At 40.1% G+C, this 57,671-nt stretch carries 48 protein-coding genes and 1 pseudogene (1 of these 49 running past the window's edge); 12 read left to right on the forward strand and 37 right to left on the reverse strand.

The genetic code is table 11. The features are described 5' to 3' along the window. Window positions 1-427: 427 nt before the first annotated feature. From IMO47_RS18880 to IMO47_RS18940, 13 genes are all read right to left on the reverse strand, one after another. A complete protein-coding gene (locus tag IMO47_RS18880) occupies window positions 428-2,851 on the reverse strand; it encodes a glucose/quinate/shikimate family membrane-bound PQQ-dependent dehydrogenase (protein ID WP_196074512.1) in 2,424 nt (807 codons plus the stop codon). Between the two features lie 16 nt (window positions 2,852-2,867). Further along, a complete protein-coding gene (locus IMO47_RS18885; RefSeq protein ID WP_196074511.1) occupies window positions 2,868-4,196 on the reverse strand; it encodes a carbohydrate porin in 1,329 nt (442 codons plus the stop codon). 13 nt (window positions 4,197-4,209) lie between these two features. Further along, window positions 4,210-5,664 (reverse strand): right-handed parallel beta-helix repeat-containing protein, encoded by a 1,455-nt coding sequence (locus IMO47_RS18890; protein WP_196074514.1) that lies wholly within the window; start codon window positions 5,662-5,664, stop codon window positions 4,210-4,212. A 27-nt stretch (window positions 5,665-5,691) separates the two neighbouring features. Then, window positions 5,692-6,531 (reverse strand): type I 3-dehydroquinate dehydratase, encoded by an 840-nt coding sequence (gene aroD / locus IMO47_RS18895; RefSeq protein ID WP_196074510.1) that lies wholly within the window; start codon window positions 6,529-6,531, stop codon window positions 5,692-5,694. Between the two features lie 492 nt (window positions 6,532-7,023). Then, complete coding sequence (pcaG, locus tag IMO47_RS18900) at window positions 7,024-7,653, reverse strand: protocatechuate 3,4-dioxygenase subunit alpha (RefSeq protein WP_196074509.1); 630 nt, start codon at window positions 7,651-7,653, stop codon at window positions 7,024-7,026. Window positions 7,654-7,664: 11 nt separating this feature from the next. Further along, entirely contained in the window at window positions 7,665-8,390 is a 726-nt protein-coding gene (gene pcaH, locus IMO47_RS18905; RefSeq protein WP_196074508.1) for a protocatechuate 3,4-dioxygenase subunit beta, read from the reverse strand. Window positions 8,391-8,400: 10 nt separating this feature from the next. Beyond that, window positions 8,401-8,814, reverse strand: coding sequence for a 4-carboxymuconolactone decarboxylase (pcaC, locus tag IMO47_RS18910; protein WP_196074507.1), 414 nt, complete (start codon window positions 8,812-8,814; stop codon window positions 8,401-8,403). Between the two features lie 31 nt (window positions 8,815-8,845). Continuing rightward, complete coding sequence (locus tag IMO47_RS18915; protein WP_196074506.1) at window positions 8,846-10,198, reverse strand: MFS transporter; 1,353 nt, start codon at window positions 10,196-10,198, stop codon at window positions 8,846-8,848. Window positions 10,199-10,239: 41 nt separating this feature from the next. Then, window positions 10,240-11,019 (reverse strand): 3-oxoadipate enol-lactonase, encoded by a 780-nt coding sequence (gene pcaD, locus IMO47_RS18920; protein ID WP_196074505.1) that lies wholly within the window; start codon window positions 11,017-11,019, stop codon window positions 10,240-10,242. Window positions 11,020-11,024: 5 nt separating this feature from the next. After that, window positions 11,025-12,374: a 3-carboxy-cis,cis-muconate cycloisomerase gene (gene pcaB / locus IMO47_RS18925; RefSeq protein WP_196074504.1), complete on the reverse strand. Its 1,350-nt coding sequence runs from the start codon at window positions 12,372-12,374 to the stop codon at window positions 11,025-11,027. A gap of 8 nt (window positions 12,375-12,382) precedes the next feature. After that, complete coding sequence (gene pcaF, locus IMO47_RS18930) at window positions 12,383-13,591, reverse strand: 3-oxoadipyl-CoA thiolase (RefSeq protein ID WP_196074503.1); 1,209 nt, start codon at window positions 13,589-13,591, stop codon at window positions 12,383-12,385. A 12-nt stretch (window positions 13,592-13,603) separates the two neighbouring features. After that, entirely contained in the window at window positions 13,604-14,260 is a 657-nt protein-coding gene (locus IMO47_RS18935) for a 3-oxoacid CoA-transferase subunit B (protein ID WP_196074502.1), read from the reverse strand. Continuing rightward, on the reverse strand, window positions 14,257-14,940 hold the full coding sequence (locus IMO47_RS18940) for a 3-oxoacid CoA-transferase subunit A (RefSeq protein ID WP_196074501.1): 684 nt from the start codon (window positions 14,938-14,940) through the stop codon (window positions 14,257-14,259). The genes IMO47_RS18935 and IMO47_RS18940 overlap by 4 nt, the downstream gene beginning before the upstream one ends. Before the next feature lie 248 nt (window positions 14,941-15,188). Here IMO47_RS18940 and pcaU point away from each other — a divergent pair, with 248 nt between their 5' ends. Next, window positions 15,189-16,013 (forward strand): IclR family transcriptional regulator PcaU, encoded by an 825-nt coding sequence (gene pcaU / locus IMO47_RS18945; RefSeq protein WP_196074500.1) that lies wholly within the window; start codon window positions 15,189-15,191, stop codon window positions 16,011-16,013. A gap of 137 nt (window positions 16,014-16,150) precedes the next feature. On the opposite strand, the gene IMO47_RS18950 is transcribed toward pcaU, so the two are convergent. The 7 genes from IMO47_RS18950 to IMO47_RS18980 are packed head-to-tail and all read right to left on the reverse strand — an operon-like array spanning window position 16,151 to window position 25,444. Continuing rightward, window positions 16,151-16,909 carry a putative type VI secretion system effector gene (locus IMO47_RS18950; protein WP_347339647.1) on the reverse strand — a complete coding sequence of 253 codons (759 nt, stop codon included), beginning with the start codon at window positions 16,907-16,909 and terminating at the stop codon, window positions 16,151-16,153. Further along, window positions 16,906-17,652 (reverse strand): putative type VI secretion system effector, encoded by a 747-nt coding sequence (locus IMO47_RS18955; protein ID WP_196074499.1) that lies wholly within the window; start codon window positions 17,650-17,652, stop codon window positions 16,906-16,908. Before IMO47_RS18955 ends, IMO47_RS18950 begins: the two co-directional genes overlap by 4 nt. Beyond that, window positions 17,645-18,415, reverse strand: a complete 771-nt coding sequence (locus IMO47_RS18960) for a putative type VI secretion system effector (protein WP_196077809.1) — start codon at window positions 18,413-18,415, stop codon at window positions 17,645-17,647. The genes IMO47_RS18955 and IMO47_RS18960 overlap by 8 nt, the downstream gene beginning before the upstream one ends. Further along, window positions 18,402-19,199 (reverse strand): putative type VI secretion system effector, encoded by a 798-nt coding sequence (locus IMO47_RS18965; protein ID WP_196077810.1) that lies wholly within the window; start codon window positions 19,197-19,199, stop codon window positions 18,402-18,404. Before IMO47_RS18965 ends, IMO47_RS18960 begins: the two co-directional genes overlap by 14 nt. 2 nt (window positions 19,200-19,201) lie before the next feature. Beyond that, a complete protein-coding gene (locus IMO47_RS18970) occupies window positions 19,202-21,865 on the reverse strand; it encodes a T6SS effector BTH_I2691 family protein (RefSeq protein WP_227552240.1) in 2,664 nt (887 codons plus the stop codon). A gap of 10 nt (window positions 21,866-21,875) precedes the next feature. Beyond that, window positions 21,876-22,823: a hypothetical protein gene (locus tag IMO47_RS18975; RefSeq protein ID WP_196074850.1), complete on the reverse strand. Its 948-nt coding sequence runs from the start codon at window positions 22,821-22,823 to the stop codon at window positions 21,876-21,878. Continuing rightward, window positions 22,820-25,444 (reverse strand): type VI secretion system Vgr family protein, encoded by a 2,625-nt coding sequence (locus IMO47_RS18980; protein WP_196074851.1) that lies wholly within the window; start codon window positions 25,442-25,444, stop codon window positions 22,820-22,822. Before IMO47_RS18980 ends, IMO47_RS18975 begins: the two co-directional genes overlap by 4 nt. Window positions 25,445-25,814: 370 nt before the next feature. On the opposite strand from IMO47_RS18980, the gene IMO47_RS18985 reads away from it, so the two are divergent. Further along, a complete protein-coding gene (locus IMO47_RS18985; RefSeq protein WP_196074852.1) occupies window positions 25,815-26,732 on the forward strand; it encodes a LysR substrate-binding domain-containing protein in 918 nt (305 codons plus the stop codon). A gap of 61 nt (window positions 26,733-26,793) precedes the next feature. On the opposite strand, the gene madM is transcribed toward IMO47_RS18985, so the two are convergent. The 9 genes and pseudogenes from madM to mdcA all read right to left on the reverse strand — a co-directional run bounded on the left by madM (window position 26,794) and on the right by mdcA (window position 34,092). Then, window positions 26,794-27,558: a malonate transporter subunit MadM gene (madM, locus tag IMO47_RS18990; protein ID WP_196074853.1), complete on the reverse strand. Its 765-nt coding sequence runs from the start codon at window positions 27,556-27,558 to the stop codon at window positions 26,794-26,796. Next, window positions 27,551-27,967 carry a malonate transporter subunit MadL gene (madL, locus tag IMO47_RS18995; RefSeq protein WP_196074854.1) on the reverse strand — a complete coding sequence of 139 codons (417 nt, stop codon included), beginning with the start codon at window positions 27,965-27,967 and terminating at the stop codon, window positions 27,551-27,553. The genes madM and madL overlap by 8 nt, the downstream gene beginning before the upstream one ends. A 54-nt stretch (window positions 27,968-28,021) precedes the next feature. Then, window positions 28,022-28,954 (reverse strand): malonate decarboxylase subunit epsilon, encoded by a 933-nt coding sequence (mdcH, locus tag IMO47_RS19000; protein WP_196074855.1) that lies wholly within the window; start codon window positions 28,952-28,954, stop codon window positions 28,022-28,024. A gap of 10 nt (window positions 28,955-28,964) precedes the next feature. After that, a pseudogene (locus IMO47_RS19005) lies at window positions 28,965-29,565 on the reverse strand (malonate decarboxylase holo-ACP synthase). Then, window positions 29,565-30,395, reverse strand: a complete 831-nt coding sequence (gene mdcE, locus IMO47_RS19010) for a biotin-independent malonate decarboxylase subunit gamma (protein WP_196074856.1) — start codon at window positions 30,393-30,395, stop codon at window positions 29,565-29,567. Before mdcE ends, IMO47_RS19005 begins: the two are co-directional and overlap by 1 nt. Then, window positions 30,392-31,243 carry a biotin-independent malonate decarboxylase subunit beta gene (locus IMO47_RS19015; protein ID WP_196074857.1) on the reverse strand — a complete coding sequence of 284 codons (852 nt, stop codon included), beginning with the start codon at window positions 31,241-31,243 and terminating at the stop codon, window positions 30,392-30,394. Before IMO47_RS19015 ends, mdcE begins: the two co-directional genes overlap by 4 nt. Further along, a complete protein-coding gene (locus IMO47_RS19020) occupies window positions 31,236-31,535 on the reverse strand; it encodes a malonate decarboxylase subunit delta (protein WP_196074858.1) in 300 nt (99 codons plus the stop codon). The genes IMO47_RS19015 and IMO47_RS19020 overlap by 8 nt, the downstream gene beginning before the upstream one ends. Beyond that, window positions 31,535-32,413 (reverse strand): triphosphoribosyl-dephospho-CoA synthase, encoded by an 879-nt coding sequence (locus IMO47_RS19025; protein WP_196074859.1) that lies wholly within the window; start codon window positions 32,411-32,413, stop codon window positions 31,535-31,537. Before IMO47_RS19025 ends, IMO47_RS19020 begins: the two co-directional genes overlap by 1 nt. Next, window positions 32,413-34,092 (reverse strand): malonate decarboxylase subunit alpha, encoded by a 1,680-nt coding sequence (gene mdcA, locus IMO47_RS19030; protein ID WP_196074860.1) that lies wholly within the window; start codon window positions 34,090-34,092, stop codon window positions 32,413-32,415. The genes IMO47_RS19025 and mdcA overlap by 1 nt, the downstream gene beginning before the upstream one ends. A 481-nt stretch (window positions 34,093-34,573) precedes the next feature. Here mdcA and IMO47_RS19035 point away from each other — a divergent pair, with 481 nt between their 5' ends. Together IMO47_RS19035 and IMO47_RS19040 are read left to right on the forward strand one after the other, a co-directional pair. Next, window positions 34,574-36,256 carry an arylsulfatase gene (locus IMO47_RS19035; RefSeq protein WP_196074861.1) on the forward strand — a complete coding sequence of 561 codons (1,683 nt, stop codon included), beginning with the start codon at window positions 34,574-34,576 and terminating at the stop codon, window positions 36,254-36,256. Next, a complete protein-coding gene (locus tag IMO47_RS19040) occupies window positions 36,253-37,248 on the forward strand; it encodes an SUMF1/EgtB/PvdO family nonheme iron enzyme (RefSeq protein ID WP_198426931.1) in 996 nt (331 codons plus the stop codon). The genes IMO47_RS19035 and IMO47_RS19040 overlap by 4 nt, the downstream gene beginning before the upstream one ends. A gap of 521 nt (window positions 37,249-37,769) precedes the next feature. Here the strand turns inward: IMO47_RS19040 and IMO47_RS19045 are convergent. From IMO47_RS19045 to dsdC, 3 genes are all read right to left on the reverse strand, one after another. Next, window positions 37,770-38,573, reverse strand: a complete 804-nt coding sequence (locus IMO47_RS19045; RefSeq protein ID WP_196074862.1) for a hypothetical protein — start codon at window positions 38,571-38,573, stop codon at window positions 37,770-37,772. Between the two features lie 80 nt (window positions 38,574-38,653). Continuing rightward, window positions 38,654-40,924, reverse strand: coding sequence for a TonB-dependent receptor (locus IMO47_RS19050; protein WP_196074863.1), 2,271 nt, complete (start codon window positions 40,922-40,924; stop codon window positions 38,654-38,656). A gap of 414 nt (window positions 40,925-41,338) precedes the next feature. Then, window positions 41,339-42,268, reverse strand: a complete 930-nt coding sequence (dsdC, locus tag IMO47_RS19055; protein ID WP_196074864.1) for a DNA-binding transcriptional regulator DsdC — start codon at window positions 42,266-42,268, stop codon at window positions 41,339-41,341. A gap of 386 nt (window positions 42,269-42,654) precedes the next feature. Between dsdC and dsdA the strand changes: the two genes are divergently transcribed. Beyond that, window positions 42,655-44,001: a D-serine ammonia-lyase gene (gene dsdA / locus IMO47_RS19060; RefSeq protein WP_196074865.1), complete on the forward strand. Its 1,347-nt coding sequence runs from the start codon at window positions 42,655-42,657 to the stop codon at window positions 43,999-44,001. 98 nt (window positions 44,002-44,099) lie between these two features. Here the strand turns inward: dsdA and IMO47_RS19065 are convergent, their stop codons facing one another. Then, on the reverse strand, window positions 44,100-44,852 hold the full coding sequence (locus IMO47_RS19065; protein ID WP_196074877.1) for an SDR family oxidoreductase: 753 nt from the start codon (window positions 44,850-44,852) through the stop codon (window positions 44,100-44,102). Window positions 44,853-44,976: 124 nt separating this feature from the next. Between IMO47_RS19065 and IMO47_RS19070 the strand changes: the two genes are divergently transcribed. Next, the gene (locus tag IMO47_RS19070; protein ID WP_196074866.1) at window positions 44,977-45,876 is read left to right on the forward strand and encodes a LysR family transcriptional regulator; all 900 of its coding nucleotides are present in this window, start codon (window positions 44,977-44,979) and stop codon (window positions 45,874-45,876) included. A 699-nt stretch (window positions 45,877-46,575) separates the two neighbouring features. On the opposite strand, the gene IMO47_RS19075 is transcribed toward IMO47_RS19070, so the two are convergent. The 3 genes from IMO47_RS19075 to IMO47_RS19085 form a co-directional block, all read right to left on the reverse strand. Continuing rightward, window positions 46,576-47,532 (reverse strand): 3-hydroxyacyl-CoA dehydrogenase NAD-binding domain-containing protein, encoded by a 957-nt coding sequence (locus IMO47_RS19075; protein WP_196074867.1) that lies wholly within the window; start codon window positions 47,530-47,532, stop codon window positions 46,576-46,578. A gap of 201 nt (window positions 47,533-47,733) precedes the next feature. Continuing rightward, complete coding sequence (locus tag IMO47_RS19080) at window positions 47,734-48,519, reverse strand: 3-hydroxybutyrate dehydrogenase (RefSeq protein ID WP_196074868.1); 786 nt, start codon at window positions 48,517-48,519, stop codon at window positions 47,734-47,736. 34 nt (window positions 48,520-48,553) lie between these two features. Continuing rightward, on the reverse strand, window positions 48,554-49,978 hold the full coding sequence (locus tag IMO47_RS19085; protein ID WP_151751593.1) for a GntP family permease: 1,425 nt from the start codon (window positions 49,976-49,978) through the stop codon (window positions 48,554-48,556). Between the two features lie 604 nt (window positions 49,979-50,582). Here IMO47_RS19085 and IMO47_RS19090 point away from each other — a divergent pair. The 3 genes from IMO47_RS19090 to IMO47_RS19100 all read left to right on the forward strand — a co-directional run bounded on the left by IMO47_RS19090 (window position 50,583) and on the right by IMO47_RS19100 (window position 52,957). Beyond that, the gene (locus IMO47_RS19090) at window positions 50,583-51,464 is read left to right on the forward strand and encodes a LysR family transcriptional regulator (RefSeq protein ID WP_196074869.1); all 882 of its coding nucleotides are present in this window, start codon (window positions 50,583-50,585) and stop codon (window positions 51,462-51,464) included. A 141-nt stretch (window positions 51,465-51,605) separates the two neighbouring features. Further along, window positions 51,606-52,307, forward strand: a complete 702-nt coding sequence (locus IMO47_RS19095; protein WP_196074870.1) for a CoA transferase subunit A — start codon at window positions 51,606-51,608, stop codon at window positions 52,305-52,307. 2 nt (window positions 52,308-52,309) lie between these two features. Then, complete coding sequence (locus IMO47_RS19100; protein WP_196074871.1) at window positions 52,310-52,957, forward strand: 3-oxoacid CoA-transferase subunit B; 648 nt, start codon at window positions 52,310-52,312, stop codon at window positions 52,955-52,957. A gap of 94 nt (window positions 52,958-53,051) precedes the next feature. On the opposite strand, the gene IMO47_RS19105 is transcribed toward IMO47_RS19100, so the two are convergent. Beyond that, window positions 53,052-53,675 carry a glutathione S-transferase gene (locus IMO47_RS19105; RefSeq protein ID WP_196074872.1) on the reverse strand — a complete coding sequence of 208 codons (624 nt, stop codon included), beginning with the start codon at window positions 53,673-53,675 and terminating at the stop codon, window positions 53,052-53,054. Between the two features lie 395 nt (window positions 53,676-54,070). On the opposite strand from IMO47_RS19105, the gene IMO47_RS19110 reads away from it, so the two are divergent. The 3 genes from IMO47_RS19110 to IMO47_RS19120 form a co-directional block, all read left to right on the forward strand. Further along, the gene (locus tag IMO47_RS19110; RefSeq protein WP_196074873.1) at window positions 54,071-55,336 is read left to right on the forward strand and encodes a mechanosensitive ion channel domain-containing protein; all 1,266 of its coding nucleotides are present in this window, start codon (window positions 54,071-54,073) and stop codon (window positions 55,334-55,336) included. Window positions 55,337-55,824: 488 nt separating this feature from the next. After that, window positions 55,825-56,358: an Rrf2 family transcriptional regulator gene (locus IMO47_RS19115; protein ID WP_196074874.1), complete on the forward strand. Its 534-nt coding sequence runs from the start codon at window positions 55,825-55,827 to the stop codon at window positions 56,356-56,358. Between the two features lie 158 nt (window positions 56,359-56,516). Continuing rightward, window positions 56,517-57,671, forward strand: the 5' portion of a protein-coding gene (locus tag IMO47_RS19120) for an FAD-dependent oxidoreductase (protein ID WP_196074875.1). Its footprint extends 54 nt past the window's final position; 1,155 of the gene's 1,209 nt are visible here — the first part of the coding sequence; it begins with the start codon at window positions 56,517-56,519; its stop codon lies beyond the right edge, outside the window.

Here is a 57,671-nt window from a genome sequence, read left to right on the forward strand (position 1 = left end):
TTCTTTTAATTTAATTAAAACAAAAAAATTTAACATTTGATAAAATCTAAATTAATTGTCTTTTTGGTTAAATTAAAAATGTATTCAAAAAATACACATTTTTTTAATTATTATTTCACTTGATTTATTCAGTAAAAAATTTATTCTGATAATTAAGTTTGGAGCCATATTGAAATATAGGATTTTTGAATTGAATACACCTTATCCCAAAATTTATTTTACAAAAATATGCGGTTTAGACAGCGCTCCCTATTCTATAAAGCTTAATCAACCATGAAAACCCATGTACTATTTGATTGTTGAAATGATCGTTAGGCAAGTCTAAAGTGCCTCAGCGATTGTCTCAAAAGATCGATAGATTTTTCTAAGTAAAAAATAAAGCTGCAACCCAATGCGTGCAGCTTTATTCTAAAATAGCTTAAAGCGTTTAATTCAAACTATAAGCAATCACGTAATCTCCATGATCAGGTGATTGACGTGCTCCACCGGCAGTGATCATGACATACTGTTTGCCATTTTTAGGTGAAACATAACTGATCGGTGTAGCCTGACTACCTACAGGTAAACGTGATTTCCACAACTCTTTGCCTGTTGAAGAATCCAATGCTCTCAGATAATAGTCTTGTGTTGCAGCAAAGAAGACCAATCCTCCTTGAGTCGCCATCGGTCCACCAATAGTTGGCATACCTATTGGCACTTTAAGTCCCATTTTGATCCCAAGTGGTCCTGTGTCTTCGACAGTTCCCATCGGAACTTGCCATGCAATTTGACGGGTTTTCATATCAATCGCGGTCATAGTGCCATATGGCGGCTTCTGACAAGGAATATTCAACTTCGACCAGAAACGGTTTTTATCGACTTTATACGGCGTCCCTTTCATTGGCACAGCGCCCATACCGGTATTTACTTTTTCACCCCCATTCGCTTCAAGGGCAAGATCTTCTGGCGTCTGCTCAATCAGTTTAATCCATAAGCCCAAACGCATGTCATTGACAAACATATATTGATGGCTTGGATCAAAAGCAATACTTCCCCAGTTCATGCCACCAAGCGAACCTGGGAAACTCAATGACATGTCTTTACCAGGCGCAGTAAATAATCCCTCGTAGCGCATTGATTTAAAGTTGATGCGACACATCAGTTGATCAAATGGTGTAGCACCCCACATATCTGATTCTGTTAAGGTTTGATTGCCAATTTGTGGCATTTCAACAGAGCGAGGTTGGGTTGGACTATATTGCTCACCTTGAATATCTGCCGGCTTGACAGGTTGCTCAATTACTTTGGTTAAAGGCTTTCCTGTTAAACGATCCAAGACGAAGAACTGCCCCGATTTAGTTCCAATCACCACAGCAGGTTTATTTGAACCATCTTTCATTGGGAAATCGACCAAACTAGGCTGCATCGGTAAATCAAAGTCCCATAAATCATTATGAACGGTTTGATAGACCCACTTTTCTTGACCAGTCGTCGCATCCAAAGCCAAGACAGATGAATTGTATTTATGATCCAAAGGTTGGCGGTTGCCTCCCCAAACATCGACAGATGAACTGCCCATCGGCAAAAATACCGTATTCATTTGTGGATCATATGACATTGCTGCCCATGAGTTTGCAGAACTGCGTTTGTAAGTTTCACCTTCTTTTAATACATAATTTGGCTCTGGGTTACGTGGATCAAAAGCCCATCGTAACTGTCCTGTAATCACGTCATAAGCCCGGATCACACCACCCGGCATATCTGCTGCAAAGTTATCAGCAATACGGCTCCCTACAACAATCACTGTACCTGCGATGGTGGGTGCTGAAGTCACTTCAAATCTTGGTGCAGTGGTTCCTTCTCCCAGACCTTTGAGTAAGTCTACGGTTCCATCCACGCCAAAATCTTTACAACGTTCACCAGTGTCTGCATTGACTGCAATTAAACGCCCATCAGGTGTATTGGTATAAACACGACGTAAACAAGAGGTATTGTTTGCTACAGCCTGCACTGGCGTAGCACCTGCCAAAGTTGGCTGAACCAATGCCTGGGTTGAATCAAAATAAGCCACACCACGGCAACGCTCCCAGGCATCAGATTTAGAATTCACTTCAGCTTTCCAAAGCTGTTTTCCTGAATCCGCCTCTAGGGCAAAAATATTGTTGTGTGGTGTACATAAGTAGATTTTATTGCCAACCTGCAATGGGGTCATTTGATCTTCAGCACCATTGCCTGTGCCTGTTGTAAAATCACCTGTACGGAAGCGCCATACTTCTTTTAACTGATGTACATTGTCTCGAGTGATTTGATCCAATGCAGCGAAACGGCTTCCACCTGCATCCTGCCCATAATGTTGCCAGTTGGTTTGTTTCATGTCTGTTTTTACAGGAACCAATGGCAATGCCTGCCCCGTTGCAGCAACAGTGGGATGCGGTTGGAACATCTGATAAAGTCCAATCAGCATACCGACAACAGTTACAACACCTAAGCCATAAGCCGGTAAACCCATACTGGGTTGAGCTTGATAACGGCGAATTGCAGGTAAACTAAACATCAATGCTGCAAATAAACCTGCCGGGAACATCAATCGTGAGAATAAAGGCCAAAACGCCCAACCTGCATCAAACAAAGCCCAAATCAGTGTGCCGATAAAGACCAAACTGAAAACCGCAACACCCAAGGCTTTTTTCTTAAAAATCAAAACAGCTGAAACTAAGGTCAATACACCTGAGATCACGAAATACCATGATCCCCCTAATGTCACCAACTTCACGCCACCCACTGTAAAAAACAGTCCTGTGAGGAGTAAAGCCAATGCCAAAATAAAACACCATATTTTCAGTATGGTATGTGAGTTCGAAGATTCAGACATACATCATACTCCTAGATTAGAAATTTACACGCATGCTTAAACCTGCAACCCATGCATCATCCACTTCTTTAACACCCGCGGGTTGATGAATATATTGTAGGTTGGGTCTGAGCATGACCGCTGGTGACCATTGGTAGGTATAGTTCAGCTCGATATTTAACTCATCACGCTGAACAGGAACATAGTCTGCTGCAAATGCATCGTATTCGTCATAACCTCGACTATTATTCAGCGCAATTTGACGATCTTTATAACGATCATTGACCACATAATTGGCAATACCGAAACCAATAGAATCATTTGGACGACCATCAAATGGTCCTTTGTACCAAAGCGCCAACTGTTGTGTGCTTTGGACTGCTGTGGTCGCTTTGTCATTCACTACGACATTCAAGCTGGCATATAGACCACGTTTAGGATCATTATTTTTTTTGCTTAGTTGTTGTTGTGCATTTAACCAAAAACTGTGTTTACCCTCATGTACTTTACCCGTGGTCGCAATATCATTGGCTTCAGCAGTCGAATACAACGCACCGACTTTATATTCACCTGCCAAACCATCAAATACTGCAAGTTTTGGTCGCCATGCCAGTTCGACTGGAATGGTTGCACCCTTAACGTTATTCATGTCCAGATTAAAACCATCGCTGTTTTTGGCGGTTTTAATATTGTCTGGATTGACTTCATAGACACCGACACCCAGTGTCCACTCTGGGGCAAATTGATATTTAACATTGGTTCCCCACAAGCCTACAGGTAAGTTGTACCAGATTGAACCAATGGATTTTCCAAGCTGCCCACCGCACAGTAATAAATTCTGGAATTCACATTGCGAACCATTAAAGTCGTCCGACATGCCCATACGTCCAATCTTGAATTGAACTGTATTGTCAGCAAATCCCTTTTTGATCCACGCTTGGGTCAGACGCCAAATTTTACCCCGCCCATAAATTTCTTGTGAATTTCCCAAAGCACTTGAACGCGGATCTTTTATACGCTCCAAAGTCAAAGCATTGCCATCACGCTTGGTGATTAAAATATTGGCAGTGGTATTTTCCCAACCTGCAATTTTCTCTAAATCAAAATTTGCACCTAACGCCAGTTGAGCTGCATTTTTAAAAGTATTGCTGTCGTTATAACCGCCATCTAAATTGGTGGCTGCTTGACTCATGATAGACGCTGTAAATTTATAGCCTTGCTTTTCCAGTTGTTGGCGTTGACCATTCCAATCGCCTAACAACCACTGACGATCCTGTGACCACGGTTGATCTGCAAAGCTGTGTTGTACACTACAAAGTGCAACAGTTAAGCAACTCAGTTTGAGTAAAAATCTTTTTGAATTCATTCCCAGCCCCTTATTATTTTAATTTCACAGCTGAACTGAGTTCAGACGTTGCACCCAAACGGTCTGTAATATTTGCGGTAATAGATGCGACTTTATTGGTCGGTTTCCATAGAATCTTGGCTAGACCCTGTTCATTCGTTGCAGCAATAGCCGAACCTAAATAAAATTCTGCTTCATTTGAATTGGCTGAAGTATTTCCAAAGAACTCAATCTGATAACGTTGATTGGGTTGACCTTTGACTTCGACCGAAACTTGACCTTTTGCATAGCTTAACTGAGGTGCCTGAATGCCTTGATTTGGTTGTGCATTACAGCCTTGCTGATTCGGTTGTTGGCAAGTTTTCTGTAAGTTTGCAGGATCAATTTTCACCCCATGCCCACGTGAACCCACAAAATGTGCATGTTCCAATCCGGGAACATCAAAGATAATCGCACCTACACGTTGATTCGGTACGCAACTACCGCCCGCTTCACAACGCTTGATGTCTTGACCATTATTCCAAATTTGGTTTTTCGTTAAAGTAATGTGTGCATTGGCATCTTTTTCAGAACGAATCGCAATACCGACACGGTTACCATGGACTTTATTGCTGTCAAAAATATTGCCATCGCCTGTTAAATTAAAACCATTCGAGTTATTGGTCAGTTCGTTATAGGCAATATAATTTCGCTTGCCCCAATTGATCTGTAAACCATCTGAATAATTTTCAAACTTGTTGCCCACCACGGCATTGTCATTGCCCCATAAAATCTCAATACCTTGTGAAGGCTCTGGATTTGCAGAGGTTGAAATAAAGTGGTTATTTGCAACCAAGTTAAATGCGGCACCACGGGTTAATTCAAGCCCATCGCCATTGTCTTGGAAATAATTATTCAGCACTTTATTGTTGTTGGTGGTGGTTGCGGTTGGATTGCCCTTGCCATCATCTCCTGTCAACATCACACCCGCACCACCATAATTATGCATAATGCGGTTATTTTGAATCAGGTTATTACTGGCACGATTCATTAAAATACCAATACAGAAACGGCGAATTTCTACACCTTGAATGGTGACCCCGTTGATGTCACGCAAAACTAAGCCCGGTAAAGTTGTGGTACGCACATTGGTACCGAACTGCCCTTCTACAGCTCCCGGACAAGCTTCAACACCTGTCCCTTTAATATAATTTGAACCATCAATGGCGATGAATTCACCTGTCTTTGCCCATTGGGTTCCCGTAATTTTTACAGGTGCTTTAATCTCGGGTAATGGAGCATTCACCTTGATGATATAAGGTGCTGTACCAACTGCCTGAATTAATATTTCACTGGCTTCAGTCGGTTTGGCATTTGCCTGTTCAATTGCCCAACGCAGTGAACCTTTTTCACTGTCATCCTGATAACGGTCTACCACATAGCTTTCTGCCATGCTTAAACCAGAAACTGCAAGCCCTATCGCCAATGCGCTTAAACGTAAAGAAATCAATTTCATGTCTTAAAAATCCTTTTTAAATTATGGTGTAGGTTGAACAGTTTTCAATAACTGTTTTAGTTGGGTTACATCAATTTGACCGGGTGCTGAAGCTTCCCCAATCATGCCGAAACTAAAGCTTCCCCCCATATTTGCCGTAGCAATTCGAGAAATAGTGCCTAATTTGCCCATCGACATGGTCAGTAATGGCTTTTTGGATTGTTGACTGACTTTTAACGTGGCATTCATTAAGGTGAACACATCTTGTTTGCTTTGTGGCATCACTGCGATTTTTAAAATATCCGCACCCAGTTCATCCTGTTTAAGCAACCGTTGAATGATCTCATCTTCACTGGGGGTCTTTTTAAAATCGTGATTCGACATCACAATCAATACTTTTTTGGCATGTGCCAGTTCTACTGTATTTTTGACCACTTGTGGATCTCGGAACATTTCCACATCCAGCATGTCCATAAATGGCTGCTTTAAATATGCTTGATAAGTTTTTGCATAATCCGCATCAGTGATGGTCAACTGCCCACCTTCATTGTGTGTGCGAATCGTGGCAATCATTGGTTTTGTACCCAAAATCTTCTTAAGCTGGTGCCCCAAAGCAATCACTTGTTTGCTGTCATTGGCAAACTCGAGCAGGTCAATGCGGAATTCCGCCAAATCAGCATCGGGATTGCTTGCAGTCACTTTGGCTTGTGCCAATGCTTGTTCTTGAGTTTTGGCAGTAATCGGTACAATCGTTTTCACTGGAAGTTTTGCCAGTTCTGACAATTCAACAGTGCGAGTTGGAACTGTTTGTGCTTGTGTCATTTGCAATGTAAAAATCGGGCTCAATGCCAGCATCACTGCTGCAATTTTTTGTAATTTCATTTTCCATCTTCCTTAATAGATGATCTGTAATAAATAACGTGAGTTCGATGCAACCACATCTTTAACTTATTGAAAAACATTAAGTCTTACTGAGTTTTCACCCAATTTCAGGATCAGCCTGCGGCTCTCCATACTTTTGTTTTGGCATGAGGAGCGAAGCTCCGCAAGAGCAACCATCTTGCGCAGCGGTATCGCTGCTCACCGCAAAACTCGTCAACCACCAGCAACATATTTAATCAATCGCAGAAACAATACCTTGTAGGGGTAGTCCTGCCTCAAACAGTTGCGGATGACGTTTCCGAGTATTAAATTTCATCAAGAGTTTTTATCGAACTCAGGTTCAATAATCTGTACTCCGTATATAGATACTGTTTTAATGTCCTATGCTTTAAACCAATGTACTTAAATCTCGTTCATCCTCCCTTTTTACGTGGAGGAAAATCATGAATTGATCAAACTCCATGATGATCAAAGCACGATTTGACAAAATACTTAGATATCAAAAAACACGGTTTCATCTTCACCTTGAATACGAATATCAAAGCGGTAAACGATTTCGCCATTAACTTCCGTACGTTTGGCAATCAGCGTTTGACGGCGAGTTGCCCATTCAATACTGTTTAAAACAGGATCATTGGCATTGGCTTCGCCTTCATCTTCAAAATAAATACGGGTATGTAATCCAATATTGATCCCACGTGCAAACACCACCACGGCAATATGTGGTGCTTGAATTGCACCCTTGCGTCCTGGCACAGCACCAGGTTTTACGGTTTCAAAATGCCAAAAACCGGTTTCAAAATTAGCCCCAGTACGCCCCCAACCTTGAAAATGTGGGTCTGCGGTTTTGCCTTGGGAATCTGCCTGACTTGGGTAAACACCATTGCTGTCTGCCTGCCAGATTTCCAGCAGGACATCTCTTAATGGCAGACCTAATCCATCAAACACTTGACCTTCCAGACGGATACGTTGCCCTTGAGTTTTGTCATTGATCAATTGGTGATTAAAATTATGTTCAAACACTTCAATATTGGCCTGTTGAGGCAATAAGCCAATATGAACATAAGGTCCCCCTGTTTGTGATGGAGTCTCTTTTAGTTCTTGAAAATTCCATGCATTCATCGTATTCACCCTTAAGTCAAATCATTTTCAAAATAAGTCGCACGACGACCACGAAGATGAATATCAAAGCGGTAACAACGGCTATCCGCTTCAATAAAGTTGTTTTTATCTTCCAGTGCGATTAGGGCACGACGCTGATCTTCAGAAGGAATTGTTTTTAAAATTGGGCAGCTATCAATCAAGGTATCGCCTTCAAAATAGAACTGCGAAATTAAGCGCTGCGCCCAACCGTCAGCAATCAATGAAAAATGGATATGCGCTGGACGCCATTCATTGATACGGTTGCGCCACGGATATGGACCGGGTTTAATGGTACGGAAAATGAAGAATCCATTTTCATCGGTCAAGGTACGACCACAGCCCCCAAAATTAGGATCGATCGCGCCGATAAATTTGTCGTTTGGATGCCGATAGCGTCCTGACGCATTGGCTTGCCAAACTTCCAACAATGCATTTTTGACTGGACGACCAAACTGATCACGCACATAACCATGCACAATAATCCGTTCACCGACAGGTAACCCCTCTTTGGCGTAGTTCAAAATCAAATCATTGTCTTTCGCACCAAAGAGATTCGGTGAAAAATGCGGTGAGGTCACTTCAGTCAAGGTTTCATTAATTGAAATCAATGCATTTTTTGGCGAGCGTAATACACTGGTTTTATAGCCTGGTGTATATGCTGGCGGATGATCATCGGTATTACGTTGTGGATATGCACCCAATGTGTGATTAAACATGCTGGTCTCCTTAATCCTGTGATGGTGTCGCAATAGGCTGCACTTCGATACCCAGCTCTTTGAAAACCTCTTCAGCCATATGCATTGCTGCATTTGCTGCCGGCAAACCTGCATATAATGAACTATGCAAAATCAATTCTTTAAGTTCATCCTTCGTTACACCATTGTTAAAGCAAGCACGTAAATGCATTCGGAGCTCATCCTCTCTTCCCAATGCCAATAAAATAGCAATGGTCACTAAGCTGCGTGTATGACGAGGTAAGCCTTCACGGGACCACACTTCGCCCCATGCAAATCGACTGATAAAATTCTGGAAGTCTTGGTTAAAATCATTCAGGTTCGCTAAAGAACGCCCAACATGTTTTTCGCCAAGTACTTCGGTACGGACTTTAAGCCCTTGTTGATAGCGTTGATCATCATTCATTGACGTTATTCCTCATCCAGAAAAATGAGCATTAGGTTGCATCGGTATGAGCAACCAAAGATTTAACAAAAATAGCTACAGCGGCTGCGGTTGCTGGAATCATGAGCAAACTGAGAATGGCGGTAAATGACCAGTCATTGCCCAATAAAACTGCACCGATCCACGCACCAAATACAGCACCGAATCGCCCTATACCTGTCATCCAAGCCACACCTGTTGCACGACATTGGGTTGGATAGAAACGGGCACTTAAAGCCGGCATTGAAGACTGCGCACCATTGATCGCAACCCCTGCACACAACACCAACAGCGCCAGTAAGGTTGGATTGCTTAGGCTTTGCCCCACTGCGACTGCAAACAGACCTGCGACAAAATAGAAAGCAGAAATAATGCGATTCGGATTAAAACGATCCATTGCCCAACCAATAAATAAAGCACTCATCACACCACCAAACTGGAATAAACCGCCGATGAATGCTGCACGTTCCATGGTCGCGCCCGTTTCTCGCATCAAAGTCGGTAACCAACTGGTTAACAGATAAATCACCACCAAGCCCATAAAATAGGTGGACCATAATAAAATGGTGCCTTTGGCATATTGTTTGGAAAACAGCATGCCAAATACATTTTTCTTTTCCGCAACTGCAGATTGCTCTTCTGGAATATGAAATGTTTGCGCAGTTTTTACCTGATCAGGTGCAATGTGGTTGAGGATTTTGCGAACTTTCTCTGTCGCCTGTCCTTTGATAATCAAGAAGCGATAAGATTCCGGTAACAAGAAAATCACCAACACCATGAGAATTAATGGTGAAATCCCACCCAATAAAAATAGACTGTGCCAACCAAAGGTTGGGATTAGCCAGCTACTGATAAATCCACCAATCGCCATCCCCAGGTTATAACCACAGAACATGCAGGTCACCAACAATGAGCGAATGCGTTGTGGGCAATATTCTGAGAACAACGTGGTTGCATTTGGCATTGCCGCACCTAGACCAATCCCCGTTAAAAAGCGCAATACCACCAAGCTGTTTAAGTCTTGAGCAAAAGCAGATGCCAGTGTAAAACCACCAAAAATCAGCATCGAAATAGTCAAGACAATTTTGCGACCAAAACGATCTGCTGTAGGACCTGAAACCAATGCGCCGATAATCATTCCACCGAGTGCCGCACTCATCACGGGTCCGAGTTGGGAGCGATCAATACCCCAATCTTGAGCCAAAGCAGGTGCAATAAAGCCCATTGCAGCAGTATCAATGCCATCGACAAATACGATGAGAAAACAAATGATTGCTATCATCCATTGATATTTACTGACAGGTGCGTCATTGATCAGCGCCTGCGCATCAATACTCTTGTTTGGGACAGCAAATTCCTGTGCCATAGTTGCCTCCTTGTAGGCGAATTCCTTTCAAACCCTTGCGGTTATATACTTTGAATAAACTTAGACAGTGCCTGATTGAACACTTGAGGCTGTTCAATATTGGATAGATGGGAAGCTGCCAAGATTTCAAGCTGACTGTTTTGAATGATTTGATGCATAAATTCTGCATCTTGAACTGTGGTCACAGGGTCATACTGCCCCGCAATAATCAATGTCGGGATCTGTATGTGATTTAACTGATCCCGGACATCTGCATCTGCTAATGCTCTACATGCATTGACATAACCTTGTGAGGGTGTCATTGCTAAACTTTGGATGGTTTTTTGCGCCAATACATCATGGGCATAATCAAAGTGTTCACTAAACCAACGGGTATGTGTTGTTTTCACGATTTCAGCCAAACCATGTTGCTCAACACCATCCGCCCGACTGTTCCAAGCTTCAGCTGTACCAATTTTTGCGGCTGAGTTTGCTACGGTAATACTGTGAAAACGTTCAGCATGATTGATCGCCAAAGCAAGCGCAGTAATCCCACCCATGGAAATGCCACAGAAATGTGCTTTACCTATGTTGAAAGCATCCAGAATATCCACTGCATCTTCGACTAGATTTTGCAAGGTCGTTTGGGCAATCACCTCACTCTCACCATGACCGCGTGTGTCATAAGTAATAATTTGATAATGCGCTGCTAAAACAGCAACCTGTGCTTGCCACATTCCATGATCTGTACCCAAAGAGTTGGAGAACATCAGTACTGGGGCATTTTTTAAACCTTGTACCTGCACTGCCAGTCGGTGTCCTTGACGGTTATTGATCATCATGATCTTTATTCCTCTTGTGCGGCTTGCAGTACTGCATCAATTTGAGCCTGAATATTGCCCAAATAAGATGTCGGGTTAAACAATCCATCCAATGCCTGCGCATCGAAGTAGGCATTGACTTGAGCTATCTCGGATAACACTGTTTTTAAATGTTTCTGTTCAGCCACGGCTTGTTGACATGCTTGCTCAACCAAATGATGTGCATTTAAACGTCCAATTTTTTTAGCAAGAGCCATCATGACTGCTTCTGCCATGATCAATCCCTGAGTACACTCAAGATTGCGCTGCATGGCAACTGCATTGACCTGCATATGTGCCAATACATCTTGTGTGCGTTCTAAAGCACCTGCGCATAACTGAAAAATTTCAGGAATTGCCAGCCATTCAGCATGCCAAGCCCCTAAAGCACGTTCATGCTCTTGCACCATACTTTGGTAAACACTTGCCATCAAAGCAGGAACGCGATTGGCTGCTGCAAGAATTGAAGCTGCTGCAACAGGATTACGTTTATGAGGCATCGTGGATGAGCCACCACGACCTTTTGCAGTCGGTTCAAAAACTTCGGCGATTTCAGTCTGCATCAGCAATGACCAATCTTTTGCCATTTTGCCGACATTGCCGACAATCAATGCCAGACCACTGGCAATCTCAACCATGCGATCACGCTCACCATGCCATGTACATGTGGGTGCGGTTAAATTGAGTAAGTGTGCATAATCTTCGACTACAACAGAACCTTGATCCTGTAAAGAAGCCAACGAACCTACAGCACCTCCCAGTTGGGCGGTTAAAACACGTTGCTGCATACTCTTAAGACGCTCAAGATCGCGCTGCAAAGCAGCTGCCCAACGGGCAAACTTATGTCCAAGCGTGATCGGTAAAGCCTGCTGTAACCATGTACGCCCAATCATGACTTGGTCACGGTATTGTTGTGCCTGTTTTAAGCAGACCTGAAAAGTCTGTTGCAATTGCTGCTCAATCAACAGCAATGCATCACGACACTGCAAAATGGTTGCGGTATCAATAATATCCTGACTGGTTGCCCCCCAATGCACATAACGCGCGGCATCTTCATCTTGCTGATTGACCAAGGCTGTAAATTGCTTCACAAAAGGAATCGCAACATTTCCAGCCAAACCAGCAGCAACAGCCAGCGCATCAATATCGATATGCATCAAAGCATCTCGTCCAATGCGTTCAATGATGGTAGCCGCTGATTCTGGAATCACATTGACCTGCGCCTGCGCTTTTGCCAAAGCCACTTCGGCTTGGATCATATACCCCACTAAAGCTTGATCACTAAAGATCGCAGTAACATCAGGTTGATAAAATAAGCTGGCATATAACTGGCTCATCACAGACCTCACTCTACGCGTTGAATAATCATGGCGATGCCTTGACCCACACCGATGCACATTGAGCACAAGGCATATTGTCCTTGGATCTGTTCAAGTTGGTTGAGCGCTGTGGTCACCAAGCGGGCACCTGACGCACCCAATGGATGACCCAATGCAATGGCGCCTCCATTCGGATTGACCCGTGCATCATCATCCGCCAAGCCCAAATCACGCGTCACCGCCAAAGCCTGTGCCGCAAAGGCTTCATTCAGCTCAATCACATCCATCTGCGCTAAACTCAGATCGGCCTGTTTCAGTAGTTTCTTGATCGCAGGCGCAGGTGCAAAACCCATGATGCGAGGTTCTATGCCTACCGTCGTCGATGCAATGATTTTGGCACGGGGTTTTAATTGGTATTCTGCAACAGCTTCATCTGATGCGATCAGTAATGCTGCCGCACCATCGTTGATTCCTGAAGCGTTGCCCGCGGTCACCGTACCTTCTGCCTTCACCACTCCTTTTAATTTTTGCAAGGCTTCCAGGCTCGTTGACGCTCGCGGATGCTCATCTTGCTCCACCACCAATGCATCACCTTTACGCTGAGGAATGGTCACAGCAACAATTTCCTGTTTAAAAAAGCCCTGTGCCTGTGCGGCTGCCGTACGTTGCTGGCTGTTCAATGCAAACTGATCTTGATCGGCACGCTTGATGTTGAATTGCTCAGCCACATTTTCAGCCGTTTGTGGCATGCTTTCCACACCATACATATCTTTAAGCTTTGGATTGATAAAACGCCAGCCCATGGTGGTGTCTTCAATCTTTTGGCTGCGCCCAAAAGCACTGTCTGACTTGCCCATCACATAGGGTGCCCGACTCATGCTTTCCACACCACCTGCAATGATCAGATCGGCTTCATTGGCTTTAATCGCCCGTGCTGCCATCGCAATCGCATCCAGTGAAGAACCACATAAACGATTGACGGTGGTTGCAGGCACTTCAACGGGCAGCCCTGCCAATAATGCCGACATGCGACCCACATTTCGGTTGTCTTCGCCTGCCTGATTGGCGCAGCCATAAATCACATCATCGACTTGCTGCCAATCCACAGTCGGGTTGCGTTGCATCAGGGCTTGAATCGGCACTGCACCTAAATCATCAGCACGTACAGCTGCAAGTCCACCGGCATAGCGTCCAAACGGGGTGCGAATGGCATCAATGATATAAGCATTTTTCATGTGTGTTTCCTTTTAATCCTGCTGTGTTGCATCAAGCAATTCAGCACCCGTCATCGACTGCAATTCTTCAAAGCTGAGACCGGCGACTTTTTCAATCACTTTTAAACCCTCTGAAGTGACATCAATCACACACAGATCGGTATAGATCCGGTCAACACATTTTTTGCCAGTCACGGGATAGGTCAGCTCAGCCACGATCTTGGGTTCGCCTTGTTTGGTCACATGGTCAGTGGTGATAAAGACTTTCTTGGCACCCACAGCCAAATCCATCGCACCACCCACCGCAGGGATTGCATCAGGTGCGCCGGTATGCCAGTTGGCAAGATCACCGTTTTCAGCAATTTGGAAGGCACCCAATACTGCAATATCCAAGTGTCCACCACGCATCATGGCAAAAGAATCACCGTGATGGAAAAAGCTTCCGCCTGTGAGCATGGTGACAAACTCTTTGCCGGCATTGATCAGTTCAGGATCTTCTTCGCCTTGGGCAGGGGGGGGACCAAACGCCAATAAGCCATTTTCAGAATGCAGGAATACATCTTTGTCTGAAGGGAGATATTTCGAGATTTTGGTCGGTAAGCCAATGCCTAAATTCACATAAGCACCATCGGGAATGTCTTGTGCAACACGTTGTGCAATTTGGTCACGGCTTAGTTTTTGATAGCTCATGCTGCTTCTCCCTGTTGCGCATTGACAGCAACCACATGCTGTACAAAAATCCCTGGGGTAATGATATGTTCAGGGTCAAGCTGACCGAGTTCTGCGATTTCAGAAACCTGTGCAATGGTCACATCTGCCGCCATCGCCATAATCGGACCAAAGTTTCGCGCAGATTTGCGATATACCAGATTACCCCAACGATCGCCCTGATGAGCTTTGATCAAGGCAAAGTCAGCTTTGATCGGATACTCAAGCACATAGTCTTTGCCGTCGATATGGCGGGTTTCTTTTCCTTCGGCAAGCAATGTACCAAAACCTGTTGGGGTGAATACTGCCCCTAAACCCATGCCTGCTGCTTGAATGCGGCATGCCAAGTTTCCCTGAGGAACCAGTTCCAGTTCAATCTTGCCTGCATGGTAGAGTTCATCAAATACCCATGAATCGGACTGACGAGGGAATGAACAGATGATCTTACGTACAGCTCCGGATTTGAGGAGTTTGGCCAGACCGTAATCGCCATTGCCTGCATTGTTGTTGACAATGACCAAGTCTTTGACGCCCAGCTCAATCAATCCATCAATCAGTTCTGCGGGTTGTCCTGCGGTTCCAAAGCCGCCAATCATAATGCTTGAACCATCCTTGATTTGTGACAAAACCTCTGTCAATGAGCCGGCACGCTTATCAATCATCTGACTACTTCCTGTACTGTGTAGCACTCAATTTTTCATCCTGAAAACCGATGAAACGAAGTTGAGTGTTTTGTTCGGATTTCTTCTCTTTATTCTTGATAAATTCTGACCAGACTTCTATCGTCTAAAAGCTATTTTGTGCGATTATTATTTTTAATGTTCGATCATCGAACATTATCCAACTAAATTAGTCGTGTTTCGATTAGAATAATTATTCATCAAAGGATTTTGTAGGAATGATCTAAATTATGGAAAATGATCAAAATAAAAATCGTCGCTTGATTCATCATCGTGAAAACAAGAAAGTGATTCGACATGAAGACTTTATCGCAGGTATTGCCAAAGGCTTGGCGATTTTAGATTGCTTCGGTCCTGAACGTCATCGTTTAAATATGAGTACAGCCGCAGAGAAAACAGGCATGACCCGTGCTGCGGCACGTCGTCATTTACTGACTTTGGAATACTTGGGGTATTTGGACTTTGATGGTCATTATTATTATTTAACCCCTAAAATTTTAAAGTTCTCAGGTGCGTATCTGGATGGCTCTCCACTCCCTAAAATTTGTCAGCCTTTATTAAACTTACTCACCAATCAAACATCACTGATTTATTCAGTGATGGTACTGGATGGTTATGAAGCGATTACCATTGCACGCAGCGCAGCGCATCAACAAACTGACCGTGTTAATCCGTATGGTTTGCATTTGGGAAACCGACTCCCCGCTCATGCCACATCCGCAGGTAAAATTTTATTGGCACATCTAAATATAGATGAGCAGAAAGAGTGGTTAGAAAAATATCCTTTAAAACGTTTGACGAAATATACCCATACAGACAGTGAAGCATTTTTAGCTTTGTTGCATGAGATTAAAGCGCAAGATTGGTGCTACTCGTGTGAAGAACATGAGTTAGGCGTGCACGCTGTTGCCGTACCGATCTATGATGCCAATGCCGATGTCGTTGCAGCTTTGAATATTGTGTCTCCAACGATCCGCACGACTCAAGATTATTTAATTACGCATATTTTGCCGTTGTTACAGGAAACAGCTCGCGACTTGAGGCAAGTGGTTTAGGTGGGCATTAGAAGTAAAGAAATTAAATTTTTGACTGTTTTTGAAAATAGGCATCTAAGTTAGATTAAAATCATCTGGTAAAATATATAAACATATTTCCAGTATTTGATTATTCGTAGTTTAGATCATTCTTCTTTTTAAAAATAATCCTCTGGATAAGGGTCTTTTCCTATTAAGCTTTTTCGATATTCCATTACACTTAAATGGACACCATCTTCAACATCAAAATCATGATAAAAATCTTGTTGCTTTACTTTTTCAAATTTCAATTTTTCAAAAACTTGCTCTGATAATTTACCTGTAACCTTATGTATTTTAAAAAAAGCTAGGAACATTGTAACTAGAATAAAAATAAAAAAGGATATATAAAAGAAACAAAAATATGACAAGTTTTCTAGACTTGTGAAATCTATTTTTTCCTCTGAAAAATAATCCGCAATAATAAAAAATAATAATAAGAAAAAATAGGCTATGGTTGTAAAGTAAAATGACTGTTTAAATATTGCTAATACCCCTTTCTTCATGGAACGCCCCATTTCATACATCATATAGAGTAAACCAGATTGAGGATCTAATATTGAATAAACTAAATGTCTTCCTTTTTCTTTTTCTATACTGATTACAGCTACTAAAGGCGTATCTTCCTTAAATTTTACGGTGGTAAATTGCCCTATAATTGGATAACCATTTATTTCAGCAGTAAATGTTTTTGCAACCTCACCTTGTGCAGCCATCAGCATAATGGGAGCATTTGTTGCCAATAAACTACTTGCAGTCAATGTCCCTAACATTGATGCACCTAATGCATCTTTATCTAAATTTTTAAGTGGATGTATTTTTGAATCTTCAATTTTAAGATTCTTTATAACACCTTCTATTACTAACATTTTGGTCATTTTTGCTTTTCTATATAGCTTTCTGGATATGGATCATCCTGAATGATTTTCCTATAATCAAATACAGCATCTAATAAAACTTTATATTCTTCACTGATGTGTCTGCTTGGCAATAAAAAAACCTCTTTGGGGTTTAAAAAACCGTATGATTCAAATATCTCTTCTGACTTTTCAGATAAATGTAATAAAGATCGTATTACTCCTTTCATAGCGTATATGCACAAAAAGTAGTAAACAATGAGGATACCTATCCATGATAAAATGAAATATAAACTGTAATCACCTATGTATATAAAAACGAATATTGAAAGAATCACAGTTCCAATAAAAATAAGCCTTGCCCCTTTTAATGCGGAGGCAGTATATGTAGTTTTTGAAGCCCCCATGCCTACTTGCATATGTAACAGTCCTGTTTTAGGACTCAGCATTGCATACACCTCATAAATATTGTCTTCAATATGCCTTGCAACACAAACCACAAATTCATCCTGCTCTAATAAAGCACGATGAAATTTAGCTAAACAAATTTTTCCGTTGATTTTTGCAACTACAGCTTGAATATGAAGTCGACTGTGTGAAGCGACAAAAACAGTCTGGGCGGACAAGGTAAGATTTGCAGAAGCACCACTGAGCAAAGCGGATGAGAGAATTTGGCTATCGCCACCTGTGCCTAACGTACTCATCATTTCATTATATATTTCTAACTGCTCTATACGACCTTCAAATTTTAATAATCTATTCATTATTTTTTACTTTGTCGAAATAATCCTCTGGATAAGGGTCTTTTCCTTTTAAACTTTTTCGATATTCCATTACACTTAAATGAACACCATCTTCAACATCAAAATCATGATAAAAATCTTGTTGCTTTACTTTTTCAAAATTTAATTTTTTAAAAATTTGTTCGGACAACTCTCCTGCAATTTTATAGGGCTTACTTAAAGCCAAATTAGTAAAGATAAGCAATAAAATAAAGAATAAAAAATAAGCAATTACAAAAATATATAACACATCTATATCTGAGAAAAAAAACTCTTCATTTAAAAATAGACCAGAAACAATTGAAATTAAAGCAACAAATAAAAAACTTCCTAATGAAAAATATAAAGCTTGTTTAAATATAGCTAATTTCCCTTTACTTACAGAGCGTCCCATTTCATACATCATATAGAGTAAACCTGACTGAGGGTCTAATATTGAATAAACTAAATGTCTTCCTTTTTCTTTTTCTATACTGATTACAGCTACTAAAGGCGTATCTTCATTAAATTTTACGGTAGTAAATTGCGCGATAATGGGATAACCATTTATTTCAGCAGTAAATGTTTTTGCAACCTCACCTTGTGCCGCCATCAGCATAATGGGAGCATTTGTTGCCAATGAGCTACTTGCAGTCAATGTCCCCAACACTGATGATCCTAAAGCGTCCTTATCTAAATTTTTAAGCGGGTATATTTTTGAATCTTCAACTTTAAGATTCTTTATAACACCTTCAATCACCATCATTTTGGTTATTCTTCTTTTTGAAATAATCCTCTGGATAAGGGTCTTTTCCTTTTAAACTTTTTCGATATTCCATTACACTTAAATGCATACCATCTTGATCTAATAGAGATTGGTTATAAAAATTTTGATTTTTAGTATTTTCAAACTTTAATTCATTAAATACTTTCTCTGAAATACTACCATGTACACGCACAGATCTAGATCCAAATATAAAACTAAAGAAGAATAAAAATATAATAAATGAGCTAAACCCAAAAATTAAAAATAAATACTTTATATTTTCAGTAGATATTGAACTTGATAGATTTTCAGAAAAAATATTTGCTAAAATAAATATACTAAAAATTACTATAAAAGTAAATATCGACCAAAATACACTCCATTTAAATAAATTTAAATAAGCACTCTTAATTGACCTTCCCATTTCATACATCATATAGAGTAAGCCAGATTGAGGATCTAATATTGAATAAACTAAATACCTTCCTTTTTCTTTTTCTGTACTGATTACAGCTATTAAAGGCGTATCTTCCTTAAATTTTACGGTGGTAAATTGCCCGATAATCGGATAACCATTTATTTCAGCAATAAATGTTTTTGCAGTCTCACCTTGTGCAGCCATCAACATAATTGGGGCATTTGTTGCCAATGAACTACTTGCAGTCAATGCCCCCAACATCGAAGCACCTAATGCATCTTTATCTAAATTTTTAAGTGGATGTATTTTTGAATCTTCAACCTTAAGATTCTTTATAACGCCTTCTATTACCAATATTTCAATCACTTTTAAATACTCTCTAATGCTTTAACAAATTCATCATCTTCCTCTTTTACTGTTTTATATTTTTTCTCACCTACTCCAAAAACTGTTTTTGTACACCATTTTTGCACATCGTTAGGTATAAACCATGTTTTTAAAACAATTTCAATTATTGCTATGCCTAAACCAATAAAGTTTAAACGTGCTGCATATTTAATGACATTATTAGTTAAAAATCTTGCTATTAAAGCTTTATTAGCACCCTCAGACAATAATTTAGAATGTAAAATTGGAATTCGTATTAACATACCAAAACCAACCAAAAACATACCTAGAGAAACTAATAACTTTGAGATCAATAAAGCACTTAACCATGGGTTTTTATCACCTGTCATTTCTTTTCCCAGTGCAGTAGAATCCGCAAAAAAACTAAATGCAGCCCCAGTTACAGCAAAAATACCGCCGCATAATCGGATTTTATTAGCTTTGTCAGCAAAACTTAAGGCTTCCATTCCGCCACCAGCAATATCGAGTACAACTGCTGTAGATGCAAATAATCCTGCTGTAATCTGAAAACCATTTTCCCAATTCTTTTCCGCCATAAACTTATTACTTTGAGTTGCTAGATTGATCAATTCAAATAAAGCAACAATACTGGAAATACGTATTTTCCCACTTTCTGGTGATTGATTCAGTATTTCTTTGATTTTCTTTGCAGCAGTATTTTCTTCTACTTTTTTCCAAGTCTTTTGGATTTCAGTCGCATTCAAGCGATTTGCTGCATTAGCATTGCGTAAATCTACATTATAAAGTAACGACCATTTTGGTACTTTATTTGTCAATAAAGATCCATGTGCATAAGCAATAAACGAGATTTTAGCAAGCCCAGCAGCCATTTTTGAATTAAGATTATATTGTAATGACCACTTAGTAACAGTTCTCGTTATTTCAGAAATCCAGTAAACAGATTTTGCTGGATTATACCATTTTAACTCATCAACTTTATATTTGCCCGTTGTCAGCCATTCATCCCATAATTGATCAAATGCAACAAATGTAGCAATTGTATTTTTTAACGTTCCTTGAGACTGATCCCAAGTCAGTGTCATCAATGAAGGAGCGCAATTATTGAACTTTTCAATTAGACTCTTTTGGTTATAGCAAACAGCTCTATAATATAAATTTTTATAATCTACTTTTGCAGCGCTTAACCATTCTTCCAATAATGCCTGACCTACATCAAAGCCCGACATTCCATGTAACATTGCCATAACATGAGTATGAAATAAAAAGCCATACTCTTTAACTTCATTTTGGTCATATGCATGCAAAGCTTGTAATAAGGCATTTGACTTCAACCAATTTATATGATCATTTGCATATTTCATTGCATTTGCTTTACCTGATTCTGTCAACTGCTTAACTTTTAAATCAAAGCTTTTTTTACTGTTCCAATCTATCTTAGGTTTATATTTCTCGTTCCAAACAAGTTCAGCTTTAGCTTTAGATGCAACTTGAATTTTATCTTTTAGCTTTTGAGGTTCAAACTTTTTATTATAATCATCCAAAACTTTTTGCTTTTCTGCATTTGAAGCTTTTTCCCATAGTTCATCCATTCTTTTTTGATATTCACGCTGGTCTATATTTGTCGCATATTTAGGAATTTTATCTTTAGCATATAAATATTTAACTAACTTTTCATCTTTCAATACATCACTATTTAATGCTTGATTAATTAATCCTTTTTCTAAAATTAATTTCAAACTATCAATAGAGTTTGATGAATTTAAGCGATGTTCATTGGTAATATTATTGTTATCCTTTTCAGCCAAAAAGCTCATTAGCTCTTTAAATTGTGAATTTCTAATTTCATTAATTTTTGTTGTAATTTTAATTGGATCATAAAGTGCCATACACGCAATACTTAAATTAAAGTCTGCAAATCTTTTCTGTGTATCCAATAACCTTGTACCATAACTTTTTTTATTATTGATTACATCAACCTGTTTAATACTAAAGCTATGGGTTTGACTTATTGTGCCATTTCTCCATTTTGATACTTCAAATTTTTGCCATTTCCCCTGTGAAACATAAGCTTCAGCATTCTTCATATACTCTTCAAGTTTAGCTTTAGATAACGGAGCATGCGTATAAAGAAGATAAGTATGTAATGCAGGATTGTTAGGAATTTCTTCAACTGTGACTAAAGATGCCTTAATAATATGTTCGCCAACATTACAACCAAAGTCTGGCGCAACTGAGGGTGCAGCATCTTTAACAGGATTAAAATATGATAAATACCCTTTATCATTAACAATATAACCAGACCATATTTGTGGTCCTTTAGCCCTCTTCACTAAGCTATAGATATAGCCTGTATTTACCATTTCTACAGTATATTTAAAATTTGATAATGGTATTTCTTTTACATTTTTTCCTAATGTGTCTAGTAATGCTGGTGCAACTGTTGAGACAGTGTATCTCACAGGTAAAATATGAAACCCTTTATTACGACAAAAATTTGGACAGGTTTTACCAGAATTCTTTGCTTCAGCTGTTTGCTTATTATTGGGAGTTGCAGTTTGTGCAACCATTGTAATAGTGTTTGCACCAGCAACTACTGCTTTTGTTTGACTTTGATTTCTTTCTTCTTCTTTTTTACGTGCAAAAGCTTCTTTATCGCCACCCATATTATTCTCCTTATTCAATTATTTCTGTTTTAATCAATGTCCAAGAATCTTCAGCAACAAAGTTCATTGCTTCAGTAAAATCGTATTTTTCAGGTTCAGTGTGCAAATATTTTTGCAATACCTTTTGTATATAAGGATGTTGCATAAAACTTTGCCCAAGTACCTCTGCGTATAATCCGTAACTCACTAAATCTGTATATTTTGTAATATGGTAATGCTCATGTGCTTGATATAAATTTTTTAAAATCTTTTGTATTTTCAGCTTGTTGTTGTCAATTTGTTCTAACTGATATGCACTTTTAAATACAATGTTACTGATTTCAATCAAATCTAAAGCTAAAGATTGCCGTGCACTAATCTTATTGATCGTTTTACGCACTAAGTTTTTCTGTGCAATATTATCCCACTGATAATACCCAGTAGGGTGAATAAAGTGCCATTGGTTAAAATTCCCCAATAAACTATTCATTTGTGGTTCATTAAAAATTTGATCCAAATAAATCATGACCCGAGGATCATACCATCGAAATAATATTTTAGATTCAATATCTTGTAATACTAAACTTGCTTTAAACTTTCGATTCAGTTCATCACTTTCATAATCAGAAGTCCCAAAACCATATACGAGATATTCATTGTTGCTAATATCAAAATTATGAAACAAATGCTCAGCAAGTTGTAATCCGATGTCTTTTAATATTTTTTCATCTGTTATTTCAATAAAAAATAGAGGCGTATCCTTATATCCATTACCTTTTGCCAAAGGGATATAAATGATCTTGTCGCTCCTCAAATTCTTTTTTAAATCGTCGAAAATGCGCGGTGCAAGCGTTTCATCCACCAATACCAACAGCCGTTCATGCTGCTGAAATACTACCTGCATTTTTTGATAAATTGCTTCAACTGAATAAAGTTCATTAGGTTCAATTGCACGTTGTAAATAATTTTCACTCATCATAAGATCACCTTTGCTGATCCATCTTGAGCAGCTTGTCCTTGTTTTGTAGAGCAATTAGGTAAATCTAGTGCAGGTGGGTTTACTGAAGCTGGTGAAGTCAGTTTCTGTTGTCCTGATTTGACCTCAAATAAACCACCCGTCGTCGCAAACACACCAGAACCATTAATCTTTAATTCAGAGCCATCACTAGTCAACTTAATTTCCTTTGGACTCATGATATACACAGTATCTTCAGTAGAAATGATTTGGATACCTTTGCGAGCAATCAAATCTGCACCATCCCCTTGGGCTTGGATCTCAACTTTACCTTTACCGGCATAAAGTCTTGCACCCTCTTGCGCTGCAAACAAACTGATCTTTGAACTTGCATGACCAATGAGTGATTTCTGAGTACTGAAGTTAATGCTATCACCAGCACTATGATTGATTTGCCCATCTGCTGAAAGATGAACATCTTCATTGCTTGCTAAACCAATAGAGTTAGGTGAAGTTAAAATCATTAACGCTTGTTTAAATGCTTTTGCTTTGGTTTCGCTTTCTTGTTCGATTTGCTCAATAAACTGTTTTAGACCATCCAACATTTCCAAAGGATCAGTTTGTTGGTTTTTAGCGACTTCACTTAAAGCTTTTGAATTATTCAGACTCGATTCTAGCTGCGATTTTGTTCCAGCGACATCTAAATGATCACCTTTGGCTTGGTCTTGGGCATAGGTCGAAATCAGTAAACCTTGCCCTGCACGTACTGCACCCCATTGGTCTGTACGTAATTCAAAACCCTCACCACGATCATCACTTTCTGCTTGATATTTTGGATGGCTGAGCTTTCCAAGATTCAGTTGACTGGCGCCATGGCTACTCTGTAACTGACTGCTAAGTTGCCCTTTAGTATCATCAAATCTGAGTTGGTTATAGCCGCTACCCTGATATTCCTTACTTTTAATTCCTGCTAATTTCTTGGTATCAGGCAGTTTGCCTTTACCATCAAACTTGGTCGGGCTTCGTTGTCCTTCATGGATTCGACCCACCACAAATGGTCGGTCAATGTTGCCATCAAAGAAGTCGATGACGACAATCTCTCCAATACGCGGTAAAAAGCGTGCTCCATAGCCTTCACCTGCCCATGGCGTCAAGACATCGACCCAAGCCGAGTCAGTGTCATTGTCGTTAGAACCTGCTCCACCATCATACGTGTTGTCTTCATTACGGGTAAACAGGAAGCGAACTTTGATGCGCCCCCATTCATCCACATGGATTTCTTCCCCACTCGGTCCAACCACTTTGGCACGTTGCGGTGATGCCATCGGGCGATGTTTTAATGGATTGTATTCAGGGACAATCGCAATATTGCGTCGTTGTACGGTCAGTATATTGGCTTGGCGTTCATCGCTATTCTGTGTGCTGATACTGCTTGTTTTCCAGTTGCTTTGTTTCAACAAAGCACTCACTTGATCACTTAGGTCTTTGGGGAGATTATTTTGATTGTAAAAGTCCTTTGCAGTGATTAAGAACTCTTTGTCTGCTCCTGAATGTTGGTCAATCTCAGGGTGTTCGTTAAATTCAAACCAATAGCCTACCTGTGTATCTCGTACTGTCGATACAGCAGTAAACTGTTTGGCTTGAGCATCATAGTAATTACTGAGGTTTTGGTTAAACCGCTCAACCTGACTGTTGCCCGATGGCGTTACCCCATCTTCACCATTGAGATCTTGTATCCATGCAGGGCTAAAGTGCCATGCTTGTTCCAAACCTAAACTGGCATTGTCATAGTTTTCACTATGGCTGTGTTTGCTTTGGACACTGCCTGCACCTTCATCCGTATCCAATACATCAGCTTGCCAACGCTGGATATGTACTGAAGTCGGTTGAAGTGAACGTTGTCCAGTAAAATTGGTGATTGAATCGCTCTTTTCTACAGCTGAGCTGCGATTAAAACGGATGCTACTGCGTTCTAAGGCACTAAATTGCGTGTTGTCATCGATTAATCTTAACTTTTGTGCTTGGATTTGTTCTGTTGTATTCGACACTTTGAGCTGTGCTTCATCAATCAGCCAGTTGATGCCCTCACTTCTCATCAAACGTGTTAGAAAGTCGAAATCGCTTTCAGATGCCTGCATGAGGAATGGACGGACATCATAATCTTTGGTCAGTCCGCTCTTATCTAAAGTGAGGCTTGAAGCAAACAGCGGGCTACGTTGCATCCACTCCTGAAATACAGTTTGAATGACCTCAACAGCCGATTTCGCCATAAACACTCTAGAGTTTCTACGCTGTTTCCATAGTGCAGTAGGATCTTCAACCTTGAGACGATAAATTGTTAATGCACCATCAGAGGCTCCCACCTCAGCTTTGGTCACAATACCTGAAATTCGATTCAACTCAGACCGATCATTCACAATATCAATCGCGACTTGAGACCCGATAAACTGTTTTAATGGTATTGCCCCATTCATTGAAAGACAGATCAGTTGTAAATCAACGCCCTCATTGATGGCATGTGTCCCATCAACCCGCTGAAGAAAGACTTGATTATTAAGATCATTATTACTGAACTGTGCATGTATGGCACGTTTTTGTGCCGTAAGTCCCAACTGCTCTAGAGCAACATAAATATTGTTAGACATGGTTTATTGTTTGATTTTAGATTGTGATCTAGTGTACTAAAAAATGGCGACAAAATCTATACAGACCTGTCTATATTATTTCAATAACATTGTTGAGTTTTTCTCAAAGCTCAGTTACATAAGCAATTTAAAATAAAAGAAAAAGCCCCTTTAAAAACGTAAAATTTCATTCTTTTCTTTGGGAAAACTGTGATTCTAACGCCTTATGTTTAATCATTCATCTCCCCCCTCTAAAATCATACATTTTTTAAAAATCTATTCGATGTTGCATCGTTTTTTAATGTACGAAAATTTGTATTTTTGTCATATCCAAACACATCTTTAACACTCAATTTTATTTATAATATTCAACAAAAAATGGATGTGTGAAATGAAAATTGATGAAGAATTGACCTTAAAAAAAATCCAGATATTTCTTGCTTTTATGCGCTGTGGAAGTTTATCTAAGACCGCTGCTGAAATGGACCTCAGTAATGTCAGTGTACATAAAGCCCTACATTCTTTAGAAAGCGTACTGCATTGCCCTCTGTTTAAAAATGAAGGTCGTCTCCTGATTCCATTAAAAAGCGCCTATGTGTTAGAGGAACATGCACAAAAAATTGTTCAAGACATTGTCACAACAGTAAACAAAACTCGTGAGGCAGCAGGCTTTGCCGCTAAAGTCCTCAATCTAGGCTCACTCTATTCATTAACGGTTAATACTTTACCAAGTGTGATCAGTGGGTTAAAACTCCGCCGTGGTGAACTGGATATTCAACTGTTATTAAGTTCCAATCGTGACTTGGTTAAAAAACTTAAAGCGACGGAATTGGATGCGATTATTGTTGCACTCAATGAGACGACACAAGATCAAGCTTTTGAACATTTACCGATGTTTGAAGATGAAATATTTTTAGCAGTCAATAAAAATTCAGCCTATGCCGAATATCCAGAAATTGATTTAAGTCTGCTTAAAAATGAAACTTTTTTAACCCTCGCCAAGGGCTTTGCTACACGTAGTGACAGTGATGTTATTTTTGAGAAAGCAGGCATTGACCCAAAAGTTTTCCTAGAAGTCAGCGATATTTTCACCTTGATCAGCATGGTCAGTTCAGGGGTGGGATTTGCTTTACTGCCGGGGCGTATTTCGACCATCTATGAAAGTTCAGTCAAACTGATCCCACTACACCCCATTTATAAAATTAAACAAGAGATTGGATTGGTCTTTTTAAAAAGCAAAGAACGTGATCCAAATTTACTGGCTTTGATCGCTGAATGCCGTATGTTTACCAAAAAGCTGCGACATTAAAAAAATAAAGGCAGCTCACCCTGTCAGGAGAATTGCCTTTTTTTATTCTACAGGGTGGATTTTAACCAACCAGTAGTTTGACACATAAGAATAGAATGGTAGGTCCCATCAAACAACCTAATCCCGTATGGAAAGTTGCAGTTAATGCACCATATGGAACCAAGCGTCGATCTGTTGCAGCCAAACCTGCGGATACACCACTCACTGTTCCTGCAAGTCCACCAAAAATCATCGCAGATCGAGGATTATCCAAGCCCATAAATTTAGCAGTCATTGGCGTAGACACCATTACACAAATTGCTTTGACCAAACCTGTAGCAATAGATAAAGCCATGACTTCCGAACTTGCACCAATCGCTGCACCTGTCACCGGACCAACGATATAAGTTACTGCGCCTGCACCAATAGTGGTAATACTGACAGCATCACGATAACCAAATAACCAGGCAAAAATGCACCCCACGATAAATGGTAGAATCGTACCGAGAAACAAGGCGAGGACACCAATAAAGCCTGCTTTCTTTGCCTCTGACGCTTGCACTTCAAATGCAGTTGCAACAATCGCAAAGTCACGCAGCATTGCTCCGCCCATCAAACCAACACCAGCAAATAGTGCAATATCGGTGATGCCCTTTTGACCGCCTGTCAAACTACCACCGACATAAGCCAGAATTAAACCAATCACGATTGCAATCGCAGATGCATGTACTCGCCCTTTGGTCAAATATTTAGATAGCTTTGTAGAGAGCCACATAATCAATGCGACCAAAGCAAATGCAGTGACTAATCCAAGATGAGTTAAACCGCCTAAAATCGTTTCAGCCATGCGCTTTGCCTCCTAACTCTGCCAAATCAAACTCTTCTTCTTTTGGAAGAGGCTCGCCTTTTTTATAATGGCTCAAGCCTGCAATGGTCAGTGTGCAAACGATAACGGTGGCAATAGCTGCAAATATCGCCATATGCCCACTTGAAACTGCTGAAATCACATTTTGTTGTGCGGCCATAGCAACCACTATCGGGATATACATGGTTCCCCAAAATACCACTCCTTTTTCAGTTTCAATGGTCATCAGACCGCGCTTCTCCATCCATATACGAATAAAGATAAGTAAAATCATGGCAATACCAACACCACCGACATTAGATTTTACGCCAAATAATACGCCCAACATATCACCTACAACGACACCAACCAGTGTACAGAGTGCAAGTAAACCAACTCCATATATAATCATGATAAACTCCTTGTTTCCTTTGACATTTTTCCCGCTCAGCGCTTTAATTTTTGACTAAACCGAGTGTGCGTGTTCCTTTTGCATTTCAACGATTAACGTATCTAAACGTGTTCCTTGAAAAGACATGACTGTTCCATCTGTAAATACTTTTTTTGCCAAACCTGTCAGTACAGTTCCTGGCCATGCTTCGATGTGTAGGCGTACTCCTCTTTCCCAAGCAGATTGAACGGTACTTTCCCAATCAATCACTCTGCTCATGTTAAATGTGATGTCGTCGATAATTTGATCCTGATGCACCAGTAGTCGTGCAGTGGTTCCACTTAAATAACGAATTTTGGGTGAACTTGTGCTAACTTTTTTAACCTCTGCATCAAGTATTTCAGCTTGGTGTTTTAACAGTTCACAATGTGATGGAACAGCTACGTTTAGCTTTTTGCCCAACACACCCTTTTGACGTGCGATATCTGCCACCTGTTGCATCGCAATGTCTGCGCCTGAAATCACAATCTGGTTTGCCGAGTTGATATTGGCAACATATACCTCTGGTTGATATTGCTGTACCTCCTTTACCCATTCACTTACGCTGCTTTTATCTGTCCTTATCAATGCCATCATTCCATATCCTGTAGGGTATGCGTCCTGCATCAGCGTTGCCCGACGAGCAACCAGTTTTAGACCATCTTCAAAACTGAGCACCTCCGCAACTGTAGCTGCTGCCCATGCACCAATTGAAAGTCCAGCAACATAATCAGGTTTAAGCTGCTGTTCAGACAATAAATGTCCACTGACCACACCAGCAATATAAAGACAAAGTTGTACCGCATAAGTCGACTGTATTGCTCCTTGCTGATCTAAAAGCAATACATCCTGTCCCAAAATTGTGGATGCACGCTCAAAATATTGGTGCACCGACGTTGTCTGCGGTAGATCATGTAGCATGTTGGGCTTTTGCGCACCTTGCCCCGGAAACACCCAAATCGAACTCATTGACTTTGCCCTATCCTTGCCACGGGTTATTAACTAAAACTGCACCTTGGTTGCGTTTAAGTAGAACCTTCCCTGTTGTTCTCACCCATTCTTTTAATGCCCCCCCCCCCCAACGGTGTTTGTAACTGAACATCTAAGGGCAAGCCTGTTTGTTGCAATTGTTCCCAGATCTCAAAAGCTTGTGCTTTACTCAAATCTTTAGGTGTGCGAATCAGTACATCGAGATCACTCTGTGCAGTCACGGTTTTACGCCCCGTGGCTAACTCAAACCCCATACTGCCTGTGTATCCCCACTGCAACAAAAGCATATTCATCTGCGTTTGTAAGTGCAGAATTTTTCTTGCCCATTGCGGAAATTGTGAAACGCCAAGTCCACAAAGTTGTTCAGGCTTTACACATTTTTCAATTTGCTGTTCAGGCATCATCAAGGCATAACGTTGGGATTTTTGCGTACCACGAACCCCAACAGGAATCATTCCTTGTCCAGAAACTGCACGACGAACAACAACTGGATCACCACGTTGAATCACATGATTCGCCCATTCAGGCACATCCAGAGGTAGATATTGCTCTGTCAGTCCCCAGAGCAGATCATGTGCTTGTGGCTGCATCAGATCGACCACTGTGTACGCATTAATTCACGAACACGCTTTGACATTTGTCTATTTTCACCATTCAAACGATGCTCCAGCCCAGTCGACTTTTGCTGTTGAATGTCAGTGATTGCCTGTGTGATCACCTGTTTGACATGGGCCAGATCATTTGCTGTAGGCTGATCCGCATTTTCTACATCAAGAGATGCTGTCAACAATCCTAGCGTGGCATAGCTTTGGATGTCATACGCCATTGGTGGAATACTGGCCGCCAATTTTTCCAACTCTTCTACAGTCCGAAGGGTGACACGAGCTGCCGACTCTTTCCCCATGGCATGAACCATCACTCCATCGTCATGAAGTGCAAAAATTCGATTGGCTTGATAACCATGAGCTAAAAATGCACCTGACATCGATTTACCCACCAACACGCTGATCACGGAATGCTGTGCCAACCGAGCACGCGCATAACTATCTACTGCACCTGCAAGAGCTTGATGTATGCCGAAGAGCTCTTCACGGCGGCCATAGGCCTGACTGGGTACATCAACAATTGCAACAATCGCACGTTTCTGAGGAGCATGCTGATCTGCTTGAATCACCTCATCCACAGCTTTGGCCAGAGTCCAACCTTCCAGTAAACCAACTTCACCTGCACGTGCACGAGGAAAGTGATTCTCCGTATTTACAACCACTGCAATCAAACGAGTAGGTTGATCACCCAGCACACCATCAGCGACCCAAACAGATTGGCTATATTGTGTTTGTTGCTGAAAACCTGCACTCAGTGCAGTAAACCACTGTTCACCTCGAATGGAGGCTTTCACTGAACGAACATCCATATTCATACCTGTTCTCCTCGATATACACCTTGTACATCTTGTGGAGTTGCTTGTTGTTCTGTTGCAAGCTGCTGAAGTTTTGGCAAATAAAATGCGTAGTTTGAACTACGATGAAGTTGCGGAACACCTTGTGCCAAATAGTCGATAATCTGTTGCTTAATTTGCTCACGATCATCTTCCACAAAGGCATCAGCCAAACCTGTTTTTACTCGCTGTTCTCCACCTGTGATACTCCAGATAAATGGGCGATCTTTTGAATCGTACTCATTCACACCCGCTTCTTGTTCAATCACTTGTGGACCATTCAATCCCAAGCGACCTTCTTGAGTCATGATCAAATAACTACACAATGCAGCAGCAATTGACATTCCACCAAAACACCCAACACTCCCTGCTATGACCGCAATAACAGGTTGATACTGTCTTAATGCAACAATAGCAGCTTGAATTTCAGCAATTGCAGCAAGCCCAAGATTGGCTTCTTGTAAACGAACACCACCTGTCTCCAACAACAAAATCGCTGCAGTTGGAATGCCTTTTTGATTGTCTTCAACAGCCAGCTCAAGCGCACTGGCAATTTTTGCTCCACCAACTTCACCTAAGCTTCCGCCCTGAAAACCACCTTCAATTGCTACTATTACTACAGGACGATCTTCTAAATGCCCCTTGGCAACTACGACACCATCATCCGCCTGCGGTACAATATTTTGTTGGATCAGCCACGGTGACATCACTCGTGAAAACGGATCAAGTAACTCTCGAAATGTCCCTGCATCCAATAAAGCTTTGGCACGCTCACGTGCACCCAGTTCAATAAAGCTTTGCTTGCTGAGTAAAGTTTCTAGATCAGCCACAGTTCACCTCCTCAAAAGCTTGCTCTAAACGTAAACGCACCACCCCTGGCGTTGCGCCAAAATCATGAATATCAATATGGACCGCTGGTGGAGTTTGCTCAGCAAACATACGTTCAAATACATTTTTCCAGCGTTGCGCACTGCCATCGACTGAAGTTGTTACTGCAATTGAAAGTTTTCCTGATTGATTTGGTTCCATTAAAATTTCAAGGTCTCCTGAACCCACGCAGCCCACCAATACCTGCTTGCTTGGCACTGAGCCAGCAGTAAATTCAAATTTGTGTATTTCCATTACTTCCCTTCCTGATTAAGATGATGTTCAACCCAATCCAAAAATATGGTTGCTGCAAGTAAATCTGCTGCTCCACCCGGCGAAGCACGAAGTCGCATTAAATCCATTTCCAAAAAGTTCAGCGCACATTGCCCTGCAACCGTTGCATATCCACCACAGCGAAGCACATAACGTGCACCCTTTTGCATACGGGTTAGACCCACTTGCCCTGCACGGTACAGCACACAGGTATCATCCAATATGCTCATCAGAGCCAATAATGCATCCACACGAGCAGCAAGTTCGTTGCCATATACCTGTCGGCTGTAGTGAAGTTGAGGTAAGGCATGCTCTACAATCGCAGGAAAACCTGCTTGTGCTTGAGCTTTCGCTCCTTTTGCACCGAGCTTTTGCTGTACCTGTTGCCCATGACTGAGCGGTTGCTGAGGAATGAAACGATCTTCTAATTTGGCAATTTTTCCAGCATGCTGACATAAATCATAAGCACGAATTGGAGATTGATGATGTATTGCCAGCGCTGTCGCTGTGACCAAAAGGCCCAAAGCCCAGATTGCGCCACGATGCGTATTTACGCCTTGTGTGGTCTCTAACATTGCTGCTTCACCAGCACGCCCGATTGAACCGATCACTTCACGTAAAGTTTGCAAACAGTCAGCGTGCAAAAATGCAGCTTGCGCCATTTGTAAAAACATCGGTCTTAAGCTATAAGCAGATTGCTCCATCAACACGAGGCTTAAGTCATCATGTGCCCCACTGCCACGTTGATCGACCAGTGCAGGCTTTGGTGTTAGATTAACTTCTGCGATCAATGCTTCTACAGCTAAATCAGCCAATAATGCACATTGTTGTCGAGAGTAAGGTTGAACATAGGCATTCATTACCAACTCCTGAATTTTGCAGGCGGTTGATACAGACCGTCTGACCAAGTGACTAAATCAGCAATATTTTTAGCGGCCAATAATTCACGTGTAGCATCCGTACGGCGAATACCTAGATCTTCTGGGAATGCGACCAGTCCTTCTCGTCTTAAACGTTCCGTCGTTTTTGGATGATGATTGAGACCAATATCAGTCACTCCTGCAACAGCGGCAATCATGTCTTGACGTTCTTGTAAACTGCTGGCTTTGTAGAGGTATGCAATACCATCTTCAGTCAATAAATGAGTCACATCGTCACCATAAATCATAATTGGAGCGAGTGGCATTCCGGCTTTTTTCGCGACATCCACAGCATCAAGTGTATTTACAAATGTCGGTTTGCCACCTTCTTGGAAGGTTTCCACCATTTGCACCACCAACTTTTTACCACGTGCCAAAAAGGTATCAGTCTCATTTGCCTGAGCAGGACGCATGTCCATCCATGCCGGTGTGGCATGTCGACGTCCACGTGGATCATGTCCCATATTGGGTGCACCACCAAATCCTGCCAAACGCCCTTTGGTCACCGTCGAAGAATGTCCAGAGCCATCAACTTGCAAGGTTGCACCAATAAATAAATCAACGGCATACTGCCCTGCAAGCTGACACATCATTCTGTTGGAACGTAATGATCCATCACGGCCTGTGAAAAATATATCTGGACGAGCAGCAACATATTTTTCCATTCCTAACTCAGTGCCAAAGCAATGCACACTTTCCACCCAGCCTGTTTCGATTGCAGGAATAAGTGTTGGATGAGGATTGAGTGTCCAATTTCGGCAGATTTTGCCTTTCAGTCCCAAAGACTCACCATACGTTGGTAGAATCAATTCAATCGCAGCCGTGTTAAAGCCAATGCCATGATTCAGTGATTGCACATTATGGCGCTCGTAAATACCTCGAATTGCCATCATTGCCATCAATACATGTACAGGCTTGATATGTTTTGGATCACGAGTAAACAAAGGCTCAATATAAAATGGCTTATCCGCAACCACGACAAAGTCTACCCAAGATGCGGGGATATCTACACGGGGTAAGTCCTGTACGTCATCAACCAATTCATTGACTTGAACAATCACAATGCCATCACTGAATGCAGCAGGTTCGATTAAAGCAGGCGAATCTTCGGTACTTGGGCCTGTATATATATTGCCGTGGCGGTCAGCCATAAAACCTGCTGACAAAACAACATTGGGAATTAAGTCAACCAATAAGCGTGAATAGAGTTCGATATAGGTATGAATAGCACCGACTTCTAATAAACCGTCTTCAATCAACTGACTGATGCGTAAACTCTGGGTTCCTGCAAATGAAAAATCCAGTTTTCGGGCAATCCCTTTTTCAAATAAATCCAAATGCTCAGGACGTCCGACACTAGGCATAATCATGTGCAAATCATGCAAAACCGAGGCGTTGGTTTGTGCCAGTGAGCGTGATAAAAAATCAGCCTGTTTTTGGTTGTTGCCTTCAAGCACAACACGATCGCCTGGAGTAATCAAAGTTTCCAAAACCTTGATGATGTCCTGTGTAGGTATAACCACACCATCGGTATATCTACGGGCTAGGTCTAGTTTGAGTTGTTTGGCGTGTCGACGTGTATTCCATATACGTTCTTTGCTTTGAACCGTTCCTTCCATGTCGCTTATCCTGATGTCGTATTTTGCTCTGAATCTATAAAAGCTTTTTCTGAGATTCTGATCAATCAACCTCAATACGACTTCATTCACTTCAGGTTAATAAAAAACATCAAGCATAAGAAATAAACCCTGCTGATTCATTTTCACCATTCGACATATCAACACAGCCTATTTTTTCATCTTTGAAAATAAATCTTTTCAATCAATCTACTGTTTTAGGGAAAAGCGCCTATTGAGGATTGTTCTTAACGGTGGGCAATATTTTTTCCAACAACACATTCAAATTATTGCAGCAGCATACTGTTCTTATTTTCAATGATTAACGCCTGGTCAGGCATGTGCAGACTTCTTTCATTTTATTTTTAAACTGAGTTTCAAGTCTTTTCATTTTTTAAGATTAACAATCGAATTTTAATTATTTTTACCGTAAAAATTAACCCTCTAAACTCTGCTTAATTTTTATAAAATCAAGTCGACACGTATGTCTGGTAAAAATCTTCTTACAACACTTTCAATTGCTTTATTCAGTCTTTCTATTTCAGCTTGTCATGACAGTGATTCAAATGAATCCAATACAAATGTTGAAACCCAAAAACAACCGAACATTTTATTTATCATGGCGGATGATCTCGGCTATTCAGATTTAGGGGCTTTTGGTGGTGAAATTCATACGCCAAATCTTGATGCGCTAACCCGAGAAGGACGCATTTTGACCGATTATCATACTGCCCCCACCTGCTCACCAACTCGATCACAATTGATCTCTGGAACTGATCATCACTTGGCAGGCATTGGTGCTATGGCAGAACTTACTCCTGCACATTTAAAAGGACAACCTGGATATGAGGGCTATTTAAATCAACGTTCACTCTCAATCGCAGAGGTGCTCAAAGACAATGGATATCGCACCTATATCAGCGGGAAATGGCACTTGGGCTTAACTCCTGAAACCAATGCGCATGCCAAAGGTTTTGACCATTCCTTTACCTTATTACAGGGCTTGGATTTACATTTTAAACAAGCACCTACTGCCTATAAACGCAATGCCACCTATACCGAAGATGGCAAACAGGTTCCAATTTCGTCGCTTCCTGATGATTTCTTTTCGACCAATTATTTTACCGATAAGCTGATCAGTTATTTAGAATCAGGTAAAAATTCAGGTAAACCCTTCTTCGCTTATGCAGCTTACACAGCGCCACACTGGCCAATTCAAGCACCTGTAGAATATCGAGATCGTTATCGTGGTGTCTATGATGTAGGTTACGATGCTATTCGTAATGCCCGTATTGCACGACAAAAACAGCTTGGACTTATTCCTGCCAATTTTACGGCTGCCGAACCAATTGAGACAGAAAATGCCCCTCAAAAATATGGTAAATGGAATGAACTTTCTGCTGAACAAAAGACCCTTGAAGCACGCAGGATGGAGGTTTATGCAGGCATGGTGGAAAATTTAGATGCAAATATTGGTCGTGTCATTGAATATCTCAAACGCAATCACTTATATGACAATACCTTGATCTTCTTCGTGTCTGATAATGGTGCTGAAGGCTTTATCCGGGGGAACTATGGTACAGAATCAGGTTTTGATAACAGTGTGAATAATGTTGGCTCGGCAAGCTCCTATCATTATGTGGGTCCACGATGGGCAGAAGTCAGCGCAGCACCATTCCATTTATGGAAAGACACTGCCGGTGAAGGTGCAACCACTGCGCCTGCCATTGTCAAACTTCCAAACCAGACCAAAGCTCAAACAACCCATCATGGTTTTGCTTCTGTACTGGATGTTTTTCCAACGGTACTGGACTATGCCAATATTGCAGTGCCACGAGGTCAATACAAAGGTCGCCAAATTAACACGCCGACAGGTTACTCTTGGAAATCTGTTCTTGAAAATAAAGCGCAAATGATACGTCCAGCAAATTTTAATTTTGCTGATGAGTTACATGGCAGTAAATATGCGCGTCTAGGAGATTGGAAAATTGCCTTACAAGGTAAAACAGAATTAGGGACGGGAACATGGGAACTCTATAACTTGGGCACTGATCGGGGTGAAACCAAAAACTTGGCGCAAGACAACCCGGCAAAAGTACAGGAACTTATTGAGGTATATAACAAATACACTCAACAAAATGGAGTCAAGGAATATAACGTTCAATGAAGTTTCAGCCTATTTTCACCTTATTCTGTAGCCTGTCATTTATGGCAGGCTGTGGTAAGGTACAACCTGATCGTCCCTCATCCCAGCAACACCCCCAACTGACTCAGCTTGGTTCATTAAAGCAATGCCAACAATATTCAGGCTTACCCGCGGGGTGGAGACAAAACTCAACAGCAGGCATGGTAAAGATTCCCAAAGGTTCTTTTCAACTGGGTTCCAATCAAGCGTATCCAGACGAAATCAACTTTGGAGCAAAACAGCGTCAGGTTGAAAGTTTCTGGATTGACCAAACTGAAGTGACTGTCGCTCAATTCGCCAGTTTTGTAAAAGCAACCGGCTATATCACCGACGCTGAAAAACAGCATCAAGCTGCCGTGTTTTCCCCAAATACACAGACGCCTCATCATTGGTGGAAACTCAAAGCGGACTATACCTGGAAAAGTCCAAATGGTGCAGAAGGACAAGCACCGCTACCCGCCGAACCTGTTCGTTATGTTACAAAAAATGATGCCGAACATTATGCTGTTTGGCTCGGGCGTGATTTACCTACTGAACAAGAATGGGAATATGCGGCAAAAGCAGGATCAACTACAGATACGCCATTACATCAAGCGCCAGAGGATGCACATCAACACCCGCAAGCCAATTATTGGCAAGGTGAATTTCCATTCACCAACACACAAGCAGATCACTTTGAAGGCATAGCCCCAGTGGGATGTTATCCTGCCAATGCTTTTAAATTATTTGATATGATCGGGAATGTGTGGGAATGGACATCATCCATTTATCAAGGCGCACATGATCAGCACATGGGAAATTATGCAGATCTCCGTCAACAAAGTATTGCGGGTACACAGTATGTCATTAAAGGCGGTTCTTTTCTATGTGCATCCAATTTTTGTTCTCGTTATCGCAACAGCAGTCGCTATCCTCAGGAGTTTGATTTGGCTGCGACACATGTTGGCTTTCGAACGGTTTTACGGGAGCCTTAAAAGTGCAATAGACAAAAGGCAGAGTGTTGTAAAGCATAATGTTCTATTCACTTATTCTTTATATTTCAATCAAAAGTGTCATATCCCATTGTTTCAGAATGTTGAATATCTATCGTCAAACACCTGATTATGCATGCGCGTGATTTGATTTCAATCATTCATGTTCAATGAATTTTATGCTTTTGTACAAATTGTGAGAAGATTTGGGGATTCATTTATTTCGTCCTTTTGAATCATCACTGGTTTTTCTAGCCTGAGGCGACACGAATGTCACCCTATTGAGCAGCCAGATATCAACAAAAACAAAGGATTAAATGTGTTGCTTGCGGTTGACGAGTTTTGCAGTGAACAGCGATGTGACTGCGCATGATAGTTCCCCTTGAGGAGCTTCGCTCCTCGTCCCGAAAGAAAGATAGGGTTAGCCACAGGCTGATTCTAAAATTGAGTGAAAAATTAGCCATACTCCGCCAAGATTTTTTCAACAGCTTAACGATATGGTTGCATCGAAGTCAGATGAATCATTACTTTGCTACTTGATCCAGTTTTTTAGCAAACTGTTGAAGATCGGTCATTCGGATACTGGTTTTGCCTTGACTGATTACTTGGAATTGTTGAGCAGCGTTTTCCTGCATTTTAATTTTTCCTGATGCTATATTTTGGTCAAAGCGTTGCATAAACTCATCGACATATTCCTTCTCAGTCACGATATGATCACCGTTGGCATCTGTTGCGAAATATTGTTTGTCTCGTGCCGTCAAGTAATCACCAAGCGTAACGTAGCTTTTTCCTTGACCATATTGTGCAATGAATTCTTGCGTATTGCTCGGCATAGGCATTGAAATGGGTAATTTCATTCGGAAACCGTCATGGGTTGTATTGTTTTTACCCGAGAGTTTGGCATCTTCAGCATTGACCAAACCATCCTGATTCTTGTCAAACTCATTAAAAGTTTTTAAACCCGTTTCTTGGAACTCTTTTAAGGTCAATTTTTTATCCTTATTATTATCCAGAATACCAAAACGTATATGTGCCTGTTTTTCAGACATTTCTCGACGCTGTTTAAGGAGAGGCTCTAAACGTGCCTGCTCAAATTGAACAAACTGCTGTTGTGTCACCTTTTTATTTCCCTTGAATAATTCAGCATAGTCTTGAGAATATTGTTTACTCAAACTTGGACTTGCTTGATCTTTTTTACTCGGATGATAAAGCATATACAAGGCATATGCCTGTTGGTAAACATTCGTCTGTGCTGCTGTTTCAGCAATCGTTGATACGGGACTGGTCATTGCTGTGAGAGTTACAATCAAGAGTGCCAATTTTTTCATGTTCATTTCCTTAGATACAGATACTTTCTAGATTTAAATTTACTCGATTAAAAAAATCTTGCTCGCAGTTGATGAAAAAATTAGTATTTAAATTCAATACTTGCGACAATATTACGACCGGGTTCTGCAGCACGGTCGATGATACTTGTCTGATTTGCTCCAGTAATCGTACCGACTGCTGCATAGTCCCAATAAGTCTTGTCAAAGATATTATTGAATGCCACATTAAGCTTGGTGAACGTATTGACGTTCCAATAGGCAGACAAATCAAAAACGGTATAACCAGCGACATTCTGATATTTAATGTTATCTTGATAAGACGTGACGTCCTGGGTTGCTATTCTTCCGCCAACCGCTGTAGCCGTCATCCCCAAACCAAATACTTTATTCGGATCATCATAGGCAAACGTCAGGCTTCCCTTTTCGGGTTGAACTGAATTCACTCCACTTTTGCCGCCATTTTTGTTTTTTGCAGATCCTTTGCTCTTACCTGCGACCACTGCCAAACTATAACCATCGGAACTAGAAATAAATTGGCCTAAATCAATTCGCGTGGAAAGTTCTGCTCCCCAAATCTGTGCATCAGCGAGATTCTCAGCTCTGTAGTAACCATAAGGAAATTGTGGCGTTGTTCCATAATTGTAGTAATCAATAAAATCTTTGTATTTGGTATAAAATCCTGTCAGATCAAATTTGATTCCATCAATTGATGTATTTCTTAAACCTAGTTCAAATGCATCACTGCTTTCTTTTTTCAAGTTAGAATTACCAATGACGATATAACTCGGATTTCCAGGCGTGGTTTGGTAAACCCCGCCAATTTCTGTTGGAGATGGAATACGGTTACCTCTCGAATATTTTAAATAGCTGTAATTATTAGGCGTGAATTGATAGCTGGCTGAAAAGCTCGGAGAAACATAATTATAGTCCTTCGCCTGAACATCACTATAAGATGTGATCTCAGGTCTAAATTCTTGCCGTTCAACACGGACAGCAGGCGTTAAAATTAAATCACGTCCCAGTACATCGAAATTAAACTCGTCTGATGCATAAGCAGAGTAACGTTTCAGTTCAGAGTTTAAGAGATAGCCACCTTGATAGATGGTTGAAATTGTTTGACCATTACGTAAATCAACTTTAGTACTTGCATATTCTTTCTTATCTGCGGCAATACCATATTTTAGTTTCTGATTTTTAAACTCTTTTTTAGCCTCAACTTTTAAGCCGATATTTTTCTCTTTATAAGTTGTTGAAAAATCACGTGCAACCGTGGCACTGTTCATAAAGGTTGTTGCAGTATCGTTATTCGATTGCTGATACCATATTTTGCTGTTCAACTGATCAAACATCAGAAAATCATTGGGTCTGTAGGTATGCTGGATACTGAATTGTGTTCGATCAATAGCTTGATGCTGTTTAGCATCACTTTTAAAATTAGAAAATAAGTTTGCAGCAATATCTTTGGTATCCGTTTTTTTCTGATAATAATCTGCGGTAAAATTAAGTTGATGTTGATCTGATAAATTCCACAATAAACGTGTTAGCACTGCATCTGAAGTCCAGTCTGATGGGAATGCAGGTGTTTTTGAGTTTGGCTTGGTTTCATTCCCTTTACGATGGGCATAGGCGACAAGTCCTTGGACATCATCGTGACCAACAGCCCCAGTGACCGATGATAACCACGCTTGGTCCGCAGAACTGTAGCCTGCTTTTACAGTGCCTGCGACTGTTTTTCCATCTACCAAATAGTCTTCTGGTGATTTATTTTTAAATGAAACTCGCCCTCCAATACCATCTGTGGAAACATCTGTCGTGCCTGAAACAATATCTACCGTGCTAAACATTTCCGGTTCAATATAATCTCGACCGGCGCCACGTCTGCTCATACTCTTTGGTGGTACATAACTACTAACGGTTGCATCTGCCAAGTCAATGCCATCGACATCCAAACCAATTCTATTTGCATCGATACCACGAATGTTATAGCTGCTTGTTCCAGTGCCATCAAAAAATGTCCCCCCACCGCCAACGGAAAATGGTGCATTCACCAATGGCAAATATTTCACAATACTTGCCATATCCGTTACACCGGTTTTATCCATATTGTCTCGACTGATGGAGGTGCGGCTAACAGGCGCATCATTTTCATACTGCGCATAAACCGTAATCGTGGCTAGGGAATTATATTGAGGATCAGATTTAGTTTTTTCCGAACTGTTTTCTTCTGCATGGCCTCCTGAACTCGTGCCTGCTGCCATCAATGTAAACAGGCAGAGTGATAAATAACGCAGTTTTAAGCCCAAACGGTTCGACTGAGTAGTTTGATAGAGTTCAAAAGGATGTACTTTCATGAGCGAGATGCCTTTTATTAAATGATATTGATAATCATTAACTGTATGTATTTTTGCTTTATCCCATCGTAAAAACATAACGTTATACAAATTACAAATGTACACACAACTTAATAAATGAGAATAATAATCAATTAGATTATTATTTACAATATGATTTTTTTATGCTTGACCTTCAAAAAAAATATAAATCACTCATTTTTTTCATTTCAACCATTCACCAATACTAAACAAAACAATATTTTATTTAAAATAAATTAAACACAATCATCATGATTTAAACAATAAAAAAACATGTCCACAGTATCTAAAAGCAACATATTTTCAGTGATTTAAACAGTATTGCTGATGAATCCAAAGTGTAATAACAATAAAATTGCTTGGCGCGAATTCAAATTTTCTGCTCGATGTTTTTCAATTGATTGATTCTTTTTTCACAAGCTCTAATAACCAATCACTAAACGCTTTGACTTTGGGTAATTCATTATTCTTTAATGAAACGAGATAATAATGTTGTTCACATTTCAACTCCATGTGTTGAAATGGCATGATCAGTGCACCATTTTTTATATCATTTTCAATTAATTTTTTTCGACCCATAGCCATTCCCAGATGATTTTTTGCAGCCGTCAATGCAAGCTCAGAACGATCGAAACTTAATTGAAATAGATGTTCTATATTGACTTGAAAATGTTGTGCCCAGCTATTCCATTCACCTGTTCCCGTACCATGACTCCATGCCTGACAATCATGCAATAATGTACAATATTCTAAATTACTTAAGTTATTGTTAAGTCCAATCTTTTTAGCATACTCAGGACTACAGACAGGGACAATTGATTCATCCATCAAATATTGATAATTAAGTTGATGAGAAGGTTGATGGTCAAAATATAAGGCAAGATTAATTCCAGCTCGCTGAAAATTTACATTTTCATTGCCCGTCAAAACAGTGAGCTCAATATACGGATAACGTTGTATAAAATCAGGCAAATGGGGTAATAACCAACACTGTGCGATTGATGGTCTTGCATATAAGGTTAAAGGACCAACCAATGATTGATTTTTCAATGCATTGATTTCAGTATTTAATAAATCTAGGGAAGACTGTAAAGCTTCAAGAATACGAGTGCCTTCAGGTGTGAGCCTCACTTTACGGTGTAGGCGTAAAAAAAGTTTGATTTCAAGTTCTTTTTCTAACAAATTAATTTGGTGACTGACTGCACCGGGCGTTATAAAAAGTTCTTCTGCGGCTAAAGCAAAGGACTCATGTCTTGCTGCAACTTCGAAAGTATACAGCTTTGAAAGCTGCAAACCTGTCAGGTTTTTATAGGTGCTGTTCATACATTTACCTTTAGAGCTTGAATAAACGTCTATTCAATTGTTCATCCTGTTGGATTGCCGATCTTGATCATGCCCCATTTATTTAGAATCTAAATATAGGAGGAATCTTTTTAGATTGCATGAAGAGAAGTATTTTTAATGACTCCTGCAATGATCAGCCATAGCAAGCATCAGTGCATTCTTTTCACATGAATGAGTTTAATGCATGGATCAAATTTCTTCGTTTGACAGATTTTTCAAATTTAATTTCAATACATCAATCCTCAAACTTTGGGCATAAAGGCACATGCTGCGTAAGCAATTTCAAAGTTACGGCAAAATGATTAACACTATCGACTGATCTATGGCGATTTGCACAGATGATCTCAGCACTCAGGAATATTTTTATGGATGCTCAACATATTCAGCAATTAATCGCTCGATATCCTATCGTGGCTGATCTCATCTCATTAAAAGAAACAGTGTGGTTCAATCCAAATTTTACATCACTTACAGATGGACTACCTTATGTAGGACTTGGGCAAAAGGATATAGAAGATGCCAGTCAACGTCTAACTCGTTTTGCCCCTTATTTGATGTCTGTCTTTCCAGAAACAAAATCGTCCAAAGGCATCATAGAGTCAGAATTGGTCAGCATTGCAAATATGCAGCAACGCTTAGAACAACATTTTGGACAATCAATACAGGGACAACTCTGGCTGAAAAAAGACAGTCACCTTCCGATTTCGGGTTCGATTAAAGCGCGAGGTGGGATTTATGAAGTGCTTTACCATGCTGAAAAACTTGCCATTCAAGCAGGATTATTGTCGCTTGAAGATCACTATATGAAACTGGACAGCCCAGCATTTAAATCCTTTTTCAACCAGTACAGTATTGCTGTCGGATCTACAGGAAATCTGGGGCTTTCGATTGGAATCATGAGTGCGCAACTTGGTTTCGATGTGACTGTACATATGTCAGCAGACGCACGCCAATGGAAAAAAGACAAATTACGTGCGCACAATGTCACCGTCATTGAATATGCCGAAGACTATGGTGTCGCAGTCGAGCAAGGTCGAAAATCAGCGCAGAACAATCCAAATTGTTTTTTTATTGATGATGAAAACTCTCAAACACTTTTTTTAGGCTATTCCGTTGCAGGACAACGCTTAAAACAGCAATTAGATGAAAAAAATATTCGAGTAGACCAAGAACATCCACTATTTGTCTATTTACCCTGTGGTGTCGGTGGAGGTCCAGGTGGTGTCGCATTTGGTTTAAAAATGGCGTTTGGTGATCATGTACATTGCATTTTTGCTGAGCCGACCCATTCACCATGCATGCTACTGGGTGTCGCGACGGGATTACATGATGAAATTTCTGTTCAAGACTTAGGAATTGATAATATCACTGCCGCTGATGGTCTTGCTGTTGGACGAGCATCCGGTTTTGTTGGACGGGCCATGCAACGATTGCTGGATGGGTTCTATACATTGAGCGATGAAAGCATGTATTTATTATTAGGAATGCTTAATGATTCTGAACAACTGAAATTGGAACCTTCTGCACTGGCAGGTATGCTTGGACCAGTTTTGATCCATCAGTCCCAAGACTATGCAACACTCCATCAGCTTAGCCAAAAACAATTAAAAAATGCCAATCATATTGTTTGGGGAACTGGAGGAGGTATGGTTCCGAATGAGGAAATGGAAAATTATTTGGCTCAGGCACATACTTTAAACAATACAGGGTAATACCGCTTCTTTAGCATTCAATTTGATCATGCAATATAGGACTATATCCAACCCATTATCTCATTATCGGCTATAGCCCTTTGGTTTTTTTGAGTAGATTAAACAATCCCACCATTTACCCGAAGTACTTGTGCATTGACCCAATTACTTGCTTCATTAACAGCAAAATCCAGCACTGCGGCAATATCTTCTACAGCGCCTAAACGCTCTAAGGGCGAAGCTTTTGTTAAACTTGCAATAACTTCAGCACTCTTGCCTTCTAAAAAAAGTTCTGTTGCAGTAGGTCCCGGTGCAATGGCATTCACCGTAATATTTTTGCCTCTTAACTCTTTAGCCAAGATTGCAGTCAAGGCTTCAATCGCAGCTTTTGAAGCAGTATAGATGCCATAACCTTCTAGTTTCATCCCGATCACACTGCTGGATAAATTAATAATTTTACCGCCCTTTTCTAATCTTTTGGCGGCTTCACGCATAGTATAAAGTGAGCCTTTGAGATTAATTGCTAAAATTTGATCAATACTTTCATCATCGACTTGCTCAATCTTAGCGAGTTTCATGATTCCGGCATTATTGATCAGAATATCCAAACGACCATAGGTCTGGATTGCATAATCAAAAAGCGCAGTAACTTCACCGGAATGACTGATATCAGCTTTAAATAGACTGACCGTACCCCCCATAGCTTGGATATTATTCAAAACATTCTGTGCTTCTTGATCATTGTTGGCATAGTTGATAATGATCTTATGCCCTTGTTGTGCCAATAAACCTGCTGTAAACGCTCCGATTCCTCTTGAAGCTCCCGTAATAAGAATGACTTTTTCATGCTGTATGTGATTGACTGTATGCATCGTAATGACCTGTTCTGATGAAATATACGTATTGATCAGTTGTATGATACTGTTCATTTAAAACATGATAATCTCTTGGTTTTCGACATCTTTATCCGAAAAATACAAACAATTGGAATGCGCAATGGATAAATTAAATGCAATGTCCGTTTTTGTACATGTGCTTGAACAACAAAGTTTTACGAAAGCTGCACAAATTTTAAATCTGCCGCGTTCAACCCTGACAGATGCAATTAAGCAATTAGAATCGCAATTGAATACACGTTTATTATTTCGTACTACACGACAAGTCAGCGCGACTCACGAGGGGCAAATCTATTATGAGCGTTGTAAATATATCCTGGATTATATCGACCAATCAGACCATGGTTTTCTCCATGCAAAACCTCAAGGGGTGCTGAATATAGCAGTACATGGTGTTTTCGCAGCCCATTATATTTTGCCCAAATTACAAGATTTTTTAACTGAATTTCCTCAAATTCAACTACAAATTTCCGAAGGTGATCGCTATGTCGATCTCATCAAAGAAGGCATTGATTGTGTCATTCGTATTGGTCAGCTCAACAACAGTGAGCTGATTGTTAGGCATCTTGGCAATATTCAACAGGTCACCTTGGCCAGTCCTCAATACTTGCAACGCTATGGCATACCTCAAAACTTAAAAGATCTAGACTCACATTTTATGGTTGGCTTTTATTCATCTGCTCGACAAAAATCGCTCCCTCTCGAATTTTGTGTGGATCAGGAAATTCAAAGCTTTGATTTAGCGACCAAAATTCAAGTAAATGGCGCCAATACTTATACAGCAGCTGCAATTAATCATTTCGGAATTATTCAAGTGCCACTTTATGGCCATCGCTCCCAAATAGCACAAGGCAAACTTGATCAAATCTTAACAGCCTATCCTGTACCCTCACTTCCTGTGTCTTTACTCTATGCTTCAAAAAACTTACTTTCACCCAAACAAAAAGTCTTTATTGAGTGGATTGTTCAATTATTTAATGACAAGCCTTGGCATGAATAACATTAGAAAACAGCAGATACTGCTTATATAACCAAATGCCCAGTGCTGAGATTCATAAGATTGCGCTCTGATCTGTATATGATCAGCCATCCTGATGCCTTCACTTTTAGACCATATCAGTAATTTTTATTCTAGAATCAATGAATATAAGCAGATGTATCTATATAGAGACTTAAACCGCGGCATGATACTTGAGAAATCAAATAAAACTGTTTGATTTCTAAATATCGTCAAAGCACCTGATTATTTATACCTATAATTTGATTTCAATCATTGATTTCCAATGAAATTGATGCTTTTTACAATTTTTTGATTTTATTTTTTGGCTCTTAAATGGTCTTTTTCTGATCAAGCAACATGGATGTCATCATGTCGAACGGACGTATACGAGCAAACAAAGCTTTGCTTGGTTTGCAGTGCAGGATTCTGGTTGAACAAAATTGCTTGATCAAAGTGAGGCTCGCTCTACACAAATCTATTTAAACCTTAGGGTTAAAGCGCAGCAATCAAAGCTTGGTATCATTCAATAATATATTTATCGCATGGATTCTATTGATCAACAGAAATTATATTTTGCTGGATACGCTTTTTAAAAAGCTTGACTATAGCGATCTCGAATCATTTCAAAATCACCATCGCTATTCACTATAGCGGGACAAGCTTTTAAAATTCAACAGTAAATTGATTCAACAAATACGATTATGGCAAATCCAGTTCAGCTCTCATTTTCAACGTTTTTAACAACGCTTGATTACGTGTCTCTTGAAGATTTCTATCACCTAACTTGTTAATAAACTGCTGAGTTGCATCATCCAACATATCGATTTTTTCTTCAGTAAGTGTATAGGGCTTCATATCAGCCCACCATTCTGACATTGGCTCACCTAAATGATGCATAGCCGCTTTAAAACCCTGCTGGTTGGCCAGTTGCATATTGAGATAAGGACCAAAGATTGCCCAACGTAGTCCAGGTCCATTGGTGATTGCAGTATCAATATCTTCTGCACTGCATACGCCTTCAGAAACCAGATAAAATGCTTCTCTCCAAATCGCTGACTGTAAGCGGTTTGCCACATGGCCTTTGACTTCCTTTTGGATCAAAATCGGTTTTTTACCCAATGATCGGTAAAACTCAAAAGCATCCTGTATATACCTTGCCTGTGTTTTCTCGCCACCAATAATCTCCACAAGCGGCAATAGATGTGGCGGATTAAAAGGATGTCCTAAAACAATTCGTTCTGGATAAACACAATCTTGTTGAATGTCGGATATTTTTAAACCGGATGAGCTTGAAGCAATAATCGTATCCCGAGGACAATTCTGTGTGAGTTGCGCATACAGGTGTTTTTTTAAATCAATTCTTTCTGGACCGTTTTCTTGAATAAAATCGGCATCTTTGACCGCATCGACGATATGTCCATAAAAGCTTAAATTGTTTAAAAGATCTGTAATATAACTTTCCGAATCACCCTGTTTGTGTTCTTGCAATTCAAACAGGTCTCGTAAATAGATTTGAACTCTATTGTTTAAATTGTGTTCTGCATCAGGTGCTGGATCAAATGCACTGACCTGAAATCCTTTACTGAGATAGAAAGCAGCCCAACTTGCACCAATTACACCAGTACCGATAATGGCAATCTTATTGACTGATTTCATATATACACTTCCTCTTGTCCTTGAAAAATGTGGGGAATATCTTGATATTTAACAGTGAAAAATAATGCTTTTATAGCGGCAAGACTTGCTCAATTTTGTGGAGGACTTCGTCCTCCACAAATAATGATGATGAATAAGCAGATCTTTCCGCAGCGATATCAACAGCGAGAAAATATAATTATGATTGGATGAATATTGACACTATTGCGCTGTATAACCACCATCCATCACCACAGCTTGACCTGTAACTCCTGCTGCTTTCTCAGAAGCGAGGAAAATTGCATAATCTGCGATTTCTTCAACATTGAGTAAGCGCTTTTGCGGCACCATGGCTAAAATAACATCCTCAAGTGCACTGGTTTCACTTACATTACGTGTTTTCGCCAAGTCTTTAATCTGACCACGAACCAAAGGCGTATCCACATAACCCGGACATAATGCATTGACGGTAATACCATCGCGCGCAGCCTCTAAAGCCGCTACTTTAGTTAAACCGATCACCCCATGTTTCGCACTGTTATAACCTGCTTTTCCTGCAAAACCGATTAGACCATTGATCGAAGCCATATTGATAATACGACCGTACTTTTGTGCTTTCATGATTGGAAATGCATGTTTAATGCCAATAAAAGAACCCACCAACATCACATTTAACAACTTTTGATAAATATCCGTTGGAAATTCTTCAATAGCCGCAACATGCTGAAAACCTGCATTGTTGATCAGGATATCTAAGCGTCCATAAGTAGAATGGGCTAAGTCTATTGCCGCGGCATAGGCAGTTTCACTAGATACATCACAGGGTGCAGATAATGCTTCAAATCCATCCTTTTTTAAGGCAAGAACAGCGTCATTGCATTTATCCGCATTCATATCTGAAATGACCACTTTTGCCCCTTCAAGTGCGAATTTTTTAGCGATTTCAAGTCCAATACCACTTGCTGAACCTGTGATAAATGCAACTTTATCTTTGAGAAGTTGACTCATGTTTGACTCCCTGTGTTGCTTCTTCAATATAAGCTTAGACAATACCAAACCATGTAAATGCTGCAATCGCAACAAACACGGCAATCGTTTTAATGATCGTAATGGCAAAAATATCTTTATACGATTGTTTATGGGTAAGTCCTGTTACGGCAAGTAAAGTAATGACTGCACCATTATGCGGTAAGGTGTCCATACCTCCTGATGCCATGGCAACAATACGATGCATCACTTCGGCAGGAATTCCCATTGCAGCAATAGCAGCATTGTATTGATCGGCCATCGCACTTAACGCAATACTCATCCCACCCGAAGCAGAACCAGTAATCCCTGCTAAAACAGTGGTGGTCACTGCACCATTCACCAATGGATTGGAAAAAGTATGTCCCAAAGCATGACTAATAACTGCAAAACCAGGCAATGCCGCAATGATGGCACCGAAACCGTACTCAGACGCGGTGTTCATGACCGCAAGTAAAGAACCACCGATACTTGCATTTACGCCTTCTTTAAAACTTGTGGAGACACGGCGGTAATCAAACATGATGGCGGTAATAATACCTACAATTAATGCCAAACCGACCGCCCAAATTGCTGATGTTTTAGCAACATCCACCGTATAGTTTGCAAGTCCAATCGCATTAAAATCAAAGCCGTTCGGATACCATTGTTTAATCGCAGTGGATAAATATTTATTCATCACCGCCACTAAAATCAATGGAACAAATGCCATGAATTGGCGTAGTCCAGAACCGTTATCCTGTTGTTGAGACTGACTTTCGAATTGTTGTAGTTCGGCTTCTGTCAGCGTGATACCCGAAGTAAATCCATCACCATTGCGAGCAGCAACACGACGACGCCACTCCAAATAACTTAAACCGACACCCAAAACAAAAATTGCCCCAATAATTCCTAAAAAAGGTGCGGCATAAATATTGGTTCCGAAAAAAGTAGTCGGAATCACATTTTGAATCTGGGGTGTACCTGGTAAAGCATCCATGGTAAACGAGAAAGCACCCAGTGCAATTGTGCCTGGAATCAACCGTTTTGGAATATTGGCTTGTCTAAACAATTGGTTTGCAAATGGATAGACTGCAAAAACCACCACAAACAAACTCACTCCACTATAGGTGAGAATCGCGCCCAAAAGCACAACTGTCAGCATGGCATTTTTAGAGCCGATCAGTTGGACAATGGTTTTTGCAATTGATTCTGCAATACCGGACATTTCAACCACTTTACCGAAAATTGCCCCAAGTAAAAAAACCAGGAAATAATCTTTAATAAAGCCCACCATTTTTGGCATGAATACACCAGAATAAAATGGCAGAACATTGGCTGGATTGATCAGTAAGACGGCGAATAAGGCACAAATCGGTGCCATGAGAATCACAGAAAATCCTCTGTAGGCGGTATACATCAACAGCCCCAGAGAAAGCAAAATTATACCCAGTTCCCACATATTTTTTACTCCGTCCTTAAAGCATATATGTCTAAATCCACCTTGTTTTATTTCAAATCATCACAAGGCAATCCCATTGATTGATATGAATGGGTCATTCAATAAATAAAATGGATGCTTAGAAAAATTAATTTTCGTCAATATATTGAGCTTTTATAAATCGTCCAGATTTATAAATTGGAATATCCATGTCCAAATTATCGATAAAACTATAATCCAAATTTTTAGGGATATTATTTGAAAATATTTATCAGTTAATATGAAAAGCTCATGAATTGGAGCAGATTTATATTGCCGTTTGTTCAATCGGTGCTGAAATAAAAAACAAACTGATGATTTTCAAGATCATTCAACAAAAACCGTCCATTGATTCTTTTAAAAACTTCGGATTAAATTTATTCATTCGTACACAGTCAATATTGATTCACCAGAAAACTTAGATTAACCCATTAAAAAAATTAAACTTTTCTTAAGTTTGTACTATTCCATTGAAATTGGCTTATTGACTAAACCCATTATTATTTAAGCATCTAAATCATTCGCTATACGATCAAAGATCCTTGGTTTAGCGTATCATAGGGTTAAAGATCAATGAGGTAGACTTATGACACTCAAACAATTAAAAGCATTTTTGGTTCTTGCTCGCACATTAAACTATGCCAATGCTGCCAATGAGCTTTGTTTGAGTCAATCAGCTTTAAGTTTGAGTATCAAAAGCTTAGAAGATGAACTCGGTGGCAAGCTCTTTAAACGTAATACCCGACGTGTCGATCTTACTGCGGAAGGAAATGCTTTAATTCCATTTGCCAGAAAGCTTTTAGCCAATTGGGAAGATATGGAAAGAGATGTCAAACAACGTTTTAAACTGCATCGAGGAACACTCAATATCGCCTCCATGCCCTTTGCAACACATGCTATTTTACCTGCGGTACTGAATGAATTTAACAAGCATCATCCCAATATCAATTTTTCAATCCATGATATTCCCAATGAAAAAATCATCGAAAAAGTACAAGAAGGTATTTTTGAACTCGGTATTTGCTTTGAACCTCAACACAATGATCAATTAGTGTTTAAACCATTTTTCAATGAAGATTTTTTGGCATTGCTTCCGAAAGATCATGTACTGGCAAAGCATAAAGCAGTGACATGGCATGAGTTATGTTCTTATCCCTTTATCACCTTACAGAAACCGTCAATCATTCGACATGTGGTCGAAGAAAAATGTGCCCAGAATGATTTAATTCTGGATTTAAAAATTGAGTGCCATCAAATCAGTTCACTTTCCCATTTTGTGGCTTTTGGGATGGGTGTCAGTGCAATTCCACGGCACTTTCAAAATTATATTGATAAAGAAAATAATCTGTTGATTGAAATTGAAGATAGTGAAGTCAGTCTTCCTGTCGGGGTGATTTATAAAAAAGACTTTGAACTCTCCAATATCTCCTCCCAGTTTATCGACACCTTGTTGACCTATCCGTTTTAAACCTTTTTCTCCAGAACCGTACTCAGTGTTCCTAAAGCAAAATTAATGAGTTTTTCTCATTGAACATTTGAAAGAATCAATTTCTAAAATTATTTACGGAGTGCTAATAATAAAAGTTCTAAAGGACATAGAGTTAAAACGATGAACAAAGTTGTCGCGAGTGCACATGAAGCTTTAGCGGATGTGGTTGCAAACAACCAGATTTTTGCTGTAGGCGGATTTGGATTATGTGGAATTCCAGAAGCATTGATTGATGCTTTAAAAGAAACTGGTGTAACAGGGCTAACCTGTATTTCAAACAATGCTGGCGTCGATGATTTTGGTCTGGGTAAACTGTTGCAAACCAAACAAATCAAAAAAATGATTTCATCCTATGTTGGTGAAAACAAAGAATTTGAACGTCAATATTTAAATGGTGAACTTGAAGTTGAACTGACGCCTCAAGGAACATTGGCGGAAAAACTCCGTGCCGGTGGTGCAGGTATTCCTGCCTTTTTTACCCAGACAGGTGTGGGTACACTGGTTGCAGAAGGAAAAGAAACCCGTAATTTTTCGGGTAAAGACTATATCCTTGAACATGCATTGGTAGCAGATATTGCCTTGGTAAAAGCCTACAAAGCAGATAAAGCCGGCAATCTTATTTTCCGTAAAACAGCCCGTAACTTTAATCCGGAATGCGCTATGGCTGGCAAATTGACCATTGTCGAAGTTGAGGAAATTGTTGAAATCGGTGAGCTAGAACCTGATTCAATTCATCTTCCTGGCATCTATGTCAATCGTATCGTCTTGAATGCACAACCTGAAAAACGAATTGAACAATTGACATTGAAAACGGAGGCTTAATCATGGCTTGGACGCGTAATGAAATGGCTGAGCGTGCTGCTCAAGAACTAGAAGATGGTTTTTATGTCAACTTAGGTATCGGCTTACCGACACTGGTTGCAAATTATATACCTGAGCATATTGATGTCTGGCTTCAATCTGAAAATGGTTTATTGGGAATAGATGAATTTCCAACTGAAGAAACAGTAGATGCAGATTTAATCAATGCAGGCAAACAAACGGTCACTGCACGTAAAGGAGCTGCATTTTTTTCCAGTGCAGAATCTTTTGCCATGATTCGGGGCGGTAAAGTGAATATCGCTATTTTAGGTTCGATGGAAGTCTCTGAAAAAGGTGATTTAGCTAACTGGATGATCCCAGGCAAAAAAGTCAAAGGGATGGGAGGTGCCATGGATTTGGTTGCAGGTGTTCAAAAAGTCGTTGTGTTGATGGAACACTGTGCCAAAGATGGCAGTCCTAAAATTGTCCCAGAATGTTCACTCCCCCTTACAGGCAGATTGGTTGTCAATCGCATTATCACTGATCTTGGCGTTATGGATATAACGCCGCAAGGGGTCAAATTGATTGAACTGGCAAAAGATGTCAGCCTAGAGCAGATCCAGTCAGCAACAGGTGTAACCTTGATCACAAACGGGCTTCAAGCTTCTTGATTAAGCAATACCAAAGAGCTGAAATTATTTTTCAGCTCTTTCACTTTTGTTTCAATCCAATTCAATCACGGCATAATTCAAATCTGCACGCCACCTAGTTTTGACCATTATTGCCCCATCTCATATACGCCTCACGTTGACTTAAACGTTGATAATAAGTTTTGACATTGGGAAAATCTATTTTTTCAAATGGTGTTAAATACCAACGTTGTACAGACAACCCAATCACTATATCCGCCAAAGAAAATTTTTCTCCTGCGACATAAGCTCCCGTTTTTTCTAATTGTTGATCGAGGATATGCATATGTTTGGTCCAAGCCTGAATACTTTGTTCAACATATTCTAAGTCTTGGTGTTTGGGTGAATGACGAACCAAATGCATTAAGGCGTAAGTCCAACTATTGTTCAATTCAATGCCTTGCCAGTCAATCCATTGATCCACTTCAGCACGTTGCCTGGCATCTAGAGGATAGAGATGTTGACCACCATATTGATTGGCTAAATATCGAATAATCGTGTTGGATTGCCACAACACAAAATCATCATCAATCAGTACGGGTATCGTGGCATTGGGATTTAATTTTAAAAATTCCGATGTTTGAGGAGATTGAAAGCCACGACCCCAATCTTCGCGTTCATAAGCAATATTGAGTTCGTCACACAACCACAATAATTTTCTAACATTGATTGAATCAGTTCTTCCAAGAATTTTGATCACAGACCATCTCCTATCCAATGCAAACAATATAACTGAAAATAACGGGAAGCATCTGTATTGAAGATAACATCATAAAAATATGATTGAAAAAAATCGTGATTTAAGACTTTAAAAAACGCAAAAATAGGAGCAATTCAATCTTCTTACTGTCATATGAGAATTAAAAAAATTGCAATATATAAAGACCTATAGAACACAACTGATCAGAAAATCATCTAGACACTCAAATTAAAGTGTAAACTTACAGATATAATCAGTGGGTAATCGATACTAAATCATATGATCATTCAATTGAGTAAATAAATGATGCCCAAATGTAGCTAAAAAGTATTTTTATCCAATATTGTCATTCACAAACAATACAATGACCTATCCGAGATTTTGAGGTTGTACTTTTGGATAAATTTGCCCTTTTAAAAAATATTCAGGAATGGTCTGATCAGTATCCATGGTTAGAAATGCTGACATCATTATCTATTCTGCTGCTTTTCGCATTTTTAGCAAATTTTATTGCAAAACAGGTCGTTGTTCGTGGGATACGTAAACTTATTTCCAAAATGAAGTTTGCTTATAGTGAAATTTTCTCTGAGCACAGTGTTATCCGAAGAGTGGCGAACATTGTTCCAGCGATTGTTATTTTAAATGGGATCAACACAGTTCCTCATTTGTCTATAAAAGTAGTCAGTCTGGTTCAAATGGCTGCACAAGCCTTTATCTTTCTGACCATTGCTCTTGCGATCAGTGAGCTGCTCAATGTTTTCAACCTGTTCTATCAACGTAATCCAAAGTCACTGAACAAGCCTATTAAAGGTTATCTTCAACTGGTCAAGCTGATCGTATTTATTGTTTGTGGCTTATTGGTATTGGGTACATTCCTGAAGAAAGATGTGTTTACTCTGCTAGCAGGATTTGGTGCCATGGCAGCAGTATTGTTATTGGTTTTCCAAAATACCATTCTTTCTCTGGTCGCATCTGTACAGATTTCTTCTTATGATATGGTCCGTATTGGCGATTGGATTGAAATGCCGTCATTGAATGCAGATGGTGATGTCATTGATATGTCACTACATACCATTACTGTACAAAATTTTGACAAGACCTTTACCACAATTCCAACCAATAAATTGGTGACCGATACCTTTAGAAACTGGCGTGGCATGAAGCTATTAGGTGCAAGACGTATCAAACGCTCCATTTTTATTGATCAAACCAGTATTCACTTCATTACTCAGGAAGAACAACAGAAATTAAAAGAATTCCTATTACTGGATCAGTATCTGGACAATAAGCAGTCTGAACTTGAGAGTTTTAATCAGCAGTTTGAAAATCAGTCTGTCTATAATCAGCGACGTCTGACCAATATTGGGACCTTCCGAGCATATGTTGAATTTTATCTAAAACAACATTCAGGTATTGCAAAAAACCAATCGCTCATCATTCGCCAGTTACAGCCCACCAGTGAAGGCATACCTCTCGAAATCTACGCATTTGCCAATACGACGGTATGGAATGATTATGAGGCAATTCAATCTGATATTTTTGATCACCTGATGGCAATTATCCCTGAATTTGGATTGAAAATTTATCAGGCACCTTCTGGTTCTGATTTACGTTCATTATCCCCCCATTCATCCAACCATACATCTGAACGCTTATCATGATGAGGTGTTGGTCAGGAGCAGCTCTGTTCCTGACCAGCGATATAAAGCGTCACTTATCATGCATAACATTCAGCATATTCTATAAAAGATGGATCAATATTTTCACTCTGACCGCTGTTTCATACAAAATCATTTCCAATCTATTGTCCTCCTCTATAGAGGATTCAACACGATTTGAAATACACACCACACTCCAATGCATCCGCTGAAAGTCTGATGTTGATTTATTCTTGATGGTCAGCTGTTTTTATTTAACGTCCCAATACGTGCAAGTCACTGTTAAAAGGCACCCTTCAATCTATTTCGGAACAGCCACTCGAAATTTATATATCAAATCATTTTAAAAGAAAAATGATCTCAGCATTCAAAAGCATAGTTTATAAAATTTCTAGCGCCCCTAAAACACAGATAAAATTAGTCGTAGTTTATATTGACAAAAAACTAGGACAAAGTTAATCTGTGTTTAATCAATAAGTGCATGCGAATATATGGCCTATATTACATCTAGCGTCGAATACGCCCTTCACTGTCTTATGTTTCTTGTGAACAATGAGCAAAAGGCTTTGAGCAGTCGTGATCTTGCTGAACTGCAAGGTATTTCATCCAGTTTTCTTGCAAAGATTTTTCCTAAGCTTGAAAAAGCAGGGATTGTTGTCGCACAAGAAGGCATTCGTGGGGGATATTTGCTTGCTCGCCCCGCTGAGGAAATTAGTTTTTTGGATGTGGTTCAAGCAATTGAAGGTGAAAAACCACTTTTTGACTGCCAAAACATCCGTGAAAAATGTACGGTTTTTGACAATAATCCACCGCCTTGGGCAACTGATGGCGTATGTGCGATACATGCGGTCATGCAACAAGCTGAGAAAGCCATGCGTAGTGCTTTAGCTTCACATACGCTTTTGGATATCGCTGAACGCTTTAGTCGAAAAGCGCCTCAAACTTTTTTCAGTGATGTAAATGGATGGATCAATCATCGTATGCAAGAAAGAACAACGAAGATGCGAAAAGCCAAGTCTTCCTAAGAAAACACATCACGTTTTTTAAAAGGTTTTAATCTTCCGTTTCTGGATCAGTAAACGCTTTATAAACCATGCTCTCTACTTTGATCAGGCCAGAGAGAGCTTTCACTCACCCAAAATTCAAGATGCTTAAAAAACAATCTATTTAAAAGGAAATCCCAATGAATAAACGTATCATTGTTGCAGGTTCAGGTTTTGCAGGTTTATGGGCGGTCATATCTGCTCAAAGAGCAATTGCCTTGGCAAATCAAGAACAGAATATTGAGGTGATCATGATATCACCAACCCCCAACCTCACGATTCGCCCTCGTCTCTACGAACAATCTCTGGAAAATATGAATCCTGATATTTCTGCTTTGCTTGATGCAGTCGGAGCAACATACATCTCAGGGATCGTAGAAAATATAGATGAGAATGCCCAATCCATAACAATAAAGAAATCAAACAACCAGCAAGAAATTCTGAACTATGATCGATTCATTTTAGCTACAGGGAGTCGTGCGTTCATACCGCCAATCTCTGGACTTGCAGAATATGCATTTAGCGTGAGTGACTTGGCGGATGCTGAAAAATTGGATCAACATCTGAATGATCTAGTGAATCAGCCCTATAGCAAAGCGCGAAATACAGTAATTGTCGTGGGTGGAGGTCTCACCGGTCTAGAAACAGTGACTGAAATTCCAGAACGCTTAAGAAAGATTCTAGGTACAGAGCAAGAGTTACGTATCATTCTTGTTGACACTTCACCTGAAATTGCAATTGCGATGGGTCATGAAGCCGCAACGGTAATTCAGAGCGCTTTAATTGAATTGGCTGTTGAAAGCATAGCGGATACAAGAGTGTTGTCACTCAATGGCAATGGCGTAACATTGTCCAATGGCGAAACCATTGAGAGCAATACAATCATTTGGACAGCAGGTATGCGTGCCAATCCATTGACTGCACAAATTTCAGGTGAAAAAGATAATTTAGGTCGAATCCTTGGTGATTCTTTCCTACATGCCCCATCTTCCAAAAATATATTTGTCACAGGCGATACCGTAAAAGTTGCGACGGATGATGTTGGTCACTTCAATGTGATGTCTTGCCAACATGCAATGAGTCTCGGTCGCGTTGCTGGACATAATGCAGCAGCAGAATTAGTCAGTCTCCCATTGCATCCTTATAGCCAGCCTAAATATGTCACATGTTTGGATTTAGGCGCATGGGGAGCTTTATATACTGAAGGTTGGGATAGAAAAGTATGTGTAACCCGTGCGGAAGGTAAAAAGATTAAGCAGGAAATTAACACGATTTGGATTTATCCACCTGCACCA

Origin of the sequence: Acinetobacter sp. Res13-Abat-PEC15-P4-01 (genome assembly GCF_015676285.1) — a bacterium.
GTDB classification, from domain to species: Bacteria; Pseudomonadota; Gammaproteobacteria; order Pseudomonadales; family Moraxellaceae; genus Acinetobacter; species Acinetobacter nematophilus.

Excerpts from the sequence above, each read along its gene's own strand:
- IMO47_RS18880 (WP_196074512.1), bottom strand. The coding sequence starts at position 2,851 with ATGTCTGAATCTTCGAACTCACATACCATACTGAAAATATGGTGTTTT.
- IMO47_RS18885 (WP_196074511.1), bottom strand. The coding sequence starts at position 4,196 with ATGAATTCAAAAAGATTTTTACTCAAACTGAGTTGCTTAACTGTTGCA.
- aroD (WP_196074510.1), bottom strand. The coding sequence starts at position 6,531 with ATGAAATTACAAAAAATTGCAGCAGTGATGCTGGCATTGAGCCCGATT.
- pcaG (WP_196074509.1), bottom strand. The coding sequence starts at position 7,653 with ATGAATGCATGGAATTTTCAAGAACTAAAAGAGACTCCATCACAAACA.
- pcaH (WP_196074508.1), bottom strand. The coding sequence starts at position 8,390 with ATGTTTAATCACACATTGGGTGCATATCCACAACGTAATACCGATGAT.
- pcaC (WP_196074507.1), bottom strand. The coding sequence starts at position 8,814 with ATGAATGATGATCAACGCTATCAACAAGGGCTTAAAGTCCGTACCGAA.
- IMO47_RS18915 (WP_196074506.1), bottom strand. The coding sequence starts at position 10,198 with ATGGCACAGGAATTTGCTGTCCCAAACAAGAGTATTGATGCGCAGGCG.
- pcaD (WP_196074505.1), bottom strand. The coding sequence starts at position 11,019 with ATGATGATCAATAACCGTCAAGGACACCGACTGGCAGTGCAGGTACAA.
- pcaB (WP_196074504.1), bottom strand. The coding sequence starts at position 12,374 with ATGAGCCAGTTATATGCCAGCTTATTTTATCAACCTGATGTTACTGCG.
- pcaF (WP_196074503.1), bottom strand. The coding sequence starts at position 13,591 with ATGAAAAATGCTTATATCATTGATGCCATTCGCACCCCGTTTGGACGC.
- IMO47_RS18935 (WP_196074502.1), bottom strand. The coding sequence starts at position 14,260 with ATGAGCTATCAAAAACTAAGCCGTGACCAAATTGCACAACGTGTTGCA.
- IMO47_RS18940 (WP_196074501.1), bottom strand. The coding sequence starts at position 14,940 with ATGATTGATAAGCGTGCCGGCTCATTGACAGAGGTTTTGTCACAAATC.
- pcaU (WP_196074500.1), top strand. The coding sequence starts at position 15,189 with ATGGAAAATGATCAAAATAAAAATCGTCGCTTGATTCATCATCGTGAA.
- IMO47_RS18950 (WP_347339647.1), bottom strand. The coding sequence starts at position 16,909 with ATGACCAAAATGTTAGTAATAGAAGGTGTTATAAAGAATCTTAAAATT.
- IMO47_RS18955 (WP_196074499.1), bottom strand. The coding sequence starts at position 17,652 with ATGAATAGATTATTAAAATTTGAAGGTCGTATAGAGCAGTTAGAAATA.
- IMO47_RS18960 (WP_196077809.1), bottom strand. The coding sequence starts at position 18,415 with ATGATGGTGATTGAAGGTGTTATAAAGAATCTTAAAGTTGAAGATTCA.
- IMO47_RS18970 (WP_227552240.1), bottom strand. The coding sequence starts at position 21,865 with ATGGGTGGCGATAAAGAAGCTTTTGCACGTAAAAAAGAAGAAGAAAGA.
- IMO47_RS18975 (WP_196074850.1), bottom strand. The coding sequence starts at position 22,823 with ATGATGAGTGAAAATTATTTACAACGTGCAATTGAACCTAATGAACTT.
- IMO47_RS18980 (WP_196074851.1), bottom strand. The coding sequence starts at position 25,444 with ATGTCTAACAATATTTATGTTGCTCTAGAGCAGTTGGGACTTACGGCA.
- IMO47_RS18985 (WP_196074852.1), top strand. The coding sequence starts at position 25,815 with ATGAAAATTGATGAAGAATTGACCTTAAAAAAAATCCAGATATTTCTT.
- madM (WP_196074853.1), bottom strand. The coding sequence starts at position 27,558 with ATGGCTGAAACGATTTTAGGCGGTTTAACTCATCTTGGATTAGTCACT.
- madL (WP_196074854.1), bottom strand. The coding sequence starts at position 27,967 with ATGATTATATATGGAGTTGGTTTACTTGCACTCTGTACACTGGTTGGT.
- mdcH (WP_196074855.1), bottom strand. The coding sequence starts at position 28,954 with ATGAGTTCGATTTGGGTGTTTCCGGGGCAAGGTGCGCAAAAGCCCAAC.
- mdcE (WP_196074856.1), bottom strand. The coding sequence starts at position 30,395 with ATGAATATGGATGTTCGTTCAGTGAAAGCCTCCATTCGAGGTGAACAG.
- IMO47_RS19020 (WP_196074858.1), bottom strand. The coding sequence starts at position 31,535 with ATGGAAATACACAAATTTGAATTTACTGCTGGCTCAGTGCCAAGCAAG.
- IMO47_RS19025 (WP_196074859.1), bottom strand. The coding sequence starts at position 32,413 with ATGAATGCCTATGTTCAACCTTACTCTCGACAACAATGTGCATTATTG.
- mdcA (WP_196074860.1), bottom strand. The coding sequence starts at position 34,092 with ATGGAAGGAACGGTTCAAAGCAAAGAACGTATATGGAATACACGTCGA.
- IMO47_RS19035 (WP_196074861.1), top strand. The coding sequence starts at position 34,574 with ATGTCTGGTAAAAATCTTCTTACAACACTTTCAATTGCTTTATTCAGT.
- IMO47_RS19040 (WP_198426931.1), top strand. The coding sequence starts at position 36,253 with ATGAAGTTTCAGCCTATTTTCACCTTATTCTGTAGCCTGTCATTTATG.
- IMO47_RS19045 (WP_196074862.1), bottom strand. The coding sequence starts at position 38,573 with ATGAAAAAATTGGCACTCTTGATTGTAACTCTCACAGCAATGACCAGT.
- IMO47_RS19050 (WP_196074863.1), bottom strand. The coding sequence starts at position 40,924 with ATGAAAGTACATCCTTTTGAACTCTATCAAACTACTCAGTCGAACCGT.
- dsdC (WP_196074864.1), bottom strand. The coding sequence starts at position 42,268 with ATGAACAGCACCTATAAAAACCTGACAGGTTTGCAGCTTTCAAAGCTG.
- dsdA (WP_196074865.1), top strand. The coding sequence starts at position 42,655 with ATGGATGCTCAACATATTCAGCAATTAATCGCTCGATATCCTATCGTG.
- IMO47_RS19065 (WP_196074877.1), bottom strand. The coding sequence starts at position 44,852 with ATGCATACAGTCAATCACATACAGCATGAAAAAGTCATTCTTATTACG.
- IMO47_RS19070 (WP_196074866.1), top strand. The coding sequence starts at position 44,977 with ATGGATAAATTAAATGCAATGTCCGTTTTTGTACATGTGCTTGAACAA.
- IMO47_RS19075 (WP_196074867.1), bottom strand. The coding sequence starts at position 47,532 with ATGAAATCAGTCAATAAGATTGCCATTATCGGTACTGGTGTAATTGGT.
- IMO47_RS19080 (WP_196074868.1), bottom strand. The coding sequence starts at position 48,519 with ATGAGTCAACTTCTCAAAGATAAAGTTGCATTTATCACAGGTTCAGCA.
- IMO47_RS19085 (WP_151751593.1), bottom strand. The coding sequence starts at position 49,978 with ATGTGGGAACTGGGTATAATTTTGCTTTCTCTGGGGCTGTTGATGTAT.
- IMO47_RS19090 (WP_196074869.1), top strand. The coding sequence starts at position 50,583 with ATGACACTCAAACAATTAAAAGCATTTTTGGTTCTTGCTCGCACATTA.
- IMO47_RS19095 (WP_196074870.1), top strand. The coding sequence starts at position 51,606 with ATGAACAAAGTTGTCGCGAGTGCACATGAAGCTTTAGCGGATGTGGTT.
- IMO47_RS19100 (WP_196074871.1), top strand. The coding sequence starts at position 52,310 with ATGGCTTGGACGCGTAATGAAATGGCTGAGCGTGCTGCTCAAGAACTA.
- IMO47_RS19115 (WP_196074874.1), top strand. The coding sequence starts at position 55,825 with ATGGCCTATATTACATCTAGCGTCGAATACGCCCTTCACTGTCTTATG.